Below are 55327 nucleotides of genomic sequence, written 5' to 3' on the forward strand. Positions count from 1 at the left end.
CGGGCGCGGCCCGGGGTATCGGCAAGGCCGTGGCGCATGCGCTGCTGGCCGACGGCTACCAGGTGGTGCTGGCCGGCCGGACCGCCGCCACACTCGAGGCGCTGGCGGCCGAAGCCGCCGCCGCTGGCCAGACCGCGCTGGCCGTGCAGTGCGATGTGAGCGACCCGGCCTCGGTCGACCAGCTCTACGCCCGGGTGCGCGAGCGCTTCGGCCGGCTGGACGTGCTGTTCAATAACGCCGGCATCAACGCCCCGGCCATTTCCATCGATGAACTGTCGGTCGAGCAGTGGAAGGCCGTGGTCGATACCAATCTGACCGGCGCCTTCCTGTGCGCGCGCGGCGCGTTCGCGCTGATGAAGTCGCAGGACCCGCGCGGCGGGCGGATCATCAATAACGGGTCGATTTCGGCCCACGCCCCGCGCCCGAACACGGTGCCCTACACGGCCACCAAGCATGCCATCACGGGGCTGACCAAGAGCCTGTCGCTCGATGGCCGCGCCTGGGACATCGCCTGTGGACAGATCGACATCGGCAACGCCGGCACCGACATGGCCAACCGCATGGCGCGCGGCGTGCCGCAGGCCAATGGCGAGATTCGCCCGGAACCGCTGATGGATGTGGCGCACATCGCCAGTTCGGTCCTGCACATGGCGAACCTGCCGCTGGAGGCCAATGTGCAGTTCATGACCGTGATGGCCACCAAGATGCCGTTCGTCGGCCGTGGCTGAGCCAGATTGACCGATAAGACCTAGTGGTGCGGCCCGCCCAGCTGGGTGGCCGCGCGGCCGGCGCCCATGACGGCGGCGGCATCGGCGGCGGAGAGGCCGCGGTGGTCGCGCGCGTCCGGGTTGGCGCCGTGCGCGATCAGCAGATCGACGATTTCGGTGCGATTGAACATCGCCGCCGTCATCAGCGCGGTGCGGCCGTCCGGCGAGGCTCCTTCCACATCGGCGCCATGCGCAAGTAGTGCTTCGATCACTTCCCTGAAACCCTTGAACGCAGCGCCTGCCAGCGGCGTCTGCCCGGCCGCATTGCGCAGGTCCGGCGAGGCGCCGGCCTGGAGCAGCGCCAGCACGGTGTCCACATGACCGTGGTAGGCGGCCAGCATCAGCAGGCTGTCGCCCTTTTCGTTGCGCAGGTTGGCCGGCATGCCGCGCGCGATCAGCGCGGACAGCGCCGCTGCGTCGCCCTGGCGCGCGAGGTCGAATACTTCGCCCAGCGCGGCCACCATGCGGGATTCCTCTTCCGCCGTCATGGTGCCGGTGGGTGGGGTCGATGTCTGGTCCATGGCATTGTCCTGTTGTCCTGTCCTGCGGTGTCCGGGGAGCCCGGGGCCGCAGCCCCGGAGTGCCCGATCGTCCGGTAGCCCGGTTAGCGCTTACTTCTGGCCTTCGATCCGCTCGATCGCAGCCGCCACGCCATGGCCGTAGGCCGGGTCGGCCTTGGTGCAGTGCTCGATATGGCGCTGCTGGATATGGCGCGACACGCCCTTGATGGCGCGGGCCGTGTTATCGAACAGCACCTGCTGCTGGGCCGGCGTCATCAGTCGGAACAGGTCGCCCGGCTGCGAGAAGTAGTCGTCGTCCACACGATGGTTCCAGTGGTCGGCGGTGCCTTCCAGCGTCAGCGGCGGCTCGCGGAAGTCCGGCTGCTCCACCCACTCGCCGCGCGTGTTCGGCTCGTAGGAGGTCTTGCCGCCCTGGTTGTCGTCGATGCGCATGCGGCCGTCGCGGTGATAGCTGTTCACGAACTTGGCGGCCTTCGGCGAGTTGACCGGGATCATCGAATGGTTCACGCCCAGGCGGTAGCGCTGGGTGTCGCCATACGAGAACAGGCGGCCCTGCAGCATCTTGTCCGGCGAGAAGCCGATCCCCGGCACGATGGTCGACGGCGCGAACGCGGCCTGCTCCACCTCGGCGAAATGGTTCTCGGGGTTGCGGTTCAGCTCCATCACGCCCACTTCGATCAGCGGGAAGTCCTTCTTCGACCAGATCTTGGTCAGGTCGAACGGGTTGACGCGGTACTTGCCCGCCTCGGCTTCCGTCATGATCTGGATGTACAGCTTCCAGCGCGGGAACTCGCCACGCTCGATGGATTCGTACAGGTCGCGCTGGTGGTGCTCGCGGTCGCGGCCAGTCACCTCGGCGGCTTCGGCGTCGGTCAGGTTCTGGATGCCCTGCTCCGTCCGGAAGTGGAACTTCACCCAGTGGCGCTCATAGTTGGCGTTGATGAAGCTGTAGGTATGGCTGCCGAAGCCATGCATGTGGCGCCACGAACTGGGGATGCCGCGATCGCTCATGACGATGGTGACCTGGTGCAGCGCCTCGGGCAGGCCGGTCCAGAAGTCCCAGTTGTTGTCGGCGCTGCGCAGGCCGGTGCGCGGGTCGCGCTTGACGGCGTGGTTCAGGTCGGGGAACTTCAGCGGGTCACGCAGGAAGAAGACCGGGGTGTTGTTGCCCACCAGATCCCAGTTGCCTTCCTCGGTATAGAACTTCATCGCGAAACCACGGATATCCCGCTCGGCATCGGCCGCGCCGCGCTCGCCAGCCACCGACGAGAAGCGCAGGAACAGCTCGGTTTTCTTGCCGATTTCGGAGAACAGCTTGGCGCGCGTGTACTGGGTGATGTCATGCGTGACCGTGAACGTGCCATAGGCGCCCGAGCCCTTGGCGTGCATGCGGCGCTCGGGGATGACCTCGCGGTCGAAGTGGGCCAGCTTTTCCAGGAACCATACGTCCTGCAACAGGGCCGGTCCGCGCGGACCAGCGGTCTGAATGTTCTGGTTATCGACGACGGGCGCGCCGAAAGCGGTCGTAAGCTTGTTCATGACAATTCCTTTGTGGGCAGGGGGTGTTGAAAGCACTATCGCAGAACGACTACGACAAGTCATATCGTATTGATCAATAAAGGCGATAGGTGTCAGTCTTTTCGATCCGCGATTTCAGCAAATTAGGAGAACGCCTATGGTGCAGAGAAAGGGTCGATACCCGCCATAACACCTTGGGATAGGCCGTCTGAACCCAAGGATCATGGGCGTCACATGGGCCGGCCATGTCCTATAGTTCAAGCCCGCAGTCCACCGGAGGCGAATCATGGCCACCTGGAAGCCCGACCCGAGCTTTTACCCGTCTCCGCGGCTGGCCGCCAAGGCGCCGCCCGAGACCCTGGCCTACGTGGCGATGTTCGACCCCGGGCGCCAGCAGCCGGACGGCATCGCCGTGGTGGACGTGGACCCCGACTCGGCCACGTACGCGCAGATCGTCGGGCAGGTGACCATGACCCATGCCGGCGACGAACTGCATCATTTCGGGTGGAATGCCTGCTCGTCCTGCCTGTGTCCCAACGCGCCGCATCCTCATATGGAACGGCGCTACCTCGTGGTGCCGGGCCTGCGCTCCTCCCGTATCTATATCCTCGATACCGGCCCGGACCCGCGCCAGCCCGTCATCAGCCGGGTGATCGAGCCCGAGGAACTGGCCGAGCGCACCGGCTACAGCCGCCCCCACACGGTGCATTGCGGCCCGGGCGGCATCTATGTGACGGCGCTGGGCAATGCCGAGGGCAAGGGGCCGGGCGGCATCGCCATGCTGGACGCCCAGAGCTTCGACCCGCTCGGCCAATGGGAGGTGGAGCGCGGTCCCCAGCATTTCGCCTATGACGGATGGTGGCACCTGGGCTATGACACGCTCGTGACAAGCGAGTGGGGCACGCCGGACATGATCGAGGACGGCCTGGTCGCCGACATCCTGCTCGGCGCGCGCTACGGCCGGAAGCTCCATTTCTGGGATTTCACGGGGCGCAAGCATCTTCAGGAGATCGATTTCGGCCCGGACTACCAGCTGGTCTTCGAACTGCGCCCCGCGCACGACCCGACCAAGGCGTACGGCTTCGTCAACTGCGTGCTGTGCCTGAAGGACCTGTCCTCGTCGATCTGGACCTGGTACCGCGATGGCGACAAATGGGCGGTGAAGAAGATCATCGACATCCCCGCCGAGCCGGCCGACCCGGACCAGCTTCCGCCGATGCTCAAGGGGTTTGGCGCGGTGCCGCCGCTGGTCACGGACATCGACCTGTCGATGGACGACCGTTTCCTCTACGTGTCCTGCTGGGGCACAGGGGATTTGCTCCAGTACGACGTCTCCGACCCCTTCGCCCCGAAGCTGACCGGCAAGGTGCGGATCGGCGGCATCGTCTCGCGGGCCGGGCATCCGGGCGCGCCGGGCCGCAGCCTGAACGGCGGCCCGCAGATGGTGGAGGTCAGCCGGGACGGCCGGCGCGTCTATTTCACCAATTCTCTCTATGGCGCGGTCGATCCGCAGTTCTACCCCGAGGGGCTGGACGGCTGGATGGTCAAGCTCGATGCCGCGCCCGACGGGGGCATCGCCTTCGATCCGCGCTTCTTCCTCGATTGGCCCAAGAGCCATCGTCCGCACCAGGTGCGCCTGCAGGGCGGCGACTGCTCCTCGGATTCCTACTGCTTTCCCTAGCCTTCGCGGGGGCCGCGCATGCTGACGTGGACGCCAACCTGGGCGGCGACATGGACTGCCTGGTGGCCCTGGCTGACGATTGCCGCGCTGGGCCTGTTCCACGGCCTGAACCCGGCCATGGGATGGCTGTTCGCCGTGGCGCTGGGCCTGCATCGGGGCCAGCGCCGCGTGGTGCTGTGGTCGCTGGTGCCGATTGCGCTCGGCCACGCGGCGGCGGTGGCGCTGGCCGTGGGCGTGGCACTCTGGCTGGGCAGCGTGCTGCCGCACACCGGCTTCGCGCGGGTGGCCGGGGCGGTGCTGCTGGGTTGGGCGATCTGGCACATGGTGCGCGGGCACCGCATGCGGCCGCGCGTGGGCATGCGGGCTGGCATGCTGGGGCTGGCGGCGTGGTCGTTCCTGATGGCCGGCATGCACGGGGCCGGGCTGATGCTGGTGCCGGCGCTGATGCCGATCTGCGCCACGCCGGGCGCCACCCAGTTCGACGCCGCCGACGCGCTCGGCCCGGCCATGCTGGCGCTGGGCCTGCACACGGCAACGATGCTCGCCGCCATCTGCGCCGTGGCGCTGCTGGTCTACGACCGCGTCGGCGTGGCCTTCCTGCGGACCGGCTGGGTCAATCTCGACTGGATCTGGACGGCGGCGCTGGGTATCTGCGGGGTGGTGCTGCTGGTGATGTGACTAATTCCGATTCCCGAAGCGCGCCAGGCAGTGCCAGACCTTCTTCAGCAACTGGGGATCGTGGCGGCCCGCGCGGGCGGCTGCGCCGATCCGGGCCGGGGTGAGCGGCTCACTCCCGGCCAGCGTCGTGGCCAGTTCGGCGATGTGGGCGCCGCGATAGTCGCGATAGTCGCGTTCGGCCCGCAAGTCATCGGCATTCGCCGAGAATCCCGCGTGCCATTCGACGGCGCAGGGCAGGGCGCGGGCCAGCGTCTCGGTCTCGGTGCCCCGGAACGACGGATCGAGCACGAGCGCCTCCACGTCGCGCGCCAGCCGCAGCGGGCCGTGCACATGCGCTTCTATATAGTGGTCGAGCGGATCGTCCGGCGGCGCGGCATGTAGCCGGTCTACCAGATCCAGCCGTCCGGCCACGCCGAAATGCACCGGATCGAACACGCTGTCCGGGTAACAGAAGGTGGTCCGCGCCAGCACGTCCGCCGCCAGCCGCAGGTGGCAGGCGCCGAAGCGCGGCGAGCCCCCTTCGGGCCGATGGCGATGGTTGAGCGCGCCGTACTTGGGGCGGTCGGCTGGCGGCGCGGCGTCGTAGGCCTGGCCGAACATCCGGCTTTCCCAGTGCCAGCGGTCCCCGCCGGGGTGGGCGGTCAGCCCGCCGTTGCTGGTGCCGGTCTCGAACTGGGAGCGATAGACGCCGTCGGCGGCCATGGCCGCGAGCAGCGGCACGCCGGCGTGGAGCCGGTCCGGGTGGAAATTGAGCGTGACGCGCCAGTCTGGGTGCAGCGGCGCGCCGTGGCTGCGCGCGGCCACATGGGCCAAGGCGTGGGCGGCGGGGTCGTCCGGGAACATTGGCGGATCCGGGGGTGCCGGCAAGGCGGCGATCGGCCGATTGTAGCGGCGCTGCGGTGCAGCAATTGTCGGCGCGACACCGACAGCCACGGCGCCCGTCGCAAGGTACGATAAGGCGCCCTGGCCGGCATCCATGCTGGCGGGGGGCCGGGACGCCTGCCGCCGCGCCCGCCCGCTTTCATCCCATCGATCCTGCCGGTATGCAACCGACTTCCCTGCAACGCTTCCTGTTTGGCACGATCCTGGTGCCCGTCTCGCTTGCCGTGGTCTTCGCGGCGGATGCGTTCACGCCGCTCGGCCTGGCCGCGTGGCTGTTCTATCTGATCCCGATTTGCCTGTCGATCTACGCGGACAACCCGCGCCTGCCGCTGATCGTGGCGGCGGTCAGTTCGCTGCTGCTGGCGGTGGGCTACGTGGTCTCGCCGCCCGGCGCCGCGCCCATCATCGCCATCACCAACCGGTCCATCGGCTTCCTGGTGAACTGGTTCCTGGCCGTGGTGATCTACCGCTACCTGGTGGGCCAGGGCGCCATCCAGCGGCTGATGTGGGTGCAGCAGGCCCAGGTGAAGATTCACCAGGAGGTGCGCTCGGCGCAATCGGCCGGCAATGTCGGCGATGCGCTGGTGCGTGCGCTGGCGTCGGCGCTCGACGCCCGCGTAGGCGTGGTCTATCAGTGCGACGACGGCCGCCTGCACCGGCTGGCCACCTGGGCATTGGCCGATGCTGACCGCGCGCCGGCCACCCTCGCCCCCGGCGAGACGCTGGCCGGCCAGGCCGTGACCGAGAACCGGGTGATCGCCGTGGGCGGGCTGCCGCCCGACTACCTGCCGGTGGCCTCCGCGCTGGGCCGCACGACTCCCACCGAGATCGTGGCCGCGCCGCTGACCGCCGAGGGCGAGGTCGTCGGGGTGATCGAACTGGGCTTTATCACGTCCCGGCGCGGGACTGCCGATGTGGTGGAACTGCTTGAGCGCATCGGTGAGCCAGTCGGCATGACGCTGCGCGCCGCGAGCTACCGGGGCCGGCTGGAGCACCTGCTCGGCGAAACCCAGCGCCAGAGCGAGGAATTGCAGGTCCAGCAGGAGGAGCTGCGCGTCTCCAACGAGGAACTGGAGGAGCGCGGCCGTGCGCTGATGGACTCCCAGGCGCGGCTGGAAACCCAGCAGGCGGAACTCGAACAGACCAACGTCCAGCTGGAGGAGCACACCCAGCGGCTGGAGACGCAGAAGCGCGAGATGCTCGCCTTCCAGGCCGAACTGGCCGCCAACGCCCGGGCGCTGGAGCGCTCGAACCAGTACAAGAGCGAGTTCCTGGCGAATATGTCGCACGAGCTGCGCACGCCGCTGAACAGCGCGCTGATCCTGGCGAAGCTGCTGCAGGAGAACAAGGACGGCACGCTGACCGGCGAGCAGGTCCGCTACGCGGCCACCATCCACGCGGCCAATACCGACCTGCTGAACCTGATCAACGACATCCTCGACCTCTCCAAGATCGAGGCCGGCCACCTGACCATCGAGCCGGAGCCGGTGGAACTGGACGCCTTCACCGCCCGGATTTCGCAGATGTTCGACCATGTGGGCGAGCAGAAGGGCGTGGCCTTCCGCGTGGAGCGGATGCCGGGCCTGCCTGACGCCATCGTCACGGACAGCCAGCGCCTGCAGCAAATCCTCAAGAATCTGCTATCCAATGCCTTCAAGTTCACGGAGAAGGGCTCGGTCACGCTGGCGCTGGTCGCGCAGGGCGACGATGCGATGCGATTCGAGGTGCGCGACACCGGCATCGGCATTCCGCGTGACAAGCAGCAGGTCATTTTCGAGGCCTTCCAGCAGGCCGACGGCACCACCAGCCGCCGCTACGGCGGTACCGGGCTGGGCTTGTCGATCTCGCGCGAGCTGGCGCGGCTGCTGGGTGGCGTGATTGCCGTGGCGAGCGAGCCGGGCCAGGGCAGCGTGTTCTCGCTGACCGTACCGCGCACGCTGGTGGCGGATGCCGCCACGCAGGCCGGGCTGGTCACGCCGCCGGCCGCCCCCGAGCAGGTGCAGGCCCCGCCGTCACAGGCCATGCCGCTCTCGCCCGCCGCCCGGGCAGCGCCGGTGCCGGCCCCGGAGGCGTCCGAAGGCGGGCCGGGCCCATCGCCGTCCGGCTATCCGCAGCCGATTGCCGACGACCGCGACCACCGCACGCGCGGCAACCGCCTGATCCTGGTCGTGGAAGACGATATCGACTTCGCCGGCATCCTCTACGACCTGGCCCACGAGCTGGATTTCGACTGCATCCACGCCACCACGTCGAGCCACGGGCTGGAACTGGCGCGCCACCACCAGCCCTGCGGCATCCTGCTCGACGTGGCGCTGCCGGACCAGTCGGGCCTGACGCTGCTGGACTGGCTCAAGCACGACCCGGCCACGCGCCACATCCCCACGCACCTGATCTCGGTCAGCGACCACGCCGAGGCCGCGCTGCATCGCGGCGCCATCGGCTACACCTTCAAGCCGAGCGAGCGCAACAAGCTGGCCGAGGTGATGCGGGGGCTGGAGGCGCGCATGGCGCCGGGCCAGCGCCGCGTGCTGGTGATCGAGGATGACCCGGCGCTGCGCGAGAGCATCCGCGCGTTGCTGCAATCGGTCCAGGCCGAGATCGTCACCGCCGGCACCGTGGCCGGCGCGCGCGAGGCGCTGGCCGGCGCCGCGTTCGACTGCGTGGTGATGGACATGGTGCTGCCGGACGGCACCGGCCACGACCTGCTCGCCCACATGGCCAGCGATGGCGCCGCGCAGATGCCGCCGGTCATCGTCTACACCGGGCGGCAGCTATCGGCCGAGGACGAGCAGCGCCTGCGCCGCTATTCGAAGTCGATCATCATCAAGGGCGCGCGCTCGCCGGACCGGCTGCTGGACGAAGTGACGCTGTTCCTGCACAGCGTGGAGTCCCAGTTGCCACCCGAGCAGCAGCGCATGCTGCGCGCCGCGCGCAGCCGCGACGACGCCTTCGACGGCCGCAAGCTGCTGCTGGTGGAGGACGACGCGCGCAACATCTTCGCGCTGTCCAAGGTGATCGAGCCGCTCGGGGCCACCGTGGAGATCGCCCGCAGCGGGCGCGAGGCGCTGGACATGCTGGCGCGCCACAAGGACGTGGACCTCGTCCTGATGGACATCATGATGCCGGAGATGGACGGCATCACGGCCATGCGCCATATCCGCCAGATGCCCGAGTACGGGCGGCTGCCGATCATCGCGCTGACCGCCAAGGCGATGCCGTCCGACCGCGAGGCGTGCCTGCGCGCCGGGGCGAACGACTACATCGCCAAGCCGATTGATGTGGATCAACTGCTGTCCCTGTGCCGCGTATGGCTCCACGAAAGTTGAAGACCCCGGACACCGCGCCGCTGCCGCCGCTGTCGTTACCGCTGCCCGTGCCGGTGGTGGATCACGGCGAGACGGCGCTGCCCGACGCCAATTTCGAGATCGAACTGGAACTGCTGCTGGAGGCGATCTTCCGCAAGTACCAGCACGATTTCCGGCACTACGCGCGGGCCTCGGTGCGGCGGCGGTTGCAGCAGGCGCTGCACGACCTGGGCTTTGCGACGCTGTCGCAACTCCAGGACCGCATGCTGCGCGACCCGGCACTGTTCGCGCGCATGCTGCAGTACCTGACGGTGCAGGTCAGCGAGATGTTCCGGGACCCGTCCTACTTCCGCGCCATCCGCGAGCATGTGGTGCCGGTGCTCCAGACCTATCCGTCGATCAATGTCTGGGTGGCCGGGTGCAGCAGCGGCGAGGAATTGTGGTCGCTGGCCATCCTGTTCGAGGAGGAGGGGCTGGCCGAGCGCACGGTGTTCTACGCCACGGACATCAACCCCGACGCGCTGGCCATCGCCCGGGCGGGTGTGTACGATGCGGGGCGCCTGCGGGCGTTCGGCGCCAACTACCTGGCGGCGGGCGGGCGGCGCTCGCTCTCGGACTACTATCATGCAGCCTATGGCAAGGCCAAGTTCAGCGCCGGGCTGATCCGCCAGTCGGTGTTTGCCGACCACAGCCTGGCCACCGACAGCGTGTTCCAGGAGGCCCAGCTGATTTCGTGCCGCAATGTGCTGATCTATTTCGACCGCGCGCTGCAGGACCGCGCCATCGGCCTGTTCCACGACGCGCTGGCGCGGCGCGGCTTCCTGGGGCTGGGGAGCAAGGAGAGCCTGCACTTCAGCGCCCACGCCGGGGATTTCGAGCCACTGGTGCCGCGCGAGCGGCTGTACCGCAAGCTGTGAAGGAGGCGCGATGGCAGGGCTGATGGATACGCAAGGGTGCGACGCCGTGGTGATCGGCGCGTCGGCCGGTGGCGTCGAGGCGTTGTCCGTGCTGCTGCCGATGGTGCCGGCGGGCTTCCGGCCGGCGCTGCTGATCGTGATGCACCAGCATCCGAACCAGCCCAGCCTGCTGCCCGAGCTGTTCGGCGCGCGCTGCGCGCTGCCCGTGTGCGAGGCCGAGGACAAGATGCCGGTGCGGCCGGGCCACGTCTACCTGGCGCCGCCGGACTACCACCTGCTCGTGGAGCGGGTGCCGGAGGCGCCGGAGGATGTCGAACTGGCGCTCTCCGTAGAGCCGCCGGTGCGTTTCTCGCGGCCTTCCATCGACGTGCTGTTCGAGTCGGCGGCGGTGGCGTGGCGCGCCCGGGTGCTCGGCGTGCTGCTCTCGGGCGCCAACGACGATGGCGCGCGCGGCCTGGCGATGATCCGCGCGGCGGGTGGCCGGGCGTGGGTGCAGTCGCCCGGCAGTGCCGCCGTGGAAACCATGCCGCAGGAGGCCATCGACCGTGGCGCGGCAGACCGCGTGCTGACACTGGAACAAATCGGCCAACGCCTGGCCCAGTTTTCTGAATGACCCTGACCATGCAAGCTCCGATCAAGATCCTCGCCGTCGACGACATCGCCGCCAACCTCACGGCCCTCGATGCCGTGCTGGCCAAGCCCGATGTACAGATCGTCCACGCCAATTCCGGCGCGCAGGCGCTGGAACTGCTGCTCGAGCACGACTTCGGGCTGGCCATCCTCGATGTGCACATGCCCGAGATGGACGGCTTCGAACTGGCCGAACTGATGCGCGGCAGCAAGCGCACCAGCCATATCCCCATCCTGTTCCTGACGGCGGCCGGGGAGGACAGCGCGCGGGCGTTCCGCGGCTACGCCACCGGCGCGGTCGACTTCCTGTTCAAGCCGATCGACGCGCGCGTGCTGGCGGCCAAGGTCGATGTATTCGTGCAATTGGCCCAGCAGAAGCAGCAACTGGCCGAGCAACTCGAAACCGCCCAGCAACTGCTCAAGACCAACGAGATGCTGATGGCGGTGCTCGCGCACGACCTGCGTACGCCGCTGTCGGCGATCATCGCGTCGGCGTCGTTCCTGGGGCGGTTCGGGGGCGAGGAGAAGCTCAAGCCGGCCACCGACCGCATCTCGCGCAGCAGCCAGCGCATGGCACGCATGGTGGACCAGCTGCTGCACGTGGCGCGGCTGCACGGCGGGCGCGTCAAGCTGGAGCCGCGCCAGGAAGACCTGCGCGCGATCTGCGCGGCCATCGTCGATGAATGCGAGGCGTCTCATGGCAAGGAGCGCGTGGTACTGGAAACCGTGGGAGATACGCTGGCGACCATCGATCCGGACCTGATCTCGCAGGTGCTGTCGAACCTCGTCAGCAACGCCCTGCATCATGGGGACCCGGCGGTGCCGGTGGTGGTGGCCGTGGACGGCACGGCCGCCGAGCGCCTGACGGTGACGGTGACCAATGGCGGCGTGATCGATGGGGCGACCCTGCCGCATGTCTTCGAAGCGTTCCGCTCGGGCGGCGGAGACAGCGCCGAGGGGCTGGGCCTGGGGCTCTATATCTCGCGGGAGCTGGCCGCGTTGCACGGCGGAAGCGTCGAGGCCGCCTCGTCGGCGGCCTCGGGCACCACGGTCTTCACCGTGACGCTGCCCCGGGCATGCTGCGGGACGCAGGGGGTCATCCAGCCCACCTAGCCAGCCACCTCCCTCGGATCATGGCCGTAGCTGTCGCGTTCGCGGATCTTGCCGTCGACGCCATGGATCAGCAACTCCACTTTCTGGCGCCGGGCCAGTCCGGTGCCGGCCTGGATGGCCTCATCCTGCGTGGCATGGTGCGACTCGGCGTAGCGGGCGCCCTCATGGATCACGTCCCAACCGGTGCCGTGCGGCACGACATGGAGGTTGGTCTGCATGATGGTTCTCCTGGATCGTATGATCCTTCCATTATGGATGCCATGGCGCAGGGCACAATCCGGCGCCGTCTGACACGCCACCTGAGAGGCGCCGGGAAGGCGCCGGGCACCCGCCGGGGGGCGGCGTCCGCATCGCTTATGTCCGGCGCGGGACGGTTTACCGTGCCTTTTCGGGACACGCCTATATATTCTTGTAGGGAAAACAACGCGCAGGAGAGACAGCCATGCAAGCGAGGTTTGCGCGCGGCATTGCGCAGATGCCACTGACGGTGGCGGCCCGGGAATCCCTGCTGGCGGAGAAGGCCGCCATGCCCGAGGTCGGCGACCTGGTGACGGTTTGCAGCCAGGATATGGAAACCGAGTTCAGCGTCCGCCTGACGGCGGTGGCCGGACCGGAGCTGTGGTACGGCGTGATTCATGCCATCACGCGCGGTGCCGAAATGCTGGTCGTGGCCGAAGGCCTGGAGCTGGACGACGTGGTCAGCGTGCGGCGCCAGGAGATCGCGTCGGTGGTCAAGGCCAGTCAGCACCATTGATCGTTCCCGGCGGGACCGGGTATGCTGCGGATGCACATCCATCCGTCGCCCCCGCTTTATGTCTTCCGCCTACACCACGTCCGCTTCCACCTCCCTATTCATTGCCGGCCCCGCCGGCCAGATCGAAACCCTGCTGGACACTCCCGCCGGCCCGCCCGTTGGCATTGCCGTGGTCGCGCACCCCCACCCGGGGCAGGGCGGCACCGCCGAGCACAAGATTCCCCAACTGCTGGCGCGCACGCTCCAGGCCCATGGTTTCGTGACGATGCGGCCGAACTACCGGGGCGTGGGGCGGAGCGAAGGGGCCTACGATGGCGGCCCCGGCGAGTCCACCGATGTGGAAGCCGTGCTGCGCCATCTGCAGGCCGAATATCCGGGCCTGCCAGTGGCGCTGGCCGGGTTCTCGTTCGGCGCTTTCGTGCAGACGCTGATGGTGGCGCGCCTGACCGAGGCGGGAGATTCGGCTGTGGAATCGATCCAGCATCTGATCCTGACCGGCATGCCGGCTGGCGCGCTGTCCGAGACGCTCCGCTACGACACCCCGCCCGTGCCGGCCCACACGCTGGTGGTGCATGGCGAGCGCGACGAGCGCGTGCCGCTGATCAATGTCTTCGACTGGGCCCGGCCGCAGGAACTGCCGGTGGTGGTCCTGCCGGCCGCCGGGCATTTCTTCACCGGCAAGCTGCCGGGCCTGCGCAGTGTGGTGGAGGGCTACCTGCGCCGGGCGGGCTGACTTCGTCTGACGCGCTGCCCCTCTCCCCCGGCCCCTCTCCCGCAGGCGGGAGAGGGGAGCAAACCCACGTATCCAGCAGGCGGGAGTGGGGAGCAAACCGAGGGTGTTCCTCCCCTCTCCCCCCGGGAGAGGGGCCGGGGGAGAGGGCAGGCGCCTCCCCTCGCTCAGAACTGATAAACCACCGAAATATCCCCGGTCAGGTTGGTCGTGCGCTGCACGATCGGGCTGTTCTTCGCATCGCCGACCAGCGCCGATACCCCGAAGTCCGCCGTGGCGAACCAGTGCTTGTTGATGAACCAGATGGCCGAGACGCCGCCGCCATAGGACTTGATCCCGCCGCTGGCACGGTATTCCGGGTGGCCGGAGCGTGCCGCCTGCTCGGGCGTCACGCCGAACCAGCGGCCCATGTAGGCCGAGTCGGCCACGGTCATGGTCGGGCCGGCGAACCAGAAGAATTTCTCGGAGCTGCCCGGCAGCGGCATATAGGCGCCCAGGTCGCCAATCCAGCCGTTGGCGCCGCCGAACTGGCGCCGCGCGTTGGCCCGGATCACCAGCGGGAACGACTTCGACACCACGTAGTCGACAAACATCTTGGTCTCCGCCGCCATGCCGATATTGCCCATGCCGGCCAGGTTGTCGTGGTCCTTCTTCTCGCGGCGGCCCAGGTCGTAGGTCAGGGCGATGCCCGCGCGCCAGTGGTCATTGGAGACGATGTTCCAGCCCAGCCCTTCGCCGGTGGAGGCGAAAAACTTGTCGGCGTAGCGGATGTCGATGGTCGGCCCGCCGAAGACGTAGTAGTCGTGCGCGCCGTCGTAGCGCGGCCGCACGGTCATGGCCGCGCCGAGCCGGAATTTCCAGCCCTCGGGCTGGCCCTGGAACATCTCCACCAGCGGCACCCCCACCGAGTACTGCCATTCGGCCAGCGGCGCGGGCGTCTGCGCCCGGGCGGCCGGCGCGTGCAGCAGGGCCAGCGCGAGCAGCAGCGCGGCGAGCCACCCGGCCAGCGGTGGTGTGTGGGCTTCCGGATGTCTGGACACGTCAGGGTCCTCCCGTTGATTGTTGTGGTTCGCATGACGGCAAATCATCTTTTCACCGGTGCGCCGCCCGCGCAACTTCCTCGAATCCCACAAGCGTGTAGGAAGGACGCCGATTTCACCGGCGGCCCCCGTTGCCTACCATCCAGTCACCGTGGCCGCATCTTAGTCGCGGTCAGCCAGTTCGTCCGTACGCCAGTCGCGCCGCATCACCAGGAACGTAAAGGAGGTGGACCAGCCGATCAGCATCAGCCCCACCAGCGGCTGCACCGACGCCAGCAGCCGCAACTGGCCCATCGGGATGACGTCGCCGATACTCTGCGTGGTGAAGGTTTCCAGCGAGAAATAGACATAGGCCGCTGCCCCATGATCGTGCAGGCCCTTGAGTTCGCCGATACCGAACACGTCCGCCCCGAGCCAGTAGCCGGTGCTGAACAGCACGGCTTCCAGCACGTGGGCCAGGATGATGAGCAGGATCATGACGCCGATGTTGACCTTGCCGCTCCAGTGGCGCGGGTGCATGGCCGAGATCAGGCGCAGGGCTTCGTAGTGCACGGCCACGCAGATAATGGTCAGCATGGCGGTGATCAGGATGGCGATCAGGTATGGGGAGGCCGTGGCTTCCATAGTCGGCAAGGGTGGTTTTCTGACGCAGTGTTTCCCGGCAGACTATAGAAGCGCCCGCACGCTGACAATGCACCATGCGGCGCATGCCGAGAAAGTGAAGAAAAAGATACATGCCGGAATCCGGAGGTTCCATGAAGAACACGGTGGGCAATGTGCCGCCGCTGCATGCCGAGGGCATCGCCCCTGCCTTCCTCGCGGGTGGCGGGGAGATGGGCGCACTGATCCGCGACTTCGACTGGTCGCGCACGCCGCTGGGCACGCCCGAGACGTGGCCGCAAAGCCTGAAGACGGCCATCCGCATCATGCTGACGTCCCGCCAGCCGATCTGGGTGGGCTGGGGCGCCGATCTGCGCTTCTTCTATAACGACCCGTACAAGGCGATCATCGGCGGCAAGCATCCGGCGTCGCTGGGCGAGCCGACCGAGCGCGTCTGGAGCGAGATCTGGCACGAGATCGGGCCGATGCTGACCACGGCCATGGAGGGCAGCGAGGGCAGCTTCGTCGAGCAGAAGCTGCTCATCATGGAGCGCAACGGCTACCCGGAGGAGACCTACTACACCTTCTCCTACAGCCCTGTGCCCGACGACCACGGCGGCACGGGCGGCATCATCTGCGCCAACAGCGACGACACCGAGCGCGTGGTGGCCGAGCGCCAGCTGAAGCTGCTGCGCGAACTGGCCTCGTCGGCCACCAATGCCCGTTCCTGGGACGAAGCCTGCGCGCTGAGCCTGCGCGCGCTGGGCGCCAATCCCTATGACATTCCCTTCGCGCTGCTCTATCTGGGCGAGCGCGGCGCCGGCACGGCCACGCTGTGCGGCCACCATGGCATCGAGGTGGGCCATCCGGCCGCGCCGGCCGAGATCCGCACCGGCGGCGGCCCCTGGCCGTTTGCCGAGGTGCTGGCGCAGGGCGAGGTGATGCTGGTGGAAGACCTGTCCACGCGCTTCGGGGGGGCGACGCTGCCCGGCGGCGCCTGGCAGTTCACGCCGCGCCACGCGGCCGTGGTGCCGGTCACGCCTTCGGGCGAGACCACGCGCAGCGGCGTGCTGGTGGTGGGCCTGAACCCGTGCCGGCTGTTTGGCGACCGCTACCGCGCCTTCCTCGACCTCGTGGCGGGCCAGATCGGCCAGGCCATCAGCTACGCGCACGCCTACGAGGAAGAGCGCCGCCGCGCCGAGGCGCTGGCCGAGATCGACCGCGCCAAGACCACCTTCTTCTCGAATATCAGCCATGAGTTCCGCACGCCGCTGACGCTGATGCTCGGGCCGCTCGAGGAACTGCTGAACCGTGCGGACGAGACCGCCGGCCCTGACGACGCCGATCGCCAGTTGGTGGAGATCACCCACCGCAACGGCCTGCGGCTGCTGAAGCTGGTCAATGCACTGCTCGATTTCTCGCGGATCGAGGCCGGCCGGGTGCAGAAGCATCCCCAGCCCACCGACCTGCCCGCGTTCACGGCCGAACTGGCCTCGCTGTTCCGCTCGGCCATCGAGGGCGCCGGCCTGCAGCTGGTGGTGGAATGCGCGCCGCTGGGCTTCCCGGTGGCGGTGGACCGCGACATGTGGGAGACCATCGTCCTGAACCTGCTCTCCAACGCGTTCAAGTTCACCTACACCGGGGCGATTGCGGTGGCGGTGCGCGAGGCGGAGGACGGCGGCGTGGAACTGAGCATCCGCGACACCGGCATCGGCATTGCGGGGGATGAACTGCCCCGGCTGTTCGAGCGTTTCCACCGGGTGTCCGGCGCCGTGGGCCGGTCGATCGAGGGCAGCGGCATCGGCCTGGCGCTGGTACTGGAACTGGTGCGCCTGCACGACGGCGTGATCCGCGTGGAAAGCGAGGTGGGCGAAGGCACGCGCTTCGTGGTCACCCTGCCGCGCACGGCCCGGGCGGCCGCGCCGCAGCCCGCCGCGCCCGGGGCTGCGTCAAACCTGTCGACCCACGCCAGCCAGCAGGCGCTGGCCTACGTGGAAGCCGCGCGGCGCTGGACCCCCGAGGCGGAGGTGATGCCGGCTGCGGCGCTCGCCATGCTCACCCCCCCGCAGGAAGCGGTGCCCGGCGCGGTGCGCGGACATGTGATGATCGTCGATGACAACGCCGACCTGCGCGAATACATGCGCCGCATCCTGGGCGGGGCCGGCCACACGGTGGAGGTGGCCGCCGATGGCCAGGAGGCGCTGGACATGGCCCGCACGCGCGCGCCGGATCTGATCGTCTCGGACGTGATGATGCCGCGCCTGGACGGCTTCGGCCTGGTGCAGGCCGTGCGCGCCGACGCGGCGCTGCGCGAGACCCCCGTGGTGCTGCTCTCCGCCCGCGCGGGCGAGGAAGCGCGCGTCAGCGGCCTGGCCACCGGCGCGGACGACTACCTGACCAAGCCGTTCACCTCGCGCGAGTTGCTGGCGCGTGTGGCCAGCAATCTCCAGTTGTCGCACCTGCGCCGCACCACCGAACGCCGCCTGCGCGAGGAAATCGCCATGCGCACCCGGGCGCAGGAGGCGCTGCGCGAGCTGAACGACTCGCTCGAACGCCGCGTAGCGGAGACCGTGGCAGACCGGGACCGCCTCTGGGAACTGAGCGAAGACCTGTTGATGGTGGCCAGCTTCGACGGCGTGCTGGAGCGCTTCAGCCCGTCCTGGCGGCGCACGCTCGGCTATGCGGACAGCGCGCTGCTGGGCCGCTCGTGCATGGCTTTCGTCCACCCGGACGACCTCGTGGCCGTGACCGAGCAGATGATAGCGCTGCGCCACGATGGCACGGCGGTGCGCTACGAATGCCGCATGGCGCGGGCCGATGGCGGGCTGCGCTGGGTGGCGTGGACGCTCACGGTGGACCCCGCCACGGGCCGCATCCACGGCGTGGGCCGCGACGTCACCAGCGACAAGGAAGCGGCCGAGGCGCTGCGCCATGCCGACGAGGCGCTGCGCATGGCGCAGAAGATGGAAGCCATCGGCAAGCTGACCGGCGGCGTGGCGCACGACTTCAACAACCTGCTCCAGGTGATTGGCGGCAACCTGCAACTGCTGGCGCGCGATGTGTCCGGCAACGAGCGCCCCGAGGCACGCGTGCGCAACGCGCTGGCCGGGGTGGCGCGCGGGGCCAAGCTGGCGTCCCAACTGCTGGCCTTCGGCCGGCGCCAGCCGCTGGCGCCGAAGGTGGTGAACCTGGGCCGCTTTATCCGCGGGCTGGACGACATGCTGCGGCGGGCGCTCGGCGATGGCATCGAGATCGAGACCGTGGTGGCGGGCGGCCTGTGGAATACGCTGGTGGACCCGTTCCAGGTGGAAAACGCGCTGCTGAACCTGGCGATCAACGCGCGGGACGCGATGAGCGGCCACGGCCGGCTGACCATCGAGGCCGGCAACGCGGTGCTTGACGATGACTACGCGCGCCGCAATGCCGACGTGGCGCGCGGCCAGTATGTGATGGTGGCGGTGACCGATACCGGCACGGGCATGTCGCCCGAGATCCAGGCGCAGGTGTTCGAGCCGTTCTTCACCACCAAGCCCGAGGGGCAGGGCACCGGGCTGGGCCTGAGCATGGTGTACGGCTTCGTCAGGCAGTCCGGCGGGCATGTGAAGATCTACAGCGAGTCGGGGCAGGGCACCACGGTGCGGCTTTACCTGCCGCGCGTGCGCGAGGAGGAAGACCTCGAGACCGATGTCGAGGCCGGCCCGGCGGGCGGCGGCACGGAGACCGTGCTGGTGGTGGAGGATGACGAGGACGTCCGCGCGACCGTGGTGGAGATGCTGGCCAGCCTGGGCTACCGCGTGCTGAAGGCGCGCGACGCGCTGAGCGCGCTGGCCATCGTCGAAAGCGGCGTGCCGGTGGACCTGCTGTTCAGCGACGTGGTCATGCCCGGCCCGCTGCGCAGCACGGAAATGGCGCGCAAGGTGCGCGAGCGGCTGCCCGGCATCGCGGTGCTGTTCACCTCGGGCTATACGGACAACGCCATCGTCCACAGCGGGCGGCTCGACGAGGGCATCGAACTGCTCAGCAAGCCGTACACGCGCGAAGCGCTCGCGCGCAAGGTGCGCCACGTGCTGGTGAGCGGCGGGGCCGAACTGGGGCCGGCGCCGGCGGAGGCACTGGGTTCGCCGGAACTGGCGATGCCGGAGATGCCACCCGTGGTGCAACTGGCACCGCAACGCATCCTCTTCGTCGAGGACGACGCGCTGGTGCGCGCCAGCACCGCGGAGCTGATGCGGACGTTCGGACTAAGTGTGGTGGAAGCGAGCACCGATGCCGAAGCGATGGCCGTGCTGCGCGAAGGGCCGGTCGATGTGCTGCTGACCGATGTGGGCCTGTCCGGCGCCTCGGGCGTGGACCTGGCGATGGATGCCTGCCGGCTGCAACCGGCGCTGCGGGTGATCTTCGTGAGCGGCTACGACGTGGTGCTCACGCCCGTGCAGCGTGCCGCCTTGCCAAACGCGGTCACGCTGCGCAAGCCCTACGCGCTGCCGGCGTTTCTCGGCGTCTTGCAGGGCTGATGCCTTTTTCCCCTCTCCCGCGCGCGGGAGAGGGGTTGGGGGAGAGGGGCGGAATGTCTCGATGCGACACCGCATCTTGAACCGCCTTCCCTCTCCCCCGGCCCCTCTCCCAAAGGGAGAGGGGAGCAAATCACGCTGGCGCTCAGATCAGCGTCTGCGCGACCACGGCGGCGGCGGAACCGCTCGCCACGACGACGGCCACCCAGCCGCCTACGAGTACTGCACTGTTACGGAAAGTCATGATGGACTCCAGGAATGACAACCCGGAGCCCGCCTCGGGGAGCCCCGAGGCTACTGCTCCGTTTGTCTGACGTACTTCCAATCCGCCGTCATCGGGCGGGACTCAGGCGTTGGCGCCTTCGGTGAACGGGTCGAACTTGCCTTGGCGGGCACCATCCAGGTACGGATCAGCGGTGCGGGCCGGGCTGGCCGAGACACCGGTACGATCCAGGCCGGCTACCGTGCGGGCGCCTTCGCTGAACGTGTCGAACTTGCCTTGGCGGGCGCCGTCCAGGTACGGGTCGGCGGTGCGGGCCGGGCTGGCCGAGACACCGGTACGATCCAGGCCGGCAACGGTGCGGGCACCGTCGGTGAACGGGTCAGCCTTGCCAACGCGGGCACCATCGACATACGGGTTACGCGGTTCGTTCACGCCGCTGGCGCGGGCGCCATCGGTGAAGGCGTTGCGGGCGTCGTTCACGCGGTAGCTGTAACCGTAGACTTCGCCGGTCTTGTTGGCGGGAGCGGCTTGCGCAGCGCCAGTGACGAAGGCGGCGGCGAGGGCGGCGGCGGTAAGGATGGTCTTGGCGTTCATGGTGTGGCTCCTTGTCTTCGTTTGGGCCGGGCGATCTCGGTTGGAGGTGGATCGCGGGGCCGTCGGTGCTGCGTTGTTTTGCTGCGTTGTGGCGGGGCTTTTTCTTTGCTGCTATCTACTGGTAGGTAGAGGATCAGGGCTAAAAAAAAGACCGCCTTCCGGTACTGATTGACTACTTGTACTGCGTGGACCGGGACTGCATCGCGGGGCTTGTTTCTGTTTGCCGGGTGATGCAGCGCTGTCCATGGCTCGAATATTATCTACTACTAGATAGACAAGCAAGGACTTTTTGCGCCGCGCCATCGTATTTCCTTCGAAAAGTGGGCGATTTGCCCCGGCAGGCTGGATGGTGTGACGACCTAAGTCATTGATTTTTATACATAACCATAAAGGTTCCGTCCTGCCACGTCGAGGATTAGAGTAAACGCTCTAGCCTCGTAGATCCTTTGCATTGCGCTGCGCAACGAGCGCTTCGAGCAACGTTTGCGTCTGCTCGCGGATCACTTCCTGCACCCGGGCGGTCTCGGCTTCACCAAAGGACTCCCAGTGCAGCGCCTTGAGCACGTGGCGGCGCATGACCTTGAAGGCCGCCACCTGGCTGTCGATGGCGATGGTGCGGATGCGCGTCGCCTCGTCCGTGGCCGGCTGACCGGTCAGGCGCCCGATCACCTGCGACGTCACCGCGAAAATGCGGCGGTTGATGCCCGCGTCGATGCGCTCGAACGCGGCCGGCGGCCCGAGCCCGGCGCGCTCGCGCGCCATGAACTGGCGCCAGTGGTCGGTGTCCGGGCATTCAAGCAGGAAGGTGGTGAAGCGCAGTTGCAGGCCCAGGTAGGCATCGATCAACTCGGCGTCGGTGGCGTCCGGACGGGCCACGACGGCCTCGGCGGCGATCACCACATCGGCCAGCAGGCCCCAGGCGCGGTCCACGAAGTAGTCGATGCACGCCAGGTACACGCCTTCCTTATTGTCGAAGTAGTACTGGAGCGCGGGCGCGTTGACCCCGGCCTCGCGGGCGATGTCGCGCGTGGAGGCCCCGTCGAAACCGTGCGCGCCAAAGAGCCGCAGCGCGGCGTCGATGATCCGCGCGCGCGTTTCCTCGCCGCGCTGGTAGCCGCCTTCGGTTGCGGGCTTGTGTCGGGCCATGTTGCGTTTTCCTCAGTCCGTGGGCAGGCAGAAATATATCAGTTGACACATTTATTCCAAGTGGAATAATTGCGCGATCGCCCTCAATAGTGCTGTCGAAGCCCCGCGCCCCCATGTCCGCCCCCCAATCTTCTGCCGCCGCCCATCCGGCTGCCGGCCTCCCTGCATCCACTGGATCTTCCACGCGCAAGCCGCGTGCCGTCTCCCGCCGCACCGTGCTGCTCGCCCTGGGCGCGCTCGCGCTGCTGGCCGCCGTGGTGTTCGGTGTGCGCTGGTGGCTGGTAGGCCGCTTTATCGAAAGCACCGACGATGCCTACCTCCAGGCGGACAGCGTGACGGTGGCGCCGAAGGTGAGCGGCTACGTGGCCGAAGTCTTCGTGCGCGACAACCAGCAGGTCATCGCCGGCCAGGCGCTGGTGCGGCTGGACAATCGCCAGTACCAGGCTGCCTTCGATGAGGCGCAGGCCACCGTGGCCTCGCGCCAGGCGGACGTGGCGCGGGCCGAGGCCGACCTCGCCCAGCAGAAGGCCCGCATCGCCCAGGCCGGCGCCGAGGTGGAAGGCGCGCGCGCCAACGCCCGCTACGCCGCCTCGCAGGTGGAGCGCTACGCGCCGCTGGTGAAGTCCGGTGCCGAGACCGAGGAACGCACCGCCGAACTGCGCAACGCCCAGACCCGCGCCGGTACCACGCTGGCTGCCAACGAGGCCGCGCTGCGCGTGGAGCAGAGCCAGGTGGTGACGCTGCAGGCGCGGCTCCAGCAGGCGCAGGCGCAACTGGAGGTGGGACAGGCCAGCGCGCGGCAGGCCCGGCTCGACCTGGACGACACCGTGGTTCGCGCCACCAACGCCGGCCGCGTGGCCGACAAGGGCGTGCGCGTGGGCCAGTTCGCCCAGCCCGGCACCCGCCTGCTGACCGTGGTGCCGGTGCAGGACCTCTACCTGACCGCCAATTTCAAGGAAACGCAGGTCGGGCGCATGCGTCCCGGCCAGCGCGTGACGCTGCATGTGGATGCGCTGCCCGGTGAAGACCTCCACGGCGTGGTGGACAGCCTCTCGCCCGGCACCGGCTCGCAGTTCGCGCTGCTGCCGGCGCAGAACGCCACCGGCAACTTCACCAAGATCGTCCAGCGCGTGCCGGTGCGGATTCATGTCGATGTGACGCCGGAGGCGCGCGCGGTGCTGATGCCGGGCCTCTCCGTGGTGGTGGATGTCGATACGCGCGACATGCATCCGGTGCAAGCCCGCGCCGGCGAGGCCCGCCATGGCTGAAGCGGCGCTCCCCGCCGGGGCTGCCCCCGCCACGCCACCGAACGACAAGCCCGCCAACGCCACCGCCGCCGACTGGATCGCCGTGGCCGCCGGCTCGCTCGGCGCACTGCTGGCCACGCTCGACATCTCCATCACCAACTCGGCGCTGCCACAGATCCAGGGCCAGATCGGCGCGGCCGGCACCGAGGGCACGTGGGTCTCCACCGGCTACCTGATGGCCGAGATCGTCATCATCCCGCTCACCGCGTGGCTGACGCGGGTGTTCGGGCTGCGCCGCTTCCTGATGTGGAACGCGCTGCTGTTCACGGCGTTCTCGATGATGTGCGGCATGTCCCATTCGCTGCCGGAGATGGTCATCGGCCGGATCGGCCAGGGCTTTGCCGGCGGGGCGATGATCCCCACCGCGCAGACCATCGTCCGCACCCGGCTGCCGCGCCACCAGATGCCGATCGGCATGTCGATGTTCGGCCTGATCGTGCTGCTTGGGCCGCTGCTGGGCCCCGTGGTGGGCGGCTGGCTGGCCGAGAACGTGAACTGGCGCTGGTGTTTCTTCCTGAACCTGCCGGTGACCGCCGTGCTGGTGCCGCTGCTGTACTTCGGGCTCAAGCAGGAACGCGCGGACCTGTCGGCCTTCATCAAGGCGGACTGGCTCGGCATTATCGGGCTGGCCATCGGCCTCAGTTCGCTGACCGTGGTGCTTGAGGAGGGCCAGCGCGAGCAGTGGTTCGAGTCGGCGACTATCGTCTACCTCTCCGCGCTGTCGGCCATCGGGCTGGGGATGATGTTCGTCGCCCAGTTCACGGCCAAGACGCCCATCGTGCGGCTGCGCCTGCTGCTGAACAAGAATTACGCGAGCGTGATTCTGATCGTCTCGGTGGTCGGGGCGGGGCTGTACGGCGTGTCCTACCTGCTGCCGCAGTTCCTGGCGACGATTGCCGGCTACAACGCCGAGCAGGCCGGCGGGATCATGCTGCTGTCCGGGCTGCCGGCGTTCCTGATGATGCCGGTGCTGCCGCGCCTGCTCGGCAAGGTGGACAGCCGCTGGCTGGTCATCACCGGGCTGGTGTGCTTCTTCGGCAGCTGCATGCTCGACATCAGCCTGACGACGGACAGCGTGGGGCATGACTTCACGCTGTCGCAGATCCTGCGCGGCTTCGGGCAGATTTTGGCGATGATGCCGCTGAATCAGGCGTCGATGGCGGCCGTGGCCACCCATGAGGCTGGCGATGCCGCCGGGCTCTACAACATGGCCCGCAACCTGGGCGGCTCGATCGGGCTGGCGCTGCTCGGCACGCTGATCGACCGCCGCAACGCCTACCACGACGGGGTGATCCGCGAATCGGTCACGGCCAATAGTTCGATCGGGCAGGAGCATATGTCCGCCAGCATCGCCAGCTTCGTGGCGCAGGGCGGCGACTACGCCCACGCCAGCCTGCAGGCCGTGGCGCAGTTGTCCGGCGAGATCGCCCGGCAGGCTGCGGTGATGACGTTCTCGGAAACCTTCTACGCCCTCGGGCTGGCGCTGCTGTGCTGCGTGCCGCTGGCGCTGCTGCTGAAGGCGCCTCGTCCGGGCGCAGCCCCGGTCGAAGCCGGTCACTAAATCGATAAATAAAGCGGTACCTAATATGTACGCACCCCTTCGCGCCGCCCGGCCGGCGCTGATTCTCCTTGTTGCCGCCCTGGCCGCCGCCGGCTGCACCGTGGGCCCCGACTACCGCACCGCCCCGGAAGTGGCCGGCAATGCGGTGGCGGCCGGCACCTTCCCGCACGCACCGAAACTGGCCGAGGCTCGCCAGCCTGACGTGGCCGACTGGTGGCGCGCGCTGGGCGACCCGCTGCTGGCCAACCTGATCGAAACCGCGCTGCGTGACAGCCCGGACATCCGCGCCTCGCGCGCCCGCGTGCGGCAAGCCCGCGCCGGGCTGGCCGGCAATCGCGCCAACCTGATGCCGAAGGTGAACGCCAGCGCCGCCATGCTGCGCACGCGCGAGCCGGACCTCGCCTCGTTCGGCGGGGAAGGTGGGGGTGGCGGCGGCCGGGGGCCGCTGTCGCTCTATATTGCCGGGTTCGATGCCAGTTGGGAACTCGACCTGTTCGGCGGCACGCGCCGCGCCATCGAAGCGGCATCCGCCGAGGCCGAGGCCGCCGATGCCGAACTGGCCGACGCCCACGTGCAACTGGCCGCCGAAGTGGCGCAGGCCTACGTCACGCTGCGCGAGCAGCAGGCCAGCCTGGCCCATCTGCGCGCGTCCGAGACGCTCGAGGCCGACATGCTCGACCTGACCCGCCAGCGCCGCGCGCGCGGCGTGGCCTCCGAACTGGAAGTGGAACGGCTGCTGACGCAGCTGGAAAACACCCGCGCCCGCATCGCCCCGGTGGAGGCGGGTTTGATCGAATCGTTCGATCAACTTGCACTGCTGACCGGCCGCCCGCCCGGCACGCTCGACACCGCGCTGGGTCCCTCGCGCGACCTGCCGGTGCTGCCGGAGACCGTGGCCGTGGGCGATCCCGCCACGCTGCTCAAGGCCCGGCCGGACATCCGCGTGGCCGAACGCCGGCTGGCCTCGCGCACGGCGCAGATCGGCGAGCGCAAGGCGGACTGGTTCCCGAAGGTATCGCTGCTGGGCTCGCTCGGCTTCAGTGCGATGGACCCCGGCCACCTCGTCCGCAAGGAGAACGGCACGTGGCTGACGCTGCCGCGCCTGCAATGGAACATCCTCGATTTTGGCCGGGTGGCGGCGAGTGTCGATAACGCCGAGGCCGGCCGGGACGAGGCCGAGGCCAGCTACGAAAGCGTGGTGCTCAAGGCGCTGCGCGACGCCGACGTGGCGCTCTCCCGCTACGGGCACCAGCGCGACAACGTGGTGGTGCTGCGCCGCGTGGAGGCGTCCGCCGAGCGCGCCTCCACGCTCCAGCAGCAGCGCTACCGGGCGGGCACCGCCAGCATGCTCGAATGGCTGGACGTGGAGCGCACCCGCGTGGTGGCCCAGCAGGACCGGATTTCGGGCGATGCCAACCTGCTCAAGGACTACGTCTCGCTGCAGAAGGCGCTCGGACTGGGCTGGCGCACCTAAGAAAACGCCTACACGCAAACCAGACGCCGACCCCTGTCGGCGCCATCGCGCGCCCGGCACAGTGGCGTGTGGATAGAATCCGGGTGGGCGGCATCGGCATCGGATTAGCTGGCGCCGCCCCCGCGCCGCGGTTTGCAACAATGTGTTACAGACCCCATCGGCGCGTGCCCCGGACGCCCCCATGCACTTCAACGCCAACGACAGTCTCCTGATCAACGTGGTTGCCAGCATGGTGGTGGTCCTGGCCGGCACGCTGGTGGTCAAGCTGATCAACCGCTTCTTCTCGGGGCGGCTGCAGGCGGACAACCGGGGCGCCTATCGCGCCTGGACCGTGGCGTCGCGCAACGTGGTGGCGGCGGTGATGTTCCTGCTGTTGCTCGGCATCTGGGTGTCGGAGCTGAAGAGCGTGGCCATTTCGCTGGCGGCGTTCGCGGCGGCCCTGATCCTGGTCGGCAAGGAACTGGTGATGTGTTTCCTGGGCGCGTTCATGCGAATGATCACGCGCCCCTACCAACTGGGCGATCTGGTCGAGATCGGGCCGTTCGGCGGGGAGGTCATCGACATGGATGTCATGTCGACCACGCTGGTGGAGGTGGCGCCCACGCGCCAGTACACGGGTTTCACGGTGCAGGTGCCGAACAGCCTGCTGATGACCACGGCCGTGCGCAACCATTCGCAGGCCGGCAAGTACACGCTGGACATGGTGCGCATTCCGCTGGCGGTGGGCATGGACCCGGACGTGGTGGAGGCGCAACTGCTGGCCGTGGCGCGCCAGGCGTGCGAGCCGTTCATGGAAGAGGCCGGCCGCACGCTGCGCCGCTACGGCGACATGCGCTTCGTGGACCTGTCGCAGTTCGAGCCGCGCGTGCTGTTCGATCCCGTGGACGCGGAGCGGGTGGACGCCATCGTACGGTTCCCGGTGCCCGTGAGCGCGCGCCTGCCGGTGGCCCAGCAGATCGTGCGCGGCTACTACCGCGCGTGCACCCTCCCGCAGGCGGAGGCGGCGGTATAAGGTGGAAGGAAGATGAAAAGGGATCGGACGCAGAGCCGATCCCGCAATGCAGCAAGATGGCCTGACGGGGATCTTCTAGGAGAGCGGACCATGGCGCCGATGCTGAGGCTCTGGATGGACGGGGTGGGCGGGCCGGACTGGACCGGCTGGCGGCGCGGCCGCTCGCTGGTGGCGCTGCTGCTGGCCTCGTTCTGCCTGGCCGTGCTGGCCGGCTGCGCGAGCCTGCCTGCCAATGCCGGCCGCACCCCCAGCTACGCGGCCAAGGACACCAGCGGCACGCTGCTGGCCCGCACCCTGGCGCCCCGGCTGGCGCAGAACCCCGGAAAGTCGGTCTTCTACCCGCTCGGCGCCGGGCCGGACGCGCTGGCCGCCCGCATGGCGCTGGCGCGCGCCGCCCAGAAGACGCTGGACATCCAGTACTACATCTTCGACATCGACCAAACCGGCAGCGTGCTGATGGGCGACCTGATCGACGCGGCCGACCGGGGCGTGCGCGTGCGCATCCTGATGGATGACATCCACACCGAGAAGCAGGACAAGACCTGGGCGGCGGTCGATTCCCATCCCAATATCGAAGTGCGCATCTTCAACCCGTTCGCCAGCCGCCGCGCGCGCTGGTTCGAACTGGCGTTTGATTTCGGCCGGCTTAACCGCCGCATGCACAACAAGCAGATGACGGTGGATAACCTCGTCACCATCGTCGGCGGGCGCAATATCGGCGACGCCTATTTCTCGGCCAAGCCGGACATGGATTTCAGCGATCTGGACGTGATGGTGGCCGGCCCCGCCGTGCCGGCCGCGAGCGCCGTGTTCGACGAATACTGGAACAGCGAGAGCGCCTACCCGGTGGCCACGCTGGTGCCCGAGGGCAAGGAGGCGCCGGACGAGTTGCGGGCCTTCCGCAAGGCCATCGAGGCGCGCGGAGACCAGGTGCGCGCCAGCGAGTTCGTGCAGGAGCTGCTCGACTCGGGGCTGGTGCGCGGCATCGAGCTGGGCCATCTGCCCGGCTACTGGGGCGGGGCGCGCGTCATCTCGGACAAGGCCGAGAAGGTGGAGGAAGACCCCGACGACCCCACCTCCCACGCCATTCCGCAGTTGCGCGCGATGATGGAAAAGGCGGAGCGCGAGCTGGTGCTGGTGTCGCCCTATTTCGTGCCCGATGACGAGAACATGGCCTGGCTGGCCGGCATCGCCAAGCGGGGGGTGAAGATCCGCGTGCTGACCAACTCGTTCGCCGCCACGGACGTGGCCGCCGTGCACGCCGGCTACGCGCCGCGGCGCAAGGCGCTGCTGCGGGCCGGCATCGACCTCTATGAACTGAAGCCCACCGCCAACGCCGAACTGGCGCGCAGCCAGGCGCGCAAGAGCCGGATGTTCGCCTCCAGCCGCGCCAGCCTGCACGCCAAGACCTATGTGGTGGACCGGCGGCTGCTGTTCATCGGCTCCCTGAACCTGGATCCGCGCTCGATCAAGCTCAATACGGAGATGGGCGTGGTGCTGGACAGCCCCGCGCTGGCCGAACGGCTGGTCAAGAGCATGGATGACGGGCTACTCGACATCGCCTACAAGGTGGAACTGCGCAAGAGCGAGGGCGGCGGGGAGTCCATGACCTGGACCACGCGCGAGAAGGGGCAGCTCTCCACCGTGGACAGCGAGCCCGGCATGAGCGTGTGGCAACACATGGGCATCGGCATCCTGCGCGTGCTGCCGGTGGAGGATCAGCTATAGGGCTAGGATGGGATCGGCGCCGGGCGGCTCGGCGGACTGGAGCAGGTGCTCCTGCAGCCGCGACAGTTCCGGGGCGATGCCGCCCGGAAAGCCTTGCCGGCCCCCGCGCTTGTCGATCAGCAGGTCGGCCAGGAAGAGCGTGACCGGGGTGGGGTAGCCCTGCTGGCCAGCCAGCGCGGCAAGCTGGTTGGCGATGCGCGGATAGGTGTGGAACAGCTCGAAGGGGCGCACCTCGCGCGGTAGCTGCGCGAGCCACTTCAGCGCGGCGGGCGTCAGCGCCTGCGTGGCCGGGTCCGGCGGCTGGCGGGCGTCGCGCCAGTCCACGGCGCCGGTAGTCGGCACCTCGCCGTCGAGAATCTTCCTGGCTTCCTCGACGGTGACAAATTCGAACGAAATCGGGTCCATGGCAATCGGTGGCAAGACGGCGCGGAATGCGCGCCGACACCGCATTCTATCGGCATCTCCAGCCGGAAGTTGACAGCCGGTGCGCGAAAGTCAGCGTAAAAGTCGGCGCGAAAGTCATGCCAGCGCGCCGCAACCCTCATGGCACCGGCCCGGCCGGTCGGCGACGATAAAAGCGTTGCCGGAGCCCATGATGACCTACACCCTGATGATCGAGAATGACTGCCTGCCCATGGCCTTGCGCGCCGGGGCCGAACTGGCCTGCGCCGGGGGCACGCTGTGGCTGACGCTGGAAGGTGCCCGGCCGCGGCGCTCGCCCGATATCGTGCTGACGGCTGGCCAGCGGCACCGCGTGACCGAGGACGCCACCTATTTCCTGACCGCGCTGGGCCATGGCGCCGTGACCGTGTGCCGGGTCATCGCCCCGCCTGCCCCGCCGCTACGGGCCCGGTGGCGCTGGCACAGCCTGCCGCTGCGCTGAGGCGGGCGCCACCCGGGCCGCCTCGGCGCGAATCCAGGCGGCCACGCGCGCCACGTCTTCGCGTGGGTGGTCGGTGGCGTGGATCAGCCAGAAGGCGTTGGGGCTGGCCAGCGCGGCGCCGGGCATATCGACGACCGCCAGTTGCCCGCCCGCGATCAGCGGCTGGATCAGTTCCAGCCGCCCGAGCGCCACGCCCTGGCCGGCCAGCGCCGCGTGAATCATCTGGTCATATTGGTTGAATCGCAGGATGCCGCGCCGGCTGGCCTGCCGGTAGCCGTGCGCGCCGAGCCAGCTGCGCCAGTGCAGCCACGGGCGCGGGTCATCGAATTCCAGCAGGGGCAGCTGGGCGAGGTCTTCCACGGCGGTCAGCCGGTGCGCGCCGAGCGAGGGATGGGCGACCGGGGCGATGGTCTCGTCGAACAGGCGGATCGCGTCCGCCGCGGCGTCGGCCTCGCGGCAATAGCGGATGGCGAGGTCGATGCCGTCCGCGCGCAGGTCGCTGATCTGGTTGCTGGCGGAGAGCCGCACGTCCAACTGCGGATGGGCGCGCTGCAGGCTGCCCAGGCGCGGCAGCAGCCACAGCCCCGCCACGCCGATGCTGGCCGTCACGGTCACCGGCTGGCGGCCATCGCGCTTGCGCAGTTCGCCGGCCACGTCCTGGAGTTGCTGCACCGCGCCATCTGCGCTGCGGAACAGCCGCTCGCCTTCGGGCGTGAAGGCCACGCCGCGATGCTGGCGCACGAACAGCCGAACCTGGAGGTGGTCTTCCAGCGCGCGGATCTGCCGGCTGACGGCGGACTGCGTCAGGCACAGGTCGTCCGCTGCCTGGGTGATGCTCATGCGCCGGCCCACGGCCACGAAGCCCCTGAGCAGATCGAGCGGGAACAGCCGGGCGAGCGGGACGGACATGGCGGGATGGGTGGGGAAGGTGTTGGGATTAAAGCACGGCTCGGCCCCCGCTGCCATGACCACCACGCATGGCAGGAGGGCGGAAATGTCGCTTGAGCCTGCGCCCCCGATCGCCTGAAATAGAGCGATCTCCCAACCCGATCGTCCCATCCTCCCGACATGACCCAACGCCCCGCCTCCCATGCCGCCGGCGCATTGCCGACCGGTTCGCCACCCTGGTGGCGCACCGCCTGGTTCCTGCTGCTGGCCGGCGGGCTGGTGATGGGGCTGGCGCTCGGTGCGCGCCACGTGCAGGGCCTGTTCATGCTGCCGATCGTCACGGACCGGGGCTGGACGCGCGAGACCTTCGCCTTCGCCATGGCCGTGCAGAACCTGACCTGGGGGCTGGCCCAGCCCTTCACGGGCATGGTGGCGGACCGCTTCGGCTCCGCCCGGGTGATGCTGGCCGGGCTGGCGCTGTACGCGGTCGGCCTGTTCCTGATGGCACAGGCGGCCACGCCGGCGGCCTTCGTCTGGTCGGCGGGGCTGTGCGTGGGCGTGGCGCTGTCCGGCACCACCTTCGGCGTGGTCTACGGCGCCTTGAGCCGGATGATCGCGCCGGCGCAGCGCAGCCGGGCGCTGGGGCTCGCCGGAGCGATGGGTGGCATCGGCCAGTTCCTGCTGGTGCCGGGCGCGCAGGTGATGATCCTCCAGGCCGGCTGGCGCGGCGCGCTGGTGATCCTGGCCGTGACCGCCGCCGCCATGCTCCCGCTGGCGCTGCCATTCCAGGATCGGACGCACCCCGCCAGCGGTGCCGGTGCCGGGGGCGCCCAGCCGCCGCTGCTCGGGGCGGTGCGCGAGGCCTTCCGCCATTCGGGCTTCTGGCTGCTCAACCTCGGCTTCCTTGCATGTGGCTTTCAGTTGGCTTTTATCGCCAATCACCTGCCGGCCTACCTGCGGGACAAGGGCATGCAGCCGTCCGAAGGCATGGCGGCGCTGGCGATCATCGCGCTGGCCAATATCGCCGGGACGTACTGGTTCGGCGTGCTGGGCGGGCGGCATTCGCGCAAGTATCTGCTGGCCGGTATCTATTTGGTACGAACGGCGGCGATGGCGCTGTTCGTGCTGCTGCCCCTCAGCGCCGCCACGCTTTACGGGTTTGCGGCGGTGATGGGCTTCCTCTGGCTCGGCACCGTGCCGCTGACCAGCGGCATCGTCTCGCAGGTCTTCGGCGTGCGCTACATCACCACGCTGTTCGGCTTCGTGTTCTTCGGCCATCAGCTTGGCTCGTTCCTCGGGGTCTGGCTGGGCGGGGTGGTGTTCGAGGCCACGCGCTCCTACGACCTGGTGTGGATGGGGGCGATGGCGCTCGGGGTGGTAGCCGCCGCGCTGCACTGGCCGATCGACGACCGGGAGATCGTCCGCGCGGGCTGGCCGCAGCCGCAACGCTGAGTTCGGCCGGCTGGGCTATGCTTGGCATGGACTCTGGAGACATGCCATGCCCAACCCGATTTCCGGGCGCGCCGTCCGCGTCGCCCTCCTTGCCGCCCTGGCCGCCGTGGTCCTCGGCGGCTGCGCCACGCTCCAGCCGGTGCAGACCGCCCAGTCGATGCTCGGCAGCCCGCAAAGCTCGGTACGCGAGACATTCGGCAACCCGACCGAGACCTACCAACTGGCCGACGGCACCCAGCGCTGGATCTATTCCAAGCAGCCCTACGGCTTCGAGGTCTACGCGGCCGACTTCGACGCCGCCGGCAAGCTGGCCGGCTTCCGCCAGACCCTGACCGAGAAGGAGATCTACGAGGCGCGCCCCGGGGTCTGGACCAAGCGCGACATCGCCGAGCGCTTCGGCCTCCCGCGCGAGCCGGTGCAGTACTTCGCCCTGATGAAGCGCGAGGCATGGAGCTATCGGATGTACATGGCCGGCAACCTGCCGGCGCACTTCAGCGTCTATTTCGATGACGCCGGCGTGCTGGACCGCACCATGATCATCATGGACTCGCGCGGCGGGGACCGCAGCCGCTCCAAGTAAGTGAGGGCGATGGGGTGGCGCCCCGGCTAGCCCCTATAATGGGGCGCCTCCGCCATGTCGGGCGCGGCGGCTATTATCAGGTTCCCCGCCGTTCTCATGCCCTCGTACCCTCTTGTCCTTTGCCTGACCATAGCCGTGGTGTGCAGCGTGGGCATGGTTATCGCCACCTGGCCGCGCCGCGACGATCCCACGATCAAGGCTTTCCTCGTGCTGGCCGGCGGCGTGGCCATCTGGAGCGGCGGCCGGCTGCTCGAAGTCAGCTCGACCGATCTGGACGGGCGCATCTTCTGGGCCAAGGCCCAGTACGCGGGCATCGTGATGGTGCCCATCGGCTGGCTGGTGGCGATGATCCACCTGAGCCGGCCGCGCTACGTGGTGCCGTGGTCGCGCCTGTGGCTGCCGGTGCTGGCCGCCGTGGCGTCGGTGGTGATGGTGCTGACCAACGAGCGGCATCACCTGATCTGGACGCGCATCGACCTGATGCCGGCCGGCGTCTCGCCGGGCGCGATCTTCCACCATGGCCCCGGCTACGTGGTGGTGGCGGCGTGGACCTACTTCATGCTGCTGCTAAGCCTGGTTTTCCTGCTCACGGCCGAGGTGCCCAATGCGGCGCTGACCCGGGGGGGCCGGGCCATCGTGGCCAGCAGCTTCACCTTGCCGCTGCTCACCCACATGGCCTACCTGCAGCGCTGGACCAGCCCGCTCGGCGGCGACCTGACCCCGGCCACGTTTTCCCTGATGACGGTGGTGGTCTGGATCTGTGCGCTGCGTACCCATCTGGACGACATCGGCCACTACGCGCGGCTGCGCGTGTTCGACACGATTGGCGACGGCTGCGTGATCGTCGACGCGAAGGGGCGGCTCGTCGAGTTCAACCCGGCCGCCCTGCGGCTGGTGCCCGACCTGCGCCGGGGGCAGCCGATGCCGGCCGTATGGGACGAGGCGCTGCGCCAGCCGCGCGAGGCGGGGGCCGACGTCGGCGCCATCCCCTACATTCCCCAGGGCGCGCACTACGAGGTGACGGCGGAGCCGGTGATGCGGCTGGACGGCAAGCGCATCGGCACGCTGGTCTTCATGCGCGACATCAGCCGCTACCAGTCGCGCGAACTGGCGCTGACGGCCCAGCTCGGCCAGACCGAGGCGAAGCTCTCGCGCGTGGAGGCGGACCTCGACATCGACGCGCTGACCGGCATCCCCAACCGGCGTTTCTTCCAGCGCGAGTCGCTGCTGGCCGTGACCCGGGCCTACGAGGCGGGCGAGCCGATCGGGCTGCTGATTCTCGACGTGGACCTTTTCAAGCAATACAACGACCTGTACGGCCACCCCTGCGGCGACGATTGCCTGCGCCGGGTGGCGACCGCGCTGACCAGCGTGCTGGTGGGCGAGCAGTTCTGCGCGCGGCTGGGCGGCGAGGAATTCGCGGTGGTGCTGCCGGACGCCTCGCAGGACGAGACGCGCAACGTGGCGCGCCGCATGGTGGCGGCGGTGCGCGACCTGGAGATCCCGCACAACGGCACGCCAGTGCAGCCCTTCGTCACGATTAGCGTGGGCGCGGCCTGTACGGTGCCGGACGCGCCACGGCTGGAGCCGCTGCTGCACCGCGCGGACAGCGCGATGTACCAGGCCAAGCGCGCCGGGCGCAATCGCTTCGTCCAGGACGGGAAGATCTACATGGGCCTGCAGGCATAGTGGCACGCGCAGGGGCTTGCAAAATCCGCAAGCTCCTGTAGAATGCGCCGCTCACCTTGCCCAGGTGGCGGAATTGGTAGACGCACTAGGTTCAGGTCCTAGCGGTGGCAACACTGTGGAGGTTCGAGTCCTCTCCTGGGCACCAAGATTGAAGAAAAAGGCCCCGCGCAAGCGGGGCCTTTTTCGTTGGCGCGATGGTTGTCTCCCCTCTCCCTCAGGGAGAGGGGCGGGGGAGAGGGCTGGCGGTTCAGGCAGCGATATCGCGTCCGGTCACGCCGGCCCTCTCCCCCAACCCCTCTCCCGCAAGCGGGAGAGGGGAGAAAGCACGCGGTACCGCCGCCTGCCGGATGACATCGCCCACCATCTCGGCCGTCACCGCCGACAACGTCCACCCCAGATGCCCGTGGCCCGTGTTGTAGAACACGTTGGCCTGCCGTCCGCGCCCCACGCGCGGCATCATGTTCGGCATCATCGGCCGCAGCCCTGCCCACGGCACCACGCTGCGCGTGCTCACGCTGGGGAAGCAGGTGTTGACCCAGTCGATCAGGGGCCGGATGCGGTCCGCGCGGATGTCGCGGTCGATGCCGTTGAACTCGGCCGTGCCGGCCACGCGGAAACGGTCCACGCCGAGCCGGCTGGTCACGAGCTTGGTCTCGTCGTCGAGCAGGCTGACCGTGGGCGCCGCAGTCTGGCTGGCGGCGTCGGGCAAGTTCACCGTGATCGAATAGCCCTTCACCGGGTAGATGTTCACGCGGTCGCCCAGTTGCGTGGCGAACTGCCGGCTGGCCACGCCGGCGCAGACCACTACGGCGTCGAAGGTTGTCGAACTTGTCTGATTACCGTCGCGGACGGTGATGGTGACCGTGCGGCCGTCCGAGTTGACCACCTGCACGTCCTGGCTGTAGCGCGTGACCACGCCCAGCCGCTGGGCCGCCGCGGCCAGGCCGGAGGTGAACTTGTGGATGTCGCCGGTGGCGTCGCTCTCGGTGTAGTAACCGCCGTAGTACTGGCCGGCCAGCGTCGGCTCGATCGCACGCATTTCCTCGGGCGTGACCGCGCGGCGCGGCAGGCCGCCTTCGGCCAACAGCGTGGAGACCTCGCCGGCATGGTCGAAGCCGGCCTTGTCCCGGTAGATATGGAGGATGCCCTGCCGCTTGAGATCGAAGTCGATGCCTTCCGCCTCGGCCCAGCCGAACAGGTGCGCGCGGGCGGCGATGGCCAGGCGGGCGGTCTCGATCGTGTTGGCCCGGTAGTGCGGCATGGCGGCGATGAACTCGGCGAACCAGCTCAGCTTGTGCCAGGTGGGGCGGGGGTCCACGAGCAGCGGCGCGTCGTTGCGGAGCATCCACTTGATGCCCTTGACCAGCGTGGAGCGGTGGGTCCAGACCTCGGCGTTCGACGCGGAGAGCTGGCCGCCATTGGCGAACGAGGTTTCCATGGCGGCGTAGCGATGGCGCTCGAGCAGTGTGACCGCGAAACCACGTTTGGCGAGGGCGTAAGCGGTCGTCACGCCGGTGATGCCACCGCCGATGACAGCGATTGTCTTCATGTTGTCAGGTCTTCCAGGACGTCGTGGATGGGGGGTACGTGGCGCACCATGCGCGACGCACGCCCCCTCTGTCCTTGACCTGAGAGATTCACGATGCGCGCGGGCGCATCGCTTGCTCCTTCGGTACCGTCGGCTGACGCGAGCCGGGGTTCTTCAGAGTGCAATGGCGTTACCGGTCCTTTGGCCTGAGAGTTTCCGGGGCGGTTGCTCCTTCGGCGCCGGCCTGCCGGGCGGCAGGCACAGTCTCTCCCGATAACGCGGGTAAAACGGGTACGACGGGGGCACTATGCCACGGGCATCGCCGCCTCAGCAACCCCCGGCTAGTCGAGGCTGCGCGGCTTGCGGCCGGTAATCATCGCGCCAATCAGGTTTTCCTTGCCGGCCACGCTGGCGATGATAGCCACCAGCGCGTGCACCACCACCAGCCCGAGCAGCGTGTTGGAGAGCCAGCGATGGATGTCGATGGGCCAGTCCTCGCCCCAGAACGCGTCGAAGCGGGAGAGCCAGCCGGTAACGGCGAGCAGCAGGATCAGGGTCCACATCGCCAGCATCATCACCGCGCCGAGCGGGGTGTGGCTGATGAAGCGCGGCGTGCGGCGCCGGGCCATGGCCCGGGCATGGGCCAGCACGCCGGCGGGGCGCGGCAGCCAGGCGCGGAAGCGCGCGTGTTCGCTGCCGATGAAGCCCCAGAGAATGCGAAACAGCACAAGTCCGGCGGCCACGTAGCCCAGCACGCGGTGCATCTGGTCGCCGGAATCGTCGATGAGGTCGTAGCAGACGATGGCCGCCACGCTCCAGTGCGTGAGCCGCACCACCACGTCCCAGACGCGGAGCGTGGTGGTATTGCGCAGCTGGCCGGCCGGCACCGACATGCTTACTTCTCGATCTCGGACTTCACGATGTCGAGCGTCTTCGTGTCGAAGTAGATCTCGGCCTTCTTGCCGTCCTTGGTGGTGCCATAGATCTCGTAGCAGTTGCCGTCCACCTTGAACTTCTTGATGTTGTAGCCCTGGGCCGCGATCTTGGCCTTGGCGTCGGCCTCGGGCATCCATTCGGACTTCGGATGCTTGTCGCACTTGGCGCCCGCGAAGGCCCCCGTGGAAAACGCACCGGCGATGAGAAGTACGGCCACTTTCAGCATTGCAGCTCCCGCAAGAAGCCCCATCCGGGGCGGATGCCGGAATCGTACGCGGTAACAAGAACAATTCCCAATCAATGTTTTCCCGCACGATGACCTGCATCAAATGCCGTGCGCGCCGCCCGGCGCGGCGGCTATCGGCGTGAACGTCGGCAGCGGGATTGTCCGGGCTGTGGGACAATTCCGCCTCGCCCACACGGCGTGGGTGACGAAGGTGTCTGCATGAAATCGATCGACTGGAAAGACTGGGAAATCTTCTGCCGCGTGGTGGAAGGGGGCGGCTTCACGCAGGGCGCCGAACTGGCGGAAGTGCCCAAGTCATCGGCCAGCGCGGCGGTTGCCCGGCTGGAAACCCAGCTTGGTGTGCGCCTGTTCGAGCGGACCACGCGGCGCGTGCGCGTGACCCAGCGCGGCCAGCAGCTCTATGACCGCGTGGCGCCCCTGTTTGGCGAGTTGCGCGAGATCAGCGCCGAGGCCGCCTCGGTGAGTGCCGAGGTCAGCGGCACGCTGCGCATCGCCACGCCTTACGAGGTGGGTTCGCAGCACCTGTCCGCCTCGCTCTCCAGGTTACTTAAGCTGCACCCGTCGCTGCATGTGGAACTGGACATGAGCTGGGACCAGCCCGACCTGATTCGCCACGGCTATGACCTCGCCTTCGTCATGACCGACACCAACCTCCACGACAGCTCGTTCGCGAGCAAGCGCGTGGTGCTGATCGAGCGTGCGTTCTATGCGGCGCCCGCGCTGATCCGCGAGCACGGTCTGCCGCGCGCGCCGCAGGACCTGAAGGGCTGGCCGACGCTCGGCAACCTCGACGATGTGCAATGGGAATTCCTGCGCGATGGGGTGGAAACCTTCGCCATGGACGTCTCGCCGCGCATCTCCACGCATAACGCTGAAGTCCGGCTCAAGGCCGCGCTGGATGGGCTGGGCGTGGCGCGCATGTCGCCCCGCTTCGTGCACGAGCATCTGGTGCACGGCCAACTGGTGCGCGTGCTGCCCGGCTATACGTCGTCGCCGCTGAAGGTGTACGTGCTGATGCCCGCGCGCAAGCTGATGCCGCCGAGCGTGCGGGCCTTCCTCACTGTGCTCGAGGAAACGCTGGGCGTGCCGGAGACCCGGCGCCCGGCACCGCGCGCCAAGGCGCTGGGGGGCACGGATGGATCGGACAGCGCCGACATCGCCGATACCCCGGACGGTGACGGCGGCGCGGTGGTGATCGGGCTCGACTGAGTTTCCAGGCGAGCCGGTCGGTCAGTAGGGCTGGTCGCCGGGACGGATGTCGAAGCCGAGCGTGTCGGCGATCTCGAGTATCTCTTCGTCGTCTTCGCTGCGCGTGATCCAGCCGCCGTAGGCGTCGCCGCCGGTATCCCAGTTCCAGAGCGTGTAGCCGGCCATGCGTAGCTGCGTGGCGACGATCTCCATGAGCTCGGGCACGCTCGTGCCCTCCAGGAAGTCTTCGTCCTCGGTGTCCTCGGTGCCCCAGTCCACCTCGAGGTCGATCCGCTCGCAAAGCTGGTTCAGGCAGCCGATAAAGGACTCGGCGTCTTTCCAGTCGACATAAAAGCCGGATTCCCAATCGATGATGTCCTTGACCTGCCACAGCAGGCCGGCGGCATCGATCTCGTCTTCCTCGGCGTCTTCCAGCGCTTCCTCGAACAGCGAAAACTGCCGGCTGGTCTGGGCGCTGTCGCCGAGGTTAATCAGCGCGAATAGCCGGCTGATGGCGTCTTGCGCGTCGTCGTCCAGTTCAATTGCCATCTGCTCCTCCTCTGGCTTCGGTATTCATATCCGTCAGGCTGCCACGTTCACGATTTCGCGCTGGCCGCGAGGCGTCACGCGCAGGGCGCGCGACGTGTCCGTACGCTCGATCCATCCGCGTGCCAGCAGGCTGTCGAGCAGCGCCGCGCCGAGCGCCCCGCCCAGATGGGGCTTGCGTTCGCTCCAGTCCGGGCAGGTGCAGGCGAACTGCCGGCGCTTGCGGCGGGTGGCGCCCAGGTCGATGCCAAGCTGCCCCATCGCCTCTGCGCCGGGGGCGCTGAGGTCGACGGCGCTGCCCGACACGATCAGCCAGCCCGCTTCGGACATTCGTTCGAAAAGACCCACCGCAAGTTCCCCAGCCAGATGGTCATAACAGGTGCGAGCCTGCCGCAGCGCCGGCGGCGCCGTGCGGGAGACCGGCACGGCACGCACGCGCGGCGGCTGGCTGGCCAGCGACGCCGACGCAAGCGCCTCGATGGCCACACCAATTTCCGGCGTGGCCAGCCGGTAATAGCGATTGCGCCCACGCGTCTCCACGGCGAGCAGGCCGCCTTCGGACATGCGGGCGAGATGGCCGCTGGTGGACGAGGCCGACAGCCCGGCAATCATCGCCAGTTCGCCGGCCGGCCGCGCGCTGCCATCCATCAACGCCCACAACATGGCCGCACGGCCGGGGTCGGCCAGCAGCCCAGCAAGCTGGCTGATGCCAGGAGCGTATTCCATAGTTCAGTGCGGAGTGAAACGACGGATGAAGTATAGAGCGAGATGCGTACAACCATATAGTGGACAAACGCAACGATATAAAATACTATGTCCACAAATATCCAGGCAGTTCTAATAAAGGAGACATGATGTTGCGCCTGATGATGTACTCGCTGTGGACGGCTGCCCTGTTGACGGTCAGCCCTGCGCAGGCGGCCTATCCGGACCGGCCGATCGTTCTGGTGGTGCCGTTCGCGGCCGGCGGGCCGGCTGACGTGATGGCGCGCACGCTCGCCAAGTCCATGACCACGCGGATCGGGCAGACGATCGTCGTGGAGAACCGGCCCGGCGCCGGGGGGCTCGTGGGTATCTCGGGCGTGACGCGTGCCACGGCAGACGGCTATACGCTGGGCATGGCCGGTACGGGCGCGATGGTCTACGCACCGTTCATTTCTCCCAAGATGCCATTCGACCCGCTCAAGGACGTGGCCTACCTGAGCACGATGGTCTCCACCCCGAACCTGCTGGTGGTCAATGCCAGCTCTCCCTTCAAATCGGTCGCGGATCTGCAGGCAGCGGCCAAGCGCGAGCCGGAGAAGTTCACCGTTGCGTCTGCGGGCGTGGGTAGCAGCACGCACGTGGTTGGCGCGCTATTCCAGCGCGAAGCGGGCATCCGCCTGCGCCACGTGCCATACAAGGGCGGCGCGCCCGCCGTGCAGGACCTGATGGGCGGACAGGTGGACATGTTCATCGCCGAAGTCCCGGCGGTCGCGCACCTGATCAAGGGCGGCAAGCTTCGCGCGCTGATGGTGACGGACACCAAGCGGCTCGCGGCGCTTCCCGATGTGCCCACGGCGGCCGAAGCCGGCTTGCCGAAGGTGCTTGCCGCAGGGGCGTACGGCATCGTCGCGCCACGTGGCCTGCCCGACGATGTGTCCCGCAAGATCGTCGATGCCGTCACCGCCGCATTGCGTACCCCCGACCTCATCGAGAAGTTTGCCGAGCAGGGCGGTATCGCACAGTCCAGCACCCCCGACGCCTACCGCGCGCTGATCAAGTCCGAGCAGGGGCGATGGGGGCCGGTGATCAAGGCAGCAGGCATCACCGCGGAGTAACCGCTTTTGCAGAGGAATCAACAGATGAGCATCAAGACGCGAATCACCGAATTGCTTGGGATCCGCTACCCCATCATCCAGGCGGGCATGAGCTGGGCGTCGTCGAGTTCTCCGCTCGTCGGGGCGGTGTCGAAGGCCGGCGGCCTGGGCGTGATCGCGGCTGGCCCGATGCGGCCCGACGACCTGCGCCGTGCGATTCGCGAAGTGCGCGAGATTATCGATGCGCCGTTCGCGGTCAACGTCGCCCTGTACAACAAACGGGCGGCCGAGCATCTGCAGATCGTGCTGGACGAAGGCGTGCCGATCCTCATCGCGTCACAAGGCAGTCCGCGCGAACACATCGACCGCTTCAAGGCCGCCGGGGTCAAGTGGCTACACGTGGTGGCGCATCCCGACCATGCGCGCAAGGCGGCGTCCGCCGGCGTCGATGGGCTGGTCGTGGTGGGCGGCGAGGCGGGTGGACATCCGCCGCCCAGCGGTACGAGCACGCTGGTGCTGGTGCGATTGATTGCGCGTGCCGTTGACTTGCCGATCGTGGCCGGCGGCGGGATTGCCGATGGCGCGGGCGTTGCGGCCATGCTTTGCCTCGGCGCGGATGCCGTGCAGATGGGGACACGCTTCCTCCTGACCCCCGAGGCCTCGCTGCACGACGCCTACAAGGAGAAGGTGCTGGCGGCCGGGGTGGGCGATACCACGCTCGTGGGCTGGCGTGGCCTGCCGATTCGTGCGGTGCGCAATGCGTTCACCGACGAGTACGAGGCGGCGGAACGGGCAGGTCAGCCGCGCGAGGCGCTCGAGGCGCTGTTCGGCAGCCGGTCGCTCAAGATGGCCGCCCTGGATGGCGATGTCGAGCAGGGCAAGGTCGAGGCGGGCCAGAGCGCCGCGCTGATCGATGGGCTAGTGCCCGCCGGCGTGTTGGTCGAACGCATTGCGGCAGAGACGCGCGAAGCGATGGCGCGTATGGCAAATCAATGGAAGTAGAGAGGTGGGGACATGAGCGAACTGCAGATTGAGGATGTCGGCCAGGTGCGCGTGCTGCGCATGAACCGCCCGGAAAAGCGCAACGCGCTGAACAATGCCCTGACGCGTGGGCTGGTGGAGGCGTTGGCGGCGGCCGAAGCCGATGATGCCGTGCACGTCGTCGTGCTCACGGGCAATGGCTCGGCCTTCTGCGCCGGTGCCGACATCGGCGAGTTCAAGGACCTGACCTCGGACCAGATGTCGCGCGTGGAAGAGCGCGCCGCGCTGACGATGCAGTTGCATCTCAGCGTCTCGCGGATGAGCAAGCCGGTGATTGCCGCCATCAACGGCTTCGCGATGGGCGGTGGTGCAGGGCTGGCCATTGCATGCGATCTGGCCCTCGCCGCGCGCTCGGCCCGCATCGGCTATCCGGAAGTGAAGCATGGCATCGTGGCCGCGATCGTCCTGCCCAATCTGACGCGGCAGATTGGCCGCAAGGCGGCATTTCACCTCGTGGCCACCGGCGAATCGATCGATGCGGAGCGCGCTGTCGCGCTGGGCATGGTCAACGCCGTGCATGACGACCACCTGCTGATGGAGGAGACCATGGCGCTGGCCAGTCGTCTGGCCGAGGTCAGTCGTGCGGCCATGGCCACCACCAAGCAGACGTTCCACCGCGTTGTGGACCTGCCGCTGGAAGCGGGTCTGGAGGTCGGGCGCGAAGCCAACAAGCGCATGCGCAGCTTCGTGCGGACGGAGCGGTAGCGCGCCATGAACAAGCCACTCGAACACATCACGATTCTCGACCTCTCGCGGGTGCTGGCCTGCCCGTTCGCCTCGATGATCCTTGCGGAACTCGGTGCCACGGTGATCAAGGTCGAGCAGCCCGGCGCCGGTGACGAGACCCGCAGTTTCGAACCGCAGGTGGAGGCCGAGGGGGGGAGCGAAAGCGCCTACTTCATGGCGTTCAATCGGAGCAAGCAGTCGATCACGATCAACCTGCGCAATGAGGCGGGGCAACAGATCGTGCGGGATCTGGCGGCCAAGGTCGATGTGGTGATCGAGAACTTCCCGGTCGGCACGCTCAAGCGCTATGGACTCGGCCCCGAGACGCTGCGCGAGATCAATCCGAAGCTGGTCTATCTTTCCTGTACCGGGTTCGGGCAGACCGGCCCCTACGCCGCGCGCAAGGGCTACGACACCGTGTTCCAGGCGATGGGCGGGCTGATGAGCCTGACCGGCGAGCGCGGCGGTGGGCCCGTGAAGCCCGGCTTGCCGATGGCAGACCTGACGTCCGGCCTGTGGGCCGCCATCGCCGTGCTCTCGGCGCTGCAAGGCCGCAGTGCGTCAGGGCAGGGCTGTCACATCGATCTTTCGATGTTCGACGCACAGGTCAGCCTGCTCACGCTGGCGGCGGCGCGTTGGTTCACGCTGCACGAAGTGCCGCCGCGCATGGGCACGGAGCACCCCGGCCGCGTGCCATCGGCGAGTTTCCAGGCTGCGTGCGGCCGCTGGCTCCATATTACGGCGAGTGACCAGCACTGGGTGCCGCTCTGCCAGGTGCTGAAACTCGAGACATGGGGCGCCGATCCGGAACTCCAGACGAACGCCGGCCGCGTGCGCCGGCGCGATGAAGTGATGCAGCGGCTGACCGAGGCCATCGCGGCGTGTGAGGGTGCCGCGCTGTGCGAGGCCATGGACAACGCGGGTGTGCCCGCCGGCCCGATCAAGTCGGTGGATGAAGTCCTGTCCGATCCCCATGTGCAAGCGCGGGGCATGGTGGCGGAATTCGATCATCCTGTCATCGGCACGTTTCAGGCGCTGCCAGTGCCGCTGCGCTTCGACGGCTGGGACAACCCCGAGGTGGGACGGCCCCCGCTGCTTGGCGAGCATACGGGCGACGTGCTGCGCGACTGGCTGGGCATGGACGCCCAACGCGTGAAGGCCCTGCGCGAAGCCAAGGCCATCTAAGGCGTAGCCAGACCGAGGCGTATCGAGATAACCATGACTGAATCGAACGAAACGGGCACAGCCCCCGCCGTGCTCTACGCGGTGGAAGGCGGCGTTGCCACCATCACGCTGAACCGGCCGGATAGCCGCAATGCGCTGAACCTGGCCATGTGCGAGGGGTTGCAGGCTGCCGCCACGGCGGCTGCCGCCGATCCGGACGTGCGCGTGGTGCTGGTGCGCGCTGCCGGTCCGGCGTTCTGCGCCGGCGCCGACCTCAAGGAGCGCAAGACGATGGATGAAGCGCAGGTGCTGGCCCGCCGCATGCGTGGATTCTTTGCCTACGACGCGCTGGAACGCCTGCCGATGCCAGTGATCGCGGTGGTAGCCGGCTCGGCGGCCGGTTCTGGCGTGGAGATTGCTGCCGCCTGCGACCTGGCTGTGGCCACGCCCGACGCTACCTTCTGGACGCCTGAGGCGCAGTGGGGCACCGTGGGTGCAACCCAGCGACTGGCGCGCATCGTCGGCAAGCGGCTGGCCAAGGACATGATGTTCACCGGACGACGCCTGACGGCGGCGGAAGCGCAGGACGTCGGCCTCGTCACGCGCGTTGTCGCGCCTGAGAGCCTGGACGCCGAAGTGGCCGCCATGGCGGCAAGCATCGCCAAGGCACCGCCGCTGGGCATGCGCCTGGCCAAACGCTGCATCGATCGCGGCATCGAGCTGGGCCCGCGCGGTGCGCTGGCGGAAGAACTTCTGGCAATCGAAGAGAACCTGGCCCGCTCCGACTGGCGGGCGGGAATTGGTGGATTTGGAGGTAGAGCATGACGTGGGAACCTCGCACATTGGCAGCAGTGCTGGCGCAGCAGGCCAGCCTGGGTGGGGCGCGGCGCGCGTTGGTCACGCCTGACGGGGCCGCCACGTGGCGCGACCTCGAAGCGCAATCGCGCCGCGTTGCCAAGGCGCTGCTGGCGCGCGGCGTGAAGCGCGGAGAATTCGTCGGCCTGCTGTGCGGTAACGATGTGAATTGGGTGGCGAGCTTCTACGGCGCTGCGCTGATCGGTGCCGTGACCGTGCCGGTCAACACCCGCTTCAAGGCTGCGGAAATCGAGTACTGCCTGCGCCAGTCCGATGTGCGGCTGCTGATCCTGGCGGACCGCTTCCTGAAGATCGATTTCATGGGTTTCCTCCGCGAGGTGGAACCCGCTGTCGACCATGAACTGCCGGGGCAGGCGCTGCCACTGCTCGGCGACGTGGTGGTGGTCGGCAACGATGTGCCGCACGCTGGGATCGGCTGGGAGGCATTTCTCGCCGCCGGCGATGCCCTGAGCGATGAAGCGCTCGCGGATGCCATGCGCGCCGTGACGCCGGATGACCTGCTGCTGATCCAGTTCACGTCGGGCACCACGGCGTACCCGAAGGGCGTGATGCTCACGCACGACAATATGCTGCGCAACGCCTCGGCTGTCGGGCAGCGGCTTGGCATCGAAGCATCGGATTGCTATTTCAACTGTCGGCCGTTCTTTCATGTGGCCGGCTCCACGCTGTCGCTCCTTTGCGCGCTGTGCGCGGGCGCGAGCATCGCCACCCTGCCGACGTTCGATGCCGGCGCCGCGCTGGCGATGATGGAGCGGGAGCGCTGCACGTTCATCTCGGGCAATGAGACGTTGTTCCAGATGCTGATCTCTCACCCGTCGTTCGACCGCTCGCGTTTGCATCTGCGCGGTGGATGGGCCGCGGCAGGCGCCGACACGATGCAGCGCATCATCGACGAGATGGGCGTCGAGACGATTTGCTGGGCGTATGGGCTGTCGGAGGCGTCGCCCAACGTCGTGATCAATGACTGGCGCGACGATGCAGCGCTGCGCGTGGGTGGGTTCGCGCTCCCGCATGAAGGCGTGGCGGTGCGGATCATCGATGAGGCGTCGGGCGTCGTCTGTGGCGTCGACGAGGTGGGCGAGATCCAGGTCAAGGGCTGGGGCGTCATGCGGGGCTACTACAAGCAGCCCGAGGCGAACGCCAAGGTATTTACCGCGGACGGCTGGCTGCGCACCGGCGATCTTGGGGCGTTGCGCACCGATGGACGCCTGCGGCTGGTCGGCCGGCTCAAGGACGTGTTCCGCGTCGGCGGTGAGAACGTGGCGCCTGCCGAAGTGGAACAGGCCCTGCTGTCCCATCCCGCCGTGGCTTCAGCCCAGGTGGTGGGGGTGCCCGACGCGAGGCTGGGCGAAGTGCCGGCCGCGTTCGTCACGCTCAAGGCCGGCGCGACGCTGGATGCCGAGACGTTGCTGGCATGGGCCAGGCCGCGCATGGCAAATTTCCGTACCCCGCGCTACGCCGCCATCGTGACGGACTTCGAGCGCATCGGCATGACCGCCAGCGGCAAGGTGCAGAAGAACAAGCTGCGCGAGCACGCCATCGCGTTGTTTCACCCGTCGAACCCATGAATCCCGCGTCGGAGACATCCATGACTGCCGAAGTCGTCCTCTGTGAGTGCTTTGCCCGCGACGGGTTGCAGCATGAGCCCGATTTTGTGTCCACCGAAACCAAGGTGGCCCTCGTCGATCGATTTGCGGCCATCGGCTTTCCCCGCGTGGAGGCCACGTCGTACTCGAATCCGAAGGTCGTGCCGCAGTTTGCGGATGCTACCGAGCTACTGCGTACGCTGCCACGCCGAGAAGGCGTGATGTACAAGGCGACATGCGCTAACGGCCACGCGGTGCAACGCGCGCTCGCGGACCTGGAGGCCGGTTTCGGGGCCACCGAGGTGAGCCTGCTGGTGTCGGCCTCGTCGTCGCACTCGGAGCGCAACCTCAAGCGCAGCCGGGACGATCAGTGGTTGAACATTCGCGCGATGGCAGATGCGGCGCGCGGGCGCTTCCGCATGTTCGGCACAATCTCGGTCGCGTTCGGCTGCCCGTTCGAGGGCCATGTCGATCCGCAGGAAGTCCTGCGCGATGTGGGGCGGTTTCGCGATGCCGGTGTCAGGTTCGTGACGCTCGGCGACACGACCGGCATGGCGACGCCCCTAACCGTGCGTGCGTTGTTCCGCGCCATGCGGAAGGCCTTCCCGGACGTTACCCCGATTGCGCATTTCCATGACACACGTGGCACTGGCCTGGTCAACTATGTTGCCGCGCTGGAAGCCGGGGTGACTCACTTCGATTGCGCGATGGGCGGCGTGGGCGGTCATCCCGCCAAGGTACAGTACGGGGGCGGACATACCGGAAACGTGTGCACCGAGGACTGGGTGGCGCTGCTTGACGCGATGGGCGTCCGAACCGGCATCGATCTGGACGGCATGCTGGCGGTTGCGCAGCAATGCGAAGCCGTGCTCGGTCGACCGTTGCACAGCCGGGTGTTGCGTAGCGGCCTGAACCCGCTACGCGCCGTATTACACGCCGCCTGAGCCACCCACGAGCCGGTTGAGGCGCGATACCAGCGAGCGGATTTCGGCGAGATCGAGGTCGGCGCCGCCACCCTGTTCCGTGGCGGCGTCAGCCGCGGGCGCCGGGGTCTCCGCTTCGTCGATGGTCTCTCCCGCGGCGGCCCGCCGCTCTTCGTCCAGCACGTCGCGCGCGCTGGTGGTGAGCATCGACAGCATTTCCATCAACTGTTTGCGCTGCTCGGCGCTGAGCGGACTCAGCAGCCGCTCGTTACGCGCGTTGGCGTCAACGATCACCTTTCGGTAGAGCGCATCGCCGGCCTTGGTCAGGCTCAGCAGCACCGCGCGGGCATCGGTATCGCTACGCTCGCTGACGATCAGTCCGCGCTCGATCAGACCCGATACGGTGCGGCTGGCATAGCTCTTGTCCAATGCGGCGCGTCGTGCGAGCTCCTTCAAGGAAAGCGGTGCGTGCGCGCCGAGCATGCCAATCGATCGCCATTCCAGCAGTGTCAGCCCGAACTTGCGCTGCACGCGCAACGATGCGCTCGCGGCGGAGAGGCCTGCCAGGTTGTGCAGACGTGAGGAGAGCAGGTCGGTAATGATCCGCGGCGCGGCACCGGCGTTGCGTTTCGTTGCGCTCATTGGCGAAGGCTCCCGTTAGTTGAATCTGTCAACGATTCTAACTGCATTGTCCACGGCAAGCGACAGATTGCCACGCCCATATAGTTGACGATGTCCATCATGTAATTTACATTGGAAACCAATTCAAGGGCGGTAAAACAAGAGGAGGAGACGGAATGGACGGCAAGGGAGCCATGACAAAGGCCAGCACGACGGGTGGGCTGACGTCATGAAGAAGATTTCCACATTTGGCATCATGCTGACGGTTGCGGGCGCCGCGCATGCTCAGACATCGGTCACGCTATACGGACTGATCGATACGGCGATTGCCTATCAATCGCATCAGGTGGCTGCGACGAACGCGGCGGGGCGCGCCACGGGCAGTGGCGGCGCTGTGGGCGTCGTGCCGGGCTTCTTCAACGGATCGCGTTGGGGGATTCTGGGCAGCGAGGACCTTGGGGGCGGTACTTCTGCGGTCTTCAGGCTGGAGTCGGGGTTTAGCCCGGATGCCGGGGTGTCGCTGCAGGGCGGGCGGTTGTTCGGCCGTCAGGCCTGGGTCGGGCTCAATGCAGACTACGGGCAGATCACGCTCGGCCGCCAGTACAGCGTGCCGTTCGATATCCTGCTCCCGTTCGACACCATTGGCTGGGGCAATACCGGCGCGAGCGACGTCTGGGTGCAGTTGCTGGAAGGCTCGCGGCTCGACAACTCGCTCAAATATCAGCAGGTCGTGGGACCGCTGAAGGTGGAGGCGGCCTACTCGGCTGGCGAACTTGCAGGCGGTGCATCGGCGGGTTCGACCTATGCGGCGGGCGTGGGCTATACCCGCGGGCCGCTCGGTCTGGGTCTGGTGGGCCAGCAGGCGCGAGATCCCGCCAGGAACAAGCAGACCAACGCCGGCGTTGGCGCGTCATACGTGATGGGTCCCGTTACGCTCCACAGCTACTACCTTTACACGCGGCGGGATGCAGCGTTCGCCCCATCCGCCAGCCAGGACTTCGCGCCGACCTACGGCACCAATGCGCAGTTCTACGCCAACCCGGGTATCACCAACATCGGCACTGGCACGGCCGCAAGAACGGACCACGTGTTCCAGTTCGGCACCACGTACCAGGTCACGCAAGCCGTGGTCGTGAAGGCGGCCGCAATCTACGATGCCGCCAACAACGTCAACGCGGCGGGAGGGAGCGGCCACAAGCTGTCCGCATTCCTCGTTGGCGACTACTTCTTCTCCAAACGGACCGACACCTACCTCGCGGCGACCTACAACAAGGTCAGCGCGAGCATGAACGGCCCGTACGGCGGACATGACGACAGCGTTGGGGTGTTTCTCGGCATGCGTCATCGGTTCTGATCCGATAATCGCAGAACCATGCAGTACTCACGGCGCCATCGATTGGCGCCGTTTTTTATCCCGTCAAGCCGGGAAGAGCAGGAGGCATGCAGGCGTAAGAACTGGGATCGAAGCAGCAGGGAACAGGCATCCTGCATTGCCGGGCAACTGTCAGGACATTGCTTCGGTTTCCTCGGTCACCGTGCTTTCGGCGATCGCGTTATCGGCTTCGGCGCCCATGTCGCCCAGGCCGATGACGATCGTGATATTGGGCATCCAGTCCTTGCGGTCGGTGCTGGCGTCCGCAAACGTGGTAACCATTGCGGTGTAGCCCTGTGCCCGGAGGTCGTCGGCCAGCCGTTGCGCGCGTGGTTCCACCACTGCCTGCGGATTGTCTTCGTTGATATCGAGTACCAGAGTGGTCTCGAATTCTTCCTTGCCCTTCTGGATCGCTGCCTGCATAGCCTTGAGCTGCTTGTTCGCGAGCGCGACGAGCTTGCTGTACCTGGATTCTTCCTGGCTGGCGCGCAGTGTCTTGGCGGCGTTGATGATTTCGGTGCGGTCCACGAACATGATTGCCTTTCGATGTGGGGGGAAAGCGGAGACGACGCTCGGGCTGGGCTTGGGCGGCCAGTTTTCCGGGGTGTCGTGACTACTGTATAAATATACAGTGTCAGATGGCTCGCCCGCAAGTGGTAGACGCGCATCATCTCGTTTTCAGCCGTGCGAGAATTCGCGCATGCATTCCCACGTCAATCGACTGATGAAGACAACCCATCTATCCCTCGCCGCATTGCTGATCGCCATCGTGTCCGTGGCAGGATGCTCGGACCGCAACGCGTCTTCACAGAAGACGGCAGACACGCCAGCTACGGCCAGCGCACCGCGCACCGATGAATGGCTCGGCAAGTGGACGGGCCCCGAAGGCACGTTACTCGAGCTTGCCGGCGGCCATGGCAAGTACGACGTCACCGTGCAGAACCTCGATGGCCCGCGCCAGTTCGAGGGCCGGTATGCCGACGGCGCGATCGAATTCGAGCGCGACGGGACCAAGGAGGTCATTCGCGCCACCAACGGCGCCGAGACCGGTATGAAATGGCTCGCCGGGAAGAAGAACTGTCTGACGGTTCGCCAGGGCGAAGGCTACTGCAGGGATTGACCGGACGGCCGCTCGTAGTGTTACCTGCGCCGTTCATCACGATGAACGGATCCAAGCCCGGGCGCGGCCACGGCAGTGCCGTGTTCATTCGAGTTTGATGCCGGCTTGCGAGACGATCTCCTTCGCTTTCGTACTGTCGTTCCGCACCAACGCGCCGAATGCCGCGCGGGTTTCCGTTCGCGGTTCCTGGCCCTGGACCACAATGGTGTTGCGCACGTCCGGGTCCTGCAGCACCCTGTTGATCTCCTTGTTGAGGCGTTCCGCAATCGCCGGCGGCAGGTTTGGTGGCGCGAACACGCCGTACCACTCGACCTGATGGAAATTCGGGTAGCCGAGTTCGGCCAGCGCCGGCACGTTTGGCAGGACCTGGCTGCGTTTCTGCGATGTCACGGCGAGCGCGCGCACCTTGCCGGACTGGACAAGGCTGATGGCCGATGCCACCGACGTTCCCGCGAGGTCGACATGCCCGCCCATCAGGTCGGCAATGGCGGGTGACGAGCCCTTGTACGGCACGTGCTGAAGCTTGATGCCCGCCGTGTTCTGCAACATCACCCCGGCCACGTGCGCTACGCTGCCGGTGCCGGATGTCGCGAAGGAAACTGGCTTGCCGCTTGTTTTCGCGGCAGCCGCAAGCTCGGCCCAGGTCTTGTACGGCGACGAAGCGTTGACGAGCAGCACCATCGGCGCTTCCACGGCAAAGGCGATCGGCGTCAGGTCTTTTACCGGGTCGAACGTCAGCTTCATCAACCAGGGCGCCAGCGCGACGTTGGCGGTCTGGCCAATGACCAGCTCATATCCGTCCGGCTGCGCGCGCGCGGCCTCGGCCAACCCAAGGGTGCCGGCCGCGCCCGGGCGGTTTTCGGGCACCACCCGCCACCCAGGGACTTCGGATAGCCTGGCGCTGAGGGTGCGTCCGATAAAGTCTGTGCCACCGCCGGGGGTGGACGGAATCACCATCCGGATGGGCTTCGTGGGTTGCCACTCCTGGGCCGCAACGCCGGGAGCAAAGTTGACGAGCATCGCGCCCGCGAGCACGGCTGGCATCAGGGCATTCTTCATACATTGTCTCCTCGGTCGATGGGGCTTTAGCCCTCGGTGTAGCGAGCTTCTTGCGCGATTGCCTCGTGCAAGCCAACAAAATCGTTGTATTCCTCGAATGGCGTGAGCATGTGGGCGATGGCGCTCACGTCGCCGCCGCTGCGCAGGAACGTTTCCATCATGTCCTTCACGGCCTTGTGCATCGCCAGCAGCGGCTCGACGGGACACAGTGCGAACCCGAAGCCGAGTTCCCCAATCTGTTTCAGCGTGAGACGAGGGCTCTTGCCCGACGTGACCATGTTGAACAACAGCGGCTTGCCAAGCGGCTTGAGCTGGCGGCTGATCTCCCGCATCTGCTCCGTGCTTTCGACCGCATCGGCATAGAGTCCGTCTGCCCCGGCCTCCGCATAGGCGATCAGGCGCGCGATGGCGTCATCCAGGCCATTGACCGCGATGGCGTCGGTCCGCCCGACGATGAAGAAATCGGGATCCTGCCGTGCATCGACCATGGCGCGCAGCTTCTGCACCATCTCGTGACGGCTGATGAGCTGTTTGCCCGCGAAGTGGCCACATTTCTTCGGGAGCGACTGGTCTTCCAGGTGCAGGCAAGAGGCGCCGGCCTCCTCCCAGAGCCGGATGGTGCGCTGCACATCGAGCATGCCGCCATAACCGGTGTCGGCGTCGGCAAAGACGGGGAGGGTGGTGGCACGGCAAACACGGCGGATGTGCTCGAACATGTCGCGCTGGGACAGCGCCCCCATATCCGGTTCGCCAGCCTCGACGCCACACGCGACGAAGCCGCTGACAAACAACGCCTTGGCGCCGGCCGCTTCGGCCAGTTTCGCGGTAACCGCGTCGTAGGCACCCATGCAGACAAAGGGGTCGCCGGCCTGGAACAAGGCTCGGAAGCGCTGGTTGCGACTCATGGAAAGCTCCGGTGTATAGGGAATGGTAGCGCTATCATAGGAAGAGTTGGTAGCGCTACCATATAAGCGATTTCCCGATAAACCTTGCTGCTACACTGCGAAAGCCGCAAGCGGTCTAACGTCCACTATCTCAATGTCTGCCCCAGTTGACCCAACGCAGCCCCAGCCGACGGGGCAACTCTCCATGAAGGAGGTGGCACGCCTGGCCGGCGTCTCGCCGATGACCGTCTCGCGTGTCCTCAGCGCGCCGCACCTCGTGAAGCCCGAGACCCTCGAGCAGGTGCAGTCCGTCATCCGCGCGGTGCGTTATGTACCCAATCGCGTGGCCGGCAGCCTGGCTTCGCGGCGCACCAGCCTGGTCGGGTTGATCGTTCCCAGCCTCAGGAACGCGCTATATGCGGAGACGATCCAGGGCATCTCCGATGTCCTGCAGCGCCACGGCCTGCACCTGATGATTTCGGACAGCGGGTATTCGCTGGAGCGCGAGGAAGCGTTGATCTCGGCCTACCTGTCCCAGCGGCCATGTGGCCTCATCCTGCACAACACCACGCATACGGAAGCGGCCCGCCACCTGCTCCAGGATGCCGGCGTGCCCTGCGTGGAAACCGGCAACCTGACGACGCAGCCGATCGATATGGCCGTCAGTTACTCGAATCGGGAAGCGGGGCGGGCCATGGCGAACCATCTGCTATCGCGGGGATATCGCAGGTTTGGATTTGCCAGTCTTCCCATCAGCGATAACGAGCGTTTGCGCGAGCGGCGCGACGGCTTTTTCGACGGACTGCGCGCGGCGGGCATCGAGATCGATCCGGCGATGGTGCTGGAAGTGGGCGAGGGCCTGGAAAACGGCAGCCATGCACTAGCGGAACTTATGCGCCGGGACACCTCGGTACAGGCCCTGTTCCTGGCCGGTGACGTGCTTGCGGCCGGCGCCATCCTCGAGTGCACGCGCCGTGGTTTGCGCGTGCCGGGGGATATTGCCATCGCGGGGTCGGACGACAACGACCTCATGCAACATATGGTGCCGCCCATCACAACGGTGCGTTTTCCTCGTTATCGCATCGGCGTCCGGAGTGCGGAGCTGATCGTGTCCCGGCAGGAGGACGAGCGCGCGCAACCGATGACGGAAGACCTGGGCTTCGAGGTCGTGCCGCGCGGCAGCACATGATGCGAAATGCATCCCGCAACAGTGCGCCGATGCTAGCCCCACACCCTGGTCAGCGCGTCCAGCGCCGCCACGATCAAGGGCTCGTCCAGGCCGTCTCGACCGAACGCGCCTGTGCGGCGACCGGCCTTGCGCCACGCCAAGTCGTCGTTCATCTATGCATATGTCGTCTCGGGCAGCATTGCGAGCAAGGTGAATGACGAGCCGGAACGTGTGTACAAGGCGGGGGAGAGCTTCTTCGAGACGCCGGGTTCACGTCATCCGGTAAGCCGCAATGCAAGCAAGACAAAGCCCGCGAAGCTGCTGGCTGTGTTCGTCGTCGACTCGGCCGACAAGGAACTGACAGTCAACGACAACTAGGGGCCTGGAATGCCGACGGCAACGAAGTATCCAGGACTGACGAGGCGCCGCAGCTTCAGCTATCCCGCGACACCTCCACCAGGCAGCTCATGGCATTCGGTCCCTGCGTCAGGTCTGATGTGCCGATGTCCAGCGTGAGGGTATTTGCGGCGCCGGCGCGGTCCACGCCATCCGGATCGGGGTCGTACCAGGCGCCGGTGGCCATCACGGCCACGCCGCGCGTGACGCCGTCGCTGATCGCCAGTCCGGCGGAAAGCGCGCCCCGCGCGTTGTGTACGCGCACCCGCATGCCGGGATGCAATCCGCGCGCCGCCGCATCCCCGGGATGGAGCGTAATCCGCTCCGCCCCCGCAATCTTCCCGGCTTGCGCCAGCGGCGCAGGATCGAGCTGGCTGTGCAGCCGATCGGCGGGCTGGACGGAAACGAGATGCAGCGGATACGTGTCGGCCGCCGGGGCGCCAAGCCATTCCACGGGCGGTTGCCAGTTCGGATGCGTGCCGCAATCGTCCGACAGGGTCCCGAGGGTCGGGCTGGCGAGTTCGATGCGGCCGCTCGGCGTGCGCAAGGGATGCGCGGCGGGGTCGTGACGGAAATCGTCGAACAGCACGAAGTCCTCCGTCGGCGGCGGCAGCGCGACGTAGCCGGTGCGCCAGAACTGCTCGAATGCCGGGAGTTCGATGCCGGCCTGCGCTTGGGCGTCCCGGCATCGCGCGTAGATGGCGGCGAGCCAACCCTTCTCGTCGCGGTTCTCGGTGAAGGCTTCGCGGTACCCCAGCCGGTCCGACAGATCGGTAAAGATGTCGAGATCGCTGCGCGCCTGATGCAGCGGCGCAATGGCCTGATGCATCGCCAGCACGTATCGATCGCGCGACGATCCGCCAATGTCGTTGCGCTCGAGCGCCGTGGTGACGGGCAGCACGATGTCCGCATGGCGCGCCGTGGCAGTCCAGCAGATGTCCTGGACGATGACGGTCTGTGGCCGCGCCCACGCCTCACGCAGCCGCGACAGCTGCTGGTGATGATGAAACGGATTACCGCCGGCCCAGTGAATCAGCTTCACGTCGGGGTAGTGGCGGGTTTCGCCGCGGAAGCGATAGGGGGTGCCCGGATGGAGCAGCATGTCCGAGAGCCGCGCGCAGGGAATGTCCAGCTGGGCCGGGTTGCGCCCGACCGGCATCTCCGGCCCCGGTGTGGCCACGCGCGGATTGCCGACGCCGTTCATGGACCCATGGCCGAAGCCGAAGCCGCCGCCGGGCAGGCCGATTTGGCCGAGCATGGCCGCCAGCGCAATGGCCATCCAGTACGGCTGCTCGCCGCGGTGCTGGCGTTGCACGGCAAAGCTGCAGGTGATGTAGCTACGCTTGCCCGCGAGCTGCGTCGCCAGTTGTTCGATGCGCTCCGCGCGAATGCCAGTGATGGCAGCGGCCCAGGCCGGTGTCTTTGGCGAGCCGTCGCTGTGTCCGAGCAGATAGCCTTCGAGTTCAGCCCAGCCGCTGCAGTGCGTCTGCAGGAACGCCGTGTCGTGCGCATCGGCGCGGCGCAACTCGTAGGCCAGCGCGAGCATCAGCGCAACATCGGTGTTCGGGCGAATCGGAATCCATTCGGCGCCAAGAAAGTCGGGGCAGTCGTCGCGGGTGGGGCTGATGTTGATGACCGTGGCGCCACTGGCAGCCAGCTTGCGCAGCCAGCCTTCCTGCGTGTGCTCGGCCGCGCCGCCGGATGAGACCTGGCCATTCTTGAGCGCCAGCCCGCCAAAGGCGATGAAGATCTCGGTGTTCGCGATCAGGCTGGGCCATGCGGTCACGCGGCCGGTCAGCGGGCGGTCAGTGCCAATCACATGCGGCAACAGGAACTGCGCCGTGCCCCAGCTGTAGTTGCCGACCTGATCGACACAGCCGCCGCCGCTGAAATGAAACCGGCGGATCAGTGAACGCGCATGGTGCAGCCGGCCTGCCGACGACCAGCCGTACGATCCACCGAA

Annotated in this window: 50 protein-coding genes, 1 tRNA gene, 1 pseudogene and 1 riboswitch (2 of these 53 running past the window's edge); of the genes and pseudogenes, 32 read left to right on the top strand and 20 right to left on the bottom strand. The window is 67.6% G+C overall.

Annotated features, from left to right (window positions below; all coding sequences use genetic code 11):
- Positions 1 to 728, top strand: the 3' portion of a protein-coding gene (locus AC1DFU_RS05265) for an SDR family oxidoreductase (protein WP_441591303.1). 31 nt of this gene lie to the left of the window's left edge; the window shows 728 of its 759 coding nt (coding positions 32–759); the start codon falls outside the window, past its left edge; its stop codon occupies positions 726 to 728.
- 20 nt (positions 729 to 748) lie between these two features.
- Here the strand turns inward: AC1DFU_RS05265 and AC1DFU_RS05270 are convergent, their stop codons facing one another.
- Together AC1DFU_RS05270 and AC1DFU_RS05275 are read right to left on the bottom strand one after the other, a co-directional pair.
- The gene (locus tag AC1DFU_RS05270; protein WP_369823408.1) at positions 749 to 1288 is read right to left on the bottom strand and encodes an ankyrin repeat domain-containing protein; all 540 of its coding nucleotides are present in this window, start codon (positions 1286 to 1288) and stop codon (positions 749 to 751) included.
- 90 nt (positions 1289 to 1378) lie between these two features.
- Positions 1379 to 2827, bottom strand: a complete 1449-nt coding sequence (locus AC1DFU_RS05275; RefSeq protein WP_441591304.1) for a catalase — start codon at positions 2825 to 2827, stop codon at positions 1379 to 1381.
- A 265-nt stretch (positions 2828 to 3092) separates the two neighbouring features.
- Between AC1DFU_RS05275 and AC1DFU_RS05280 the strand changes: the two genes are divergently transcribed.
- Positions 3093 to 4487: a selenium-binding family protein gene (locus AC1DFU_RS05280; protein WP_441644566.1), complete on the top strand. Its 1395-nt coding sequence runs from the start codon at positions 3093 to 3095 to the stop codon at positions 4485 to 4487.
- An 18-nt stretch (positions 4488 to 4505) separates the two neighbouring features.
- Entirely contained in the window at positions 4506 to 5165 is a 660-nt protein-coding gene (locus AC1DFU_RS05285) for a hypothetical protein (RefSeq protein WP_092293684.1), read from the top strand.
- Here the strand turns inward: AC1DFU_RS05285 and AC1DFU_RS05290 are convergent, their stop codons facing one another.
- Entirely contained in the window at positions 5166 to 6008 is an 843-nt protein-coding gene (locus AC1DFU_RS05290; RefSeq protein ID WP_092293682.1) for a DUF3626 domain-containing protein, read from the bottom strand. It abuts the gene before it with no gap.
- A gap of 200 nt (positions 6009 to 6208) precedes the next feature.
- Between AC1DFU_RS05290 and AC1DFU_RS05295 the strand changes: the two genes are divergently transcribed.
- The 4 genes from AC1DFU_RS05295 to AC1DFU_RS05310 are packed head-to-tail and all read left to right on the top strand — an operon-like array spanning position 6209 to position 12012.
- Positions 6209 to 9373 carry a response regulator gene (locus AC1DFU_RS05295; RefSeq protein WP_092293680.1) on the top strand — a complete coding sequence of 1055 codons (3165 nt, stop codon included), beginning with the start codon at positions 6209 to 6211 and terminating at the stop codon, positions 9371 to 9373.
- Positions 9370 to 10269 (top strand): CheR family methyltransferase, encoded by a 900-nt coding sequence (locus tag AC1DFU_RS05300; RefSeq protein ID WP_255370778.1) that lies wholly within the window; start codon positions 9370 to 9372, stop codon positions 10267 to 10269. Before AC1DFU_RS05295 ends, AC1DFU_RS05300 begins: the two co-directional genes overlap by 4 nt.
- Before the next feature lie 10 nt (positions 10270 to 10279).
- A complete protein-coding gene (locus AC1DFU_RS05305; protein WP_255370777.1) occupies positions 10280 to 10882 on the top strand; it encodes a chemotaxis protein CheB in 603 nt (200 codons plus the stop codon).
- A gap of 8 nt (positions 10883 to 10890) precedes the next feature.
- Positions 10891 to 12012: a hybrid sensor histidine kinase/response regulator gene (locus tag AC1DFU_RS05310; protein ID WP_441591305.1), complete on the top strand. Its 1122-nt coding sequence runs from the start codon at positions 10891 to 10893 to the stop codon at positions 12010 to 12012.
- On the opposite strand, the gene AC1DFU_RS05315 is transcribed toward AC1DFU_RS05310, so the two are convergent.
- Positions 12009 to 12230 (bottom strand): DUF2188 domain-containing protein, encoded by a 222-nt coding sequence (locus tag AC1DFU_RS05315; RefSeq protein ID WP_441591306.1) that lies wholly within the window; start codon positions 12228 to 12230, stop codon positions 12009 to 12011. The genes AC1DFU_RS05310 and AC1DFU_RS05315 overlap by 4 nt on opposite strands.
- A 224-nt stretch (positions 12231 to 12454) precedes the next feature.
- Between AC1DFU_RS05315 and AC1DFU_RS05320 the strand changes: the two genes are divergently transcribed.
- Entirely contained in the window at positions 12455 to 12766 is a 312-nt protein-coding gene (locus AC1DFU_RS05320; RefSeq protein ID WP_092293674.1) for a hypothetical protein, read from the top strand.
- Positions 12767 to 12824: 58 nt separating this feature from the next.
- Complete coding sequence (locus AC1DFU_RS05325) at positions 12825 to 13499, top strand: alpha/beta hydrolase (protein ID WP_441591307.1); 675 nt, start codon at positions 12825 to 12827, stop codon at positions 13497 to 13499.
- A 164-nt stretch (positions 13500 to 13663) separates the two neighbouring features.
- On the opposite strand, the gene AC1DFU_RS05330 is transcribed toward AC1DFU_RS05325, so the two are convergent.
- Together AC1DFU_RS05330 and AC1DFU_RS05335 are read right to left on the bottom strand one after the other, a co-directional pair.
- Positions 13664 to 14584 (bottom strand): MipA/OmpV family protein, encoded by a 921-nt coding sequence (locus AC1DFU_RS05330; RefSeq protein ID WP_092293670.1) that lies wholly within the window; start codon positions 14582 to 14584, stop codon positions 13664 to 13666.
- A gap of 114 nt (positions 14585 to 14698) precedes the next feature.
- Positions 14699 to 15160, bottom strand: a complete 462-nt coding sequence (locus tag AC1DFU_RS05335; protein ID WP_441591373.1) for an ion channel — start codon at positions 15158 to 15160, stop codon at positions 14699 to 14701.
- Positions 15161 to 15291: 131 nt separating this feature from the next.
- Between AC1DFU_RS05335 and AC1DFU_RS05340 the strand changes: the two genes are divergently transcribed.
- A complete protein-coding gene (locus AC1DFU_RS05340) occupies positions 15292 to 19650 on the top strand; it encodes a response regulator (RefSeq protein ID WP_441591308.1) in 4359 nt (1452 codons plus the stop codon).
- Positions 19651 to 19993: 343 nt separating this feature from the next.
- On the opposite strand, the gene AC1DFU_RS05345 is transcribed toward AC1DFU_RS05340, so the two are convergent.
- Both AC1DFU_RS05345 and AC1DFU_RS05350 read right to left on the bottom strand, forming a co-directional pair.
- Entirely contained in the window at positions 19994 to 20464 is a 471-nt protein-coding gene (locus AC1DFU_RS05345) for a copper resistance protein CopQ (protein WP_441591309.1), read from the bottom strand.
- Positions 20465 to 20893: 429 nt separating this feature from the next.
- Complete coding sequence (locus AC1DFU_RS05350; RefSeq protein ID WP_441591310.1) at positions 20894 to 21610, bottom strand: DUF1956 domain-containing protein; 717 nt, start codon at positions 21608 to 21610, stop codon at positions 20894 to 20896.
- A gap of 113 nt (positions 21611 to 21723) precedes the next feature.
- Here AC1DFU_RS05350 and AC1DFU_RS05355 point away from each other — a divergent pair, with 113 nt between their 5' ends.
- From AC1DFU_RS05355 to AC1DFU_RS05375, 5 genes are all read left to right on the top strand, one after another.
- Positions 21724 to 22878, top strand: a complete 1155-nt coding sequence (locus AC1DFU_RS05355; protein WP_441591311.1) for an HlyD family secretion protein — start codon at positions 21724 to 21726, stop codon at positions 22876 to 22878.
- Positions 22871 to 24478 carry an MDR family MFS transporter gene (locus tag AC1DFU_RS05360; RefSeq protein ID WP_441591312.1) on the top strand — a complete coding sequence of 536 codons (1608 nt, stop codon included), beginning with the start codon at positions 22871 to 22873 and terminating at the stop codon, positions 24476 to 24478. Before AC1DFU_RS05355 ends, AC1DFU_RS05360 begins: the two co-directional genes overlap by 8 nt.
- 25 nt (positions 24479 to 24503) lie before the next feature.
- Positions 24504 to 25952, top strand: a complete 1449-nt coding sequence (locus tag AC1DFU_RS05365; protein WP_441591313.1) for an efflux transporter outer membrane subunit — start codon at positions 24504 to 24506, stop codon at positions 25950 to 25952.
- A gap of 181 nt (positions 25953 to 26133) precedes the next feature.
- Complete coding sequence (locus tag AC1DFU_RS05370; protein ID WP_092293656.1) at positions 26134 to 26964, top strand: mechanosensitive ion channel domain-containing protein; 831 nt, start codon at positions 26134 to 26136, stop codon at positions 26962 to 26964.
- Between the two features lie 99 nt (positions 26965 to 27063).
- The gene (locus AC1DFU_RS05375; RefSeq protein ID WP_255370800.1) at positions 27064 to 28692 is read left to right on the top strand and encodes a phospholipase D family protein; all 1629 of its coding nucleotides are present in this window, start codon (positions 27064 to 27066) and stop codon (positions 28690 to 28692) included.
- Here AC1DFU_RS05375 and AC1DFU_RS05380 read toward each other — a convergent pair.
- The gene (locus tag AC1DFU_RS05380) at positions 28687 to 29097 is read right to left on the bottom strand and encodes a hypothetical protein (protein ID WP_441591314.1); all 411 of its coding nucleotides are present in this window, start codon (positions 29095 to 29097) and stop codon (positions 28687 to 28689) included. The two genes, AC1DFU_RS05375 and AC1DFU_RS05380, sit on opposite strands and share 6 nt — an antisense overlap.
- A gap of 187 nt (positions 29098 to 29284) precedes the next feature.
- Here AC1DFU_RS05380 and AC1DFU_RS05385 point away from each other — a divergent pair, with 187 nt between their 5' ends.
- Entirely contained in the window at positions 29285 to 29575 is a 291-nt protein-coding gene (locus AC1DFU_RS05385) for a DUF2917 domain-containing protein (RefSeq protein ID WP_255370774.1), read from the top strand.
- On the opposite strand, the gene AC1DFU_RS05390 is transcribed toward AC1DFU_RS05385, so the two are convergent.
- A complete protein-coding gene (locus AC1DFU_RS05390) occupies positions 29534 to 30484 on the bottom strand; it encodes a LysR substrate-binding domain-containing protein (protein ID WP_441591315.1) in 951 nt (316 codons plus the stop codon). The two genes, AC1DFU_RS05385 and AC1DFU_RS05390, sit on opposite strands and share 42 nt — an antisense overlap.
- 159 nt (positions 30485 to 30643) lie before the next feature.
- Between AC1DFU_RS05390 and AC1DFU_RS05395 the strand changes: the two genes are divergently transcribed.
- The 4 genes from AC1DFU_RS05395 to AC1DFU_RS05410 all read left to right on the top strand — a co-directional run bounded on the left by AC1DFU_RS05395 (position 30644) and on the right by AC1DFU_RS05410 (position 34329).
- Positions 30644 to 31915 carry an MFS transporter gene (locus tag AC1DFU_RS05395; protein ID WP_441591316.1) on the top strand — a complete coding sequence of 424 codons (1272 nt, stop codon included), beginning with the start codon at positions 30644 to 30646 and terminating at the stop codon, positions 31913 to 31915.
- A gap of 46 nt (positions 31916 to 31961) precedes the next feature.
- Complete coding sequence (locus AC1DFU_RS05400) at positions 31962 to 32495, top strand: hypothetical protein (RefSeq protein WP_092293648.1); 534 nt, start codon at positions 31962 to 31964, stop codon at positions 32493 to 32495.
- A gap of 96 nt (positions 32496 to 32591) precedes the next feature.
- Positions 32592 to 34184: a diguanylate cyclase domain-containing protein gene (locus AC1DFU_RS05405; protein ID WP_441591317.1), complete on the top strand. Its 1593-nt coding sequence runs from the start codon at positions 32592 to 32594 to the stop codon at positions 34182 to 34184.
- Between the two features lie 58 nt (positions 34185 to 34242).
- A tRNA-Leu gene (locus tag AC1DFU_RS05410) sits at positions 34243 to 34329 on the top strand.
- Positions 34330 to 34431: 102 nt separating this feature from the next.
- Here AC1DFU_RS05410 and AC1DFU_RS05415 read toward each other — a convergent pair.
- The 3 genes from AC1DFU_RS05415 to AC1DFU_RS05425 all read right to left on the bottom strand — a co-directional run bounded on the left by AC1DFU_RS05415 (position 34432) and on the right by AC1DFU_RS05425 (position 36874).
- Positions 34432 to 35733 carry a D-amino acid dehydrogenase gene (locus AC1DFU_RS05415; protein WP_441591318.1) on the bottom strand — a complete coding sequence of 434 codons (1302 nt, stop codon included), beginning with the start codon at positions 35731 to 35733 and terminating at the stop codon, positions 34432 to 34434.
- 163 nt (positions 35734 to 35896) lie between these two features.
- Positions 35897 to 35995, bottom strand: a riboswitch (glycine riboswitch).
- A gap of 58 nt (positions 35996 to 36053) precedes the next feature.
- On the bottom strand, positions 36054 to 36605 hold the full coding sequence (locus AC1DFU_RS05420) for a cytochrome b/b6 domain-containing protein (RefSeq protein ID WP_441591319.1): 552 nt from the start codon (positions 36603 to 36605) through the stop codon (positions 36054 to 36056).
- Between the two features lie 2 nt (positions 36606 to 36607).
- Positions 36608 to 36874, bottom strand: coding sequence for a PepSY domain-containing protein (locus AC1DFU_RS05425; RefSeq protein ID WP_092293641.1), 267 nt, complete (start codon positions 36872 to 36874; stop codon positions 36608 to 36610).
- Positions 36875 to 37093: 219 nt separating this feature from the next.
- Here AC1DFU_RS05425 and AC1DFU_RS05430 point away from each other — a divergent pair, with 219 nt between their 5' ends.
- Complete coding sequence (locus AC1DFU_RS05430; protein WP_092293639.1) at positions 37094 to 38104, top strand: LysR family transcriptional regulator; 1011 nt, start codon at positions 37094 to 37096, stop codon at positions 38102 to 38104.
- Positions 38105 to 38125: 21 nt separating this feature from the next.
- Here AC1DFU_RS05430 and AC1DFU_RS05435 read toward each other — a convergent pair whose 3' ends face one another.
- Both AC1DFU_RS05435 and AC1DFU_RS05440 read right to left on the bottom strand, forming a co-directional pair.
- Positions 38126 to 38632 (bottom strand): DUF6630 family protein, encoded by a 507-nt coding sequence (locus tag AC1DFU_RS05435; RefSeq protein WP_092293637.1) that lies wholly within the window; start codon positions 38630 to 38632, stop codon positions 38126 to 38128.
- A 33-nt stretch (positions 38633 to 38665) separates the two neighbouring features.
- Positions 38666 to 39355, bottom strand: a complete 690-nt coding sequence (locus AC1DFU_RS05440) for an ArsR/SmtB family transcription factor (RefSeq protein WP_092293635.1) — start codon at positions 39353 to 39355, stop codon at positions 38666 to 38668.
- 125 nt (positions 39356 to 39480) lie between these two features.
- On the opposite strand from AC1DFU_RS05440, the gene AC1DFU_RS05445 reads away from it, so the two are divergent.
- Genes AC1DFU_RS05445 through AC1DFU_RS05475 form a run of 7 tightly spaced genes read left to right on the top strand, consistent with a single transcriptional unit; the run spans position 39481 to position 46765 of the window.
- A complete protein-coding gene (locus AC1DFU_RS05445; protein WP_092293633.1) occupies positions 39481 to 40449 on the top strand; it encodes a Bug family tripartite tricarboxylate transporter substrate binding protein in 969 nt (322 codons plus the stop codon).
- Between the two features lie 24 nt (positions 40450 to 40473).
- On the top strand, positions 40474 to 41430 hold the full coding sequence (locus AC1DFU_RS05450; RefSeq protein WP_441591320.1) for an NAD(P)H-dependent flavin oxidoreductase: 957 nt from the start codon (positions 40474 to 40476) through the stop codon (positions 41428 to 41430).
- A gap of 12 nt (positions 41431 to 41442) precedes the next feature.
- Positions 41443 to 42174: an enoyl-CoA hydratase/isomerase family protein gene (locus AC1DFU_RS05455; RefSeq protein WP_092293628.1), complete on the top strand. Its 732-nt coding sequence runs from the start codon at positions 41443 to 41445 to the stop codon at positions 42172 to 42174.
- A 6-nt stretch (positions 42175 to 42180) separates the two neighbouring features.
- Positions 42181 to 43380 (top strand): CaiB/BaiF CoA transferase family protein, encoded by a 1200-nt coding sequence (locus tag AC1DFU_RS05460; RefSeq protein ID WP_441591321.1) that lies wholly within the window; start codon positions 42181 to 42183, stop codon positions 43378 to 43380.
- 33 nt (positions 43381 to 43413) lie between these two features.
- On the top strand, positions 43414 to 44184 hold the full coding sequence (locus AC1DFU_RS05465) for an enoyl-CoA hydratase/isomerase family protein (protein WP_441591322.1): 771 nt from the start codon (positions 43414 to 43416) through the stop codon (positions 44182 to 44184).
- Positions 44181 to 45803: an AMP-binding protein gene (locus AC1DFU_RS05470; protein ID WP_441591323.1), complete on the top strand. Its 1623-nt coding sequence runs from the start codon at positions 44181 to 44183 to the stop codon at positions 45801 to 45803. The genes AC1DFU_RS05465 and AC1DFU_RS05470 overlap by 4 nt, the downstream gene beginning before the upstream one ends.
- 20 nt (positions 45804 to 45823) lie before the next feature.
- Complete coding sequence (locus tag AC1DFU_RS05475; RefSeq protein WP_441591324.1) at positions 45824 to 46765, top strand: hydroxymethylglutaryl-CoA lyase; 942 nt, start codon at positions 45824 to 45826, stop codon at positions 46763 to 46765.
- Here AC1DFU_RS05475 and AC1DFU_RS05480 read toward each other — a convergent pair.
- Entirely contained in the window at positions 46751 to 47386 is a 636-nt protein-coding gene (locus AC1DFU_RS05480; protein ID WP_092293617.1) for a MarR family winged helix-turn-helix transcriptional regulator, read from the bottom strand. The genes AC1DFU_RS05475 and AC1DFU_RS05480 overlap by 15 nt on opposite strands.
- Positions 47387 to 47594: 208 nt before the next feature.
- Here AC1DFU_RS05480 and AC1DFU_RS05485 point away from each other — a divergent pair, with 208 nt between their 5' ends.
- Positions 47595 to 48719, top strand: a complete 1125-nt coding sequence (locus AC1DFU_RS05485) for a porin (RefSeq protein ID WP_092293615.1) — start codon at positions 47595 to 47597, stop codon at positions 48717 to 48719.
- A 150-nt stretch (positions 48720 to 48869) separates the two neighbouring features.
- Here AC1DFU_RS05485 and AC1DFU_RS05490 read toward each other — a convergent pair whose 3' ends face one another.
- Positions 48870 to 49271: a hypothetical protein gene (locus AC1DFU_RS05490; protein ID WP_441591325.1), complete on the bottom strand. Its 402-nt coding sequence runs from the start codon at positions 49269 to 49271 to the stop codon at positions 48870 to 48872.
- A 166-nt stretch (positions 49272 to 49437) separates the two neighbouring features.
- Between AC1DFU_RS05490 and AC1DFU_RS05495 the strand changes: the two genes are divergently transcribed.
- Positions 49438 to 49857: a hypothetical protein gene (locus AC1DFU_RS05495; protein WP_255370773.1), complete on the top strand. Its 420-nt coding sequence runs from the start codon at positions 49438 to 49440 to the stop codon at positions 49855 to 49857.
- An 84-nt stretch (positions 49858 to 49941) separates the two neighbouring features.
- On the opposite strand, the gene AC1DFU_RS05500 is transcribed toward AC1DFU_RS05495, so the two are convergent.
- Together AC1DFU_RS05500 and AC1DFU_RS05505 are read right to left on the bottom strand one after the other, a co-directional pair.
- Positions 49942 to 50916, bottom strand: coding sequence for a Bug family tripartite tricarboxylate transporter substrate binding protein (locus tag AC1DFU_RS05500; protein ID WP_441591326.1), 975 nt, complete (start codon positions 50914 to 50916; stop codon positions 49942 to 49944).
- A 26-nt stretch (positions 50917 to 50942) separates the two neighbouring features.
- Positions 50943 to 51821 carry an isocitrate lyase/PEP mutase family protein gene (locus AC1DFU_RS05505; RefSeq protein WP_441591327.1) on the bottom strand — a complete coding sequence of 293 codons (879 nt, stop codon included), beginning with the start codon at positions 51819 to 51821 and terminating at the stop codon, positions 50943 to 50945.
- 184 nt (positions 51822 to 52005) lie between these two features.
- Between AC1DFU_RS05505 and AC1DFU_RS05510 the strand changes: the two genes are divergently transcribed.
- Both AC1DFU_RS05510 and AC1DFU_RS05515 read left to right on the top strand, forming a co-directional pair.
- Entirely contained in the window at positions 52006 to 52989 is a 984-nt protein-coding gene (locus tag AC1DFU_RS05510; RefSeq protein ID WP_177219895.1) for a LacI family DNA-binding transcriptional regulator, read from the top strand.
- A gap of 132 nt (positions 52990 to 53121) precedes the next feature.
- A pseudogene (locus tag AC1DFU_RS05515) lies at positions 53122 to 53346 on the top strand (cupin domain-containing protein); the annotation flags it as partial.
- Between the two features lie 55 nt (positions 53347 to 53401).
- Here AC1DFU_RS05515 and AC1DFU_RS05520 read toward each other — a convergent pair.
- Positions 53402 to 55327, bottom strand: partial view of a molybdopterin-dependent oxidoreductase gene (locus AC1DFU_RS05520; RefSeq protein WP_441591328.1) — the 3' portion only. The gene runs 321 nt beyond the window's last position; the window shows 1926 of its 2247 coding nt (coding positions 322–2247); its start codon lies beyond the right edge, outside the window — the gene reads right to left on this strand; it ends in the stop codon at positions 53402 to 53404.

It is taken from the genome of Cupriavidus sp. 10L45 (assembly GCF_056395225.1).

What these genes read in the sequence shown, in the direction of transcription:
- AC1DFU_RS05270 (WP_369823408.1), bottom strand. Translation starts at nt 1,288, where the DNA reads ATGGACCAGACATCGACCCCACCCACCGGCACCATGACGGCGGAAGAG.
- AC1DFU_RS05275 (WP_441591304.1), bottom strand. Translation starts at nt 2,827, where the DNA reads ATGAACAAGCTTACGACCGCTTTCGGCGCGCCCGTCGTCGATAACCAG.
- AC1DFU_RS05280 (WP_441644566.1), top strand. Translation starts at nt 3,093, where the DNA reads ATGGCCACCTGGAAGCCCGACCCGAGCTTTTACCCGTCTCCGCGGCTG.
- AC1DFU_RS05285 (WP_092293684.1), top strand. Translation starts at nt 4,506, where the DNA reads ATGCTGACGTGGACGCCAACCTGGGCGGCGACATGGACTGCCTGGTGG.
- AC1DFU_RS05290 (WP_092293682.1), bottom strand. Translation starts at nt 6,008, where the DNA reads ATGTTCCCGGACGACCCCGCCGCCCACGCCTTGGCCCATGTGGCCGCG.
- AC1DFU_RS05295 (WP_092293680.1), top strand. Translation starts at nt 6,209, where the DNA reads ATGCAACCGACTTCCCTGCAACGCTTCCTGTTTGGCACGATCCTGGTG.
- AC1DFU_RS05305 (WP_255370777.1), top strand. Translation starts at nt 10,280, where the DNA reads ATGGCAGGGCTGATGGATACGCAAGGGTGCGACGCCGTGGTGATCGGC.
- AC1DFU_RS05310 (WP_441591305.1), top strand. Translation starts at nt 10,891, where the DNA reads ATGCAAGCTCCGATCAAGATCCTCGCCGTCGACGACATCGCCGCCAAC.
- AC1DFU_RS05315 (WP_441591306.1), bottom strand. Translation starts at nt 12,230, where the DNA reads ATGCAGACCAACCTCCATGTCGTGCCGCACGGCACCGGTTGGGACGTG.
- AC1DFU_RS05320 (WP_092293674.1), top strand. Translation starts at nt 12,455, where the DNA reads ATGCAAGCGAGGTTTGCGCGCGGCATTGCGCAGATGCCACTGACGGTG.
- AC1DFU_RS05325 (WP_441591307.1), top strand. Translation starts at nt 12,825, where the DNA reads ATGTCTTCCGCCTACACCACGTCCGCTTCCACCTCCCTATTCATTGCC.
- AC1DFU_RS05330 (WP_092293670.1), bottom strand. Translation starts at nt 14,584, where the DNA reads ATGATTTGCCGTCATGCGAACCACAACAATCAACGGGAGGACCCTGAC.
- AC1DFU_RS05335 (WP_441591373.1), bottom strand. Translation starts at nt 15,160, where the DNA reads ATGGAAGCCACGGCCTCCCCATACCTGATCGCCATCCTGATCACCGCC.
- AC1DFU_RS05340 (WP_441591308.1), top strand. Translation starts at nt 15,292, where the DNA reads ATGAAGAACACGGTGGGCAATGTGCCGCCGCTGCATGCCGAGGGCATC.
- AC1DFU_RS05345 (WP_441591309.1), bottom strand. Translation starts at nt 20,464, where the DNA reads ATGAACGCCAAGACCATCCTTACCGCCGCCGCCCTCGCCGCCGCCTTC.
- AC1DFU_RS05350 (WP_441591310.1), bottom strand. Translation starts at nt 21,610, where the DNA reads ATGGCCCGACACAAGCCCGCAACCGAAGGCGGCTACCAGCGCGGCGAG.
- AC1DFU_RS05355 (WP_441591311.1), top strand. Translation starts at nt 21,724, where the DNA reads ATGTCCGCCCCCCAATCTTCTGCCGCCGCCCATCCGGCTGCCGGCCTC.
- AC1DFU_RS05360 (WP_441591312.1), top strand. Translation starts at nt 22,871, where the DNA reads ATGGCTGAAGCGGCGCTCCCCGCCGGGGCTGCCCCCGCCACGCCACCG.
- AC1DFU_RS05365 (WP_441591313.1), top strand. Translation starts at nt 24,504, where the DNA reads ATGTACGCACCCCTTCGCGCCGCCCGGCCGGCGCTGATTCTCCTTGTT.
- AC1DFU_RS05370 (WP_092293656.1), top strand. Translation starts at nt 26,134, where the DNA reads ATGCACTTCAACGCCAACGACAGTCTCCTGATCAACGTGGTTGCCAGC.
- AC1DFU_RS05375 (WP_255370800.1), top strand. Translation starts at nt 27,064, where the DNA reads ATGCTGAGGCTCTGGATGGACGGGGTGGGCGGGCCGGACTGGACCGGC.
- AC1DFU_RS05380 (WP_441591314.1), bottom strand. Translation starts at nt 29,097, where the DNA reads ATGGACCCGATTTCGTTCGAATTTGTCACCGTCGAGGAAGCCAGGAAG.
- AC1DFU_RS05385 (WP_255370774.1), top strand. Translation starts at nt 29,285, where the DNA reads ATGATGACCTACACCCTGATGATCGAGAATGACTGCCTGCCCATGGCC.
- AC1DFU_RS05390 (WP_441591315.1), bottom strand. Translation starts at nt 30,484, where the DNA reads ATGTCCGTCCCGCTCGCCCGGCTGTTCCCGCTCGATCTGCTCAGGGGC.
- AC1DFU_RS05395 (WP_441591316.1), top strand. Translation starts at nt 30,644, where the DNA reads ATGACCCAACGCCCCGCCTCCCATGCCGCCGGCGCATTGCCGACCGGT.
- AC1DFU_RS05400 (WP_092293648.1), top strand. Translation starts at nt 31,962, where the DNA reads ATGCCCAACCCGATTTCCGGGCGCGCCGTCCGCGTCGCCCTCCTTGCC.
- AC1DFU_RS05405 (WP_441591317.1), top strand. Translation starts at nt 32,592, where the DNA reads ATGCCCTCGTACCCTCTTGTCCTTTGCCTGACCATAGCCGTGGTGTGC.
- AC1DFU_RS05415 (WP_441591318.1), bottom strand. Translation starts at nt 35,733, where the DNA reads ATGAAGACAATCGCTGTCATCGGCGGTGGCATCACCGGCGTGACGACC.
- AC1DFU_RS05420 (WP_441591319.1), bottom strand. Translation starts at nt 36,605, where the DNA reads ATGTCGGTGCCGGCCGGCCAGCTGCGCAATACCACCACGCTCCGCGTC.
- AC1DFU_RS05425 (WP_092293641.1), bottom strand. Translation starts at nt 36,874, where the DNA reads ATGCTGAAAGTGGCCGTACTTCTCATCGCCGGTGCGTTTTCCACGGGG.
- AC1DFU_RS05430 (WP_092293639.1), top strand. Translation starts at nt 37,094, where the DNA reads ATGAAATCGATCGACTGGAAAGACTGGGAAATCTTCTGCCGCGTGGTG.
- AC1DFU_RS05435 (WP_092293637.1), bottom strand. Translation starts at nt 38,632, where the DNA reads ATGGCAATTGAACTGGACGACGACGCGCAAGACGCCATCAGCCGGCTA.
- AC1DFU_RS05440 (WP_092293635.1), bottom strand. Translation starts at nt 39,355, where the DNA reads ATGGAATACGCTCCTGGCATCAGCCAGCTTGCTGGGCTGCTGGCCGAC.
- AC1DFU_RS05445 (WP_092293633.1), top strand. Translation starts at nt 39,481, where the DNA reads ATGATGTTGCGCCTGATGATGTACTCGCTGTGGACGGCTGCCCTGTTG.
- AC1DFU_RS05450 (WP_441591320.1), top strand. Translation starts at nt 40,474, where the DNA reads ATGAGCATCAAGACGCGAATCACCGAATTGCTTGGGATCCGCTACCCC.
- AC1DFU_RS05455 (WP_092293628.1), top strand. Translation starts at nt 41,443, where the DNA reads ATGAGCGAACTGCAGATTGAGGATGTCGGCCAGGTGCGCGTGCTGCGC.
- AC1DFU_RS05460 (WP_441591321.1), top strand. Translation starts at nt 42,181, where the DNA reads ATGAACAAGCCACTCGAACACATCACGATTCTCGACCTCTCGCGGGTG.
- AC1DFU_RS05465 (WP_441591322.1), top strand. Translation starts at nt 43,414, where the DNA reads ATGACTGAATCGAACGAAACGGGCACAGCCCCCGCCGTGCTCTACGCG.
- AC1DFU_RS05470 (WP_441591323.1), top strand. Translation starts at nt 44,181, where the DNA reads ATGACGTGGGAACCTCGCACATTGGCAGCAGTGCTGGCGCAGCAGGCC.
- AC1DFU_RS05475 (WP_441591324.1), top strand. Translation starts at nt 45,824, where the DNA reads ATGACTGCCGAAGTCGTCCTCTGTGAGTGCTTTGCCCGCGACGGGTTG.
- AC1DFU_RS05480 (WP_092293617.1), bottom strand. Translation starts at nt 47,386, where the DNA reads ATGAGCGCAACGAAACGCAACGCCGGTGCCGCGCCGCGGATCATTACC.
- AC1DFU_RS05485 (WP_092293615.1), top strand. Translation starts at nt 47,595, where the DNA reads ATGAAGAAGATTTCCACATTTGGCATCATGCTGACGGTTGCGGGCGCC.
- AC1DFU_RS05490 (WP_441591325.1), bottom strand. Translation starts at nt 49,271, where the DNA reads ATGTTCGTGGACCGCACCGAAATCATCAACGCCGCCAAGACACTGCGC.
- AC1DFU_RS05495 (WP_255370773.1), top strand. Translation starts at nt 49,438, where the DNA reads ATGCATTCCCACGTCAATCGACTGATGAAGACAACCCATCTATCCCTC.
- AC1DFU_RS05500 (WP_441591326.1), bottom strand. Translation starts at nt 50,916, where the DNA reads ATGAAGAATGCCCTGATGCCAGCCGTGCTCGCGGGCGCGATGCTCGTC.
- AC1DFU_RS05505 (WP_441591327.1), bottom strand. Translation starts at nt 51,821, where the DNA reads ATGAGTCGCAACCAGCGCTTCCGAGCCTTGTTCCAGGCCGGCGACCCC.
- AC1DFU_RS05510 (WP_177219895.1), top strand. Translation starts at nt 52,006, where the DNA reads ATGAAGGAGGTGGCACGCCTGGCCGGCGTCTCGCCGATGACCGTCTCG.